51 protein-coding genes, 1 tRNA gene and 1 other RNA gene (2 of these 53 only partly in view) are annotated in these 57,671 nt (G+C 61.9%); 47 read left to right on the top strand and 6 right to left on the bottom strand.

Translation table 11 applies throughout. The features are described from left to right. A protein-coding gene (locus MWL89_RS10000) for a CDGSH iron-sulfur domain-containing protein (protein WP_102379494.1) crosses the window boundary here: on the bottom strand, window positions 1–437 show its 5' portion. It extends 274 nt beyond the left edge of the window; 437 of the gene's 711 nt are visible here — the first part of the coding sequence; the start codon lies at window positions 435–437; its stop codon lies off the left edge, out of view. Window positions 438–549: 112 nt separating this feature from the next. Next, on the bottom strand, window positions 550–1,902 hold the full coding sequence (locus MWL89_RS09995; RefSeq protein ID WP_244385915.1) for a CCA tRNA nucleotidyltransferase: 1,353 nt from the start codon (window positions 1,900–1,902) through the stop codon (window positions 550–552). 121 nt (window positions 1,903–2,023) lie between these two features. Between MWL89_RS09995 and MWL89_RS09990 the strand changes: the two genes are divergently transcribed. From MWL89_RS09990 to MWL89_RS09890, 21 genes are all read left to right on the top strand, one after another. Continuing rightward, window positions 2,024–4,672 carry an AfsR/SARP family transcriptional regulator gene (locus MWL89_RS09990; RefSeq protein ID WP_244385914.1) on the top strand — a complete coding sequence of 883 codons (2,649 nt, stop codon included), beginning with the start codon at window positions 2,024–2,026 and terminating at the stop codon, window positions 4,670–4,672. A 196-nt stretch (window positions 4,673–4,868) separates the two neighbouring features. Continuing rightward, a complete protein-coding gene (secA, locus tag MWL89_RS09985) occupies window positions 4,869–7,667 on the top strand; it encodes a preprotein translocase subunit SecA (protein WP_244385913.1) in 2,799 nt (932 codons plus the stop codon). A gap of 4 nt (window positions 7,668–7,671) precedes the next feature. Beyond that, on the top strand, window positions 7,672–8,766 hold the full coding sequence (gene prfB / locus MWL89_RS09980; RefSeq protein WP_102377834.1) for a peptide chain release factor 2: 1,095 nt from the start codon (window positions 7,672–7,674) through the stop codon (window positions 8,764–8,766). Window positions 8,767–8,793: 27 nt separating this feature from the next. After that, on the top strand, window positions 8,794–9,630 hold the full coding sequence (locus MWL89_RS09975) for a transketolase (protein ID WP_244385912.1): 837 nt from the start codon (window positions 8,794–8,796) through the stop codon (window positions 9,628–9,630). Then, entirely contained in the window at window positions 9,623–10,606 is a 984-nt protein-coding gene (locus tag MWL89_RS09970) for a transketolase family protein (protein WP_244385911.1), read from the top strand. Before MWL89_RS09975 ends, MWL89_RS09970 begins: the two co-directional genes overlap by 8 nt. A gap of 44 nt (window positions 10,607–10,650) precedes the next feature. Beyond that, window positions 10,651–11,481 carry a cell division ATP-binding protein FtsE gene (gene ftsE, locus MWL89_RS09965; protein WP_244385910.1) on the top strand — a complete coding sequence of 277 codons (831 nt, stop codon included), beginning with the start codon at window positions 10,651–10,653 and terminating at the stop codon, window positions 11,479–11,481. Further along, on the top strand, window positions 11,474–12,388 hold the full coding sequence (gene ftsX / locus MWL89_RS09960) for a permease-like cell division protein FtsX (RefSeq protein WP_102377837.1): 915 nt from the start codon (window positions 11,474–11,476) through the stop codon (window positions 12,386–12,388). Before ftsE ends, ftsX begins: the two co-directional genes overlap by 8 nt. 22 nt (window positions 12,389–12,410) lie before the next feature. Continuing rightward, window positions 12,411–13,688 carry a S41 family peptidase gene (locus MWL89_RS09955; RefSeq protein WP_102377838.1) on the top strand — a complete coding sequence of 426 codons (1,278 nt, stop codon included), beginning with the start codon at window positions 12,411–12,413 and terminating at the stop codon, window positions 13,686–13,688. 6 nt (window positions 13,689–13,694) lie between these two features. Then, window positions 13,695–15,695, top strand: coding sequence for a ribonuclease R (gene rnr, locus MWL89_RS09950; protein ID WP_244385909.1), 2,001 nt, complete (start codon window positions 13,695–13,697; stop codon window positions 15,693–15,695). Window positions 15,696–15,797: 102 nt separating this feature from the next. Then, window positions 15,798–16,235: a hypothetical protein gene (locus tag MWL89_RS09945; protein WP_244385908.1), complete on the top strand. Its 438-nt coding sequence runs from the start codon at window positions 15,798–15,800 to the stop codon at window positions 16,233–16,235. Window positions 16,236–16,971: 736 nt separating this feature from the next. Continuing rightward, complete coding sequence (locus MWL89_RS09940) at window positions 16,972–17,826, top strand: DegV family protein (RefSeq protein WP_102377841.1); 855 nt, start codon at window positions 16,972–16,974, stop codon at window positions 17,824–17,826. 29 nt (window positions 17,827–17,855) lie between these two features. Next, the gene (locus MWL89_RS09935) at window positions 17,856–18,350 is read left to right on the top strand and encodes a MarR family winged helix-turn-helix transcriptional regulator (protein ID WP_244385907.1); all 495 of its coding nucleotides are present in this window, start codon (window positions 17,856–17,858) and stop codon (window positions 18,348–18,350) included. A gap of 186 nt (window positions 18,351–18,536) precedes the next feature. Beyond that, the gene (locus MWL89_RS09930) at window positions 18,537–18,758 is read left to right on the top strand and encodes an acyl carrier protein (RefSeq protein ID WP_102377842.1); all 222 of its coding nucleotides are present in this window, start codon (window positions 18,537–18,539) and stop codon (window positions 18,756–18,758) included. A 9-nt stretch (window positions 18,759–18,767) separates the two neighbouring features. After that, window positions 18,768–19,748, top strand: a complete 981-nt coding sequence (locus MWL89_RS09925) for a nitronate monooxygenase (RefSeq protein WP_102377843.1) — start codon at window positions 18,768–18,770, stop codon at window positions 19,746–19,748. Continuing rightward, window positions 19,748–20,719 carry an ACP S-malonyltransferase gene (locus MWL89_RS09920; RefSeq protein ID WP_244385906.1) on the top strand — a complete coding sequence of 324 codons (972 nt, stop codon included), beginning with the start codon at window positions 19,748–19,750 and terminating at the stop codon, window positions 20,717–20,719. The genes MWL89_RS09925 and MWL89_RS09920 overlap by 1 nt, the downstream gene beginning before the upstream one ends. Window positions 20,720–20,744: 25 nt before the next feature. Next, window positions 20,745–21,530, top strand: a complete 786-nt coding sequence (fabG, locus tag MWL89_RS09915) for a 3-oxoacyl-[acyl-carrier-protein] reductase (RefSeq protein ID WP_102377844.1) — start codon at window positions 20,745–20,747, stop codon at window positions 21,528–21,530. Then, window positions 21,527–22,801 (top strand): beta-ketoacyl-ACP synthase II, encoded by a 1,275-nt coding sequence (gene fabF, locus MWL89_RS09910; RefSeq protein WP_244385905.1) that lies wholly within the window; start codon window positions 21,527–21,529, stop codon window positions 22,799–22,801. Before fabG ends, fabF begins: the two co-directional genes overlap by 4 nt. Window positions 22,802–22,831: 30 nt before the next feature. Then, window positions 22,832–23,293, top strand: a complete 462-nt coding sequence (gene fabZ / locus MWL89_RS09905) for a 3-hydroxyacyl-ACP dehydratase FabZ (RefSeq protein WP_244385904.1) — start codon at window positions 22,832–22,834, stop codon at window positions 23,291–23,293. An 11-nt stretch (window positions 23,294–23,304) separates the two neighbouring features. Further along, the gene (gene accD, locus MWL89_RS09900; protein ID WP_244385903.1) at window positions 23,305–25,806 is read left to right on the top strand and encodes an acetyl-CoA carboxylase, carboxyltransferase subunit beta; all 2,502 of its coding nucleotides are present in this window, start codon (window positions 23,305–23,307) and stop codon (window positions 25,804–25,806) included. A gap of 143 nt (window positions 25,807–25,949) precedes the next feature. Continuing rightward, a complete protein-coding gene (locus tag MWL89_RS09895) occupies window positions 25,950–28,076 on the top strand; it encodes a PTS sugar transporter subunit IIC/EAL domain-containing protein (RefSeq protein WP_244385902.1) in 2,127 nt (708 codons plus the stop codon). A gap of 50 nt (window positions 28,077–28,126) precedes the next feature. Next, entirely contained in the window at window positions 28,127–28,804 is a 678-nt protein-coding gene (locus MWL89_RS09890) for a DUF1847 domain-containing protein (protein ID WP_102377847.1), read from the top strand. Between the two features lie 6 nt (window positions 28,805–28,810). On the opposite strand, the gene MWL89_RS09885 is transcribed toward MWL89_RS09890, so the two are convergent. After that, on the bottom strand, window positions 28,811–30,259 hold the full coding sequence (locus MWL89_RS09885; RefSeq protein ID WP_244385901.1) for a helix-turn-helix domain-containing protein: 1,449 nt from the start codon (window positions 30,257–30,259) through the stop codon (window positions 28,811–28,813). A 440-nt stretch (window positions 30,260–30,699) separates the two neighbouring features. Between MWL89_RS09885 and MWL89_RS09880 the strand changes: the two genes are divergently transcribed. The 10 genes from MWL89_RS09880 (at window position 30,700) to MWL89_RS09835 (ending at window position 40,163) form a co-directional block, all read left to right on the top strand. Then, window positions 30,700–31,149: an FMN-binding protein gene (locus MWL89_RS09880; RefSeq protein WP_244385900.1), complete on the top strand. Its 450-nt coding sequence runs from the start codon at window positions 30,700–30,702 to the stop codon at window positions 31,147–31,149. Window positions 31,150–31,304: 155 nt separating this feature from the next. Continuing rightward, complete coding sequence (locus tag MWL89_RS09875; protein ID WP_102377849.1) at window positions 31,305–32,768, top strand: FAD-binding protein; 1,464 nt, start codon at window positions 31,305–31,307, stop codon at window positions 32,766–32,768. A 139-nt stretch (window positions 32,769–32,907) separates the two neighbouring features. Then, a complete protein-coding gene (locus tag MWL89_RS09870; protein WP_244385899.1) occupies window positions 32,908–33,231 on the top strand; it encodes a GIY-YIG nuclease family protein in 324 nt (107 codons plus the stop codon). A 196-nt stretch (window positions 33,232–33,427) separates the two neighbouring features. Then, on the top strand, window positions 33,428–35,863 hold the full coding sequence (locus MWL89_RS09865) for a molybdopterin-containing oxidoreductase family protein (protein ID WP_244385898.1): 2,436 nt from the start codon (window positions 33,428–33,430) through the stop codon (window positions 35,861–35,863). 3 nt (window positions 35,864–35,866) lie between these two features. Further along, window positions 35,867–36,415, top strand: a complete 549-nt coding sequence (locus MWL89_RS09860) for a 4Fe-4S dicluster domain-containing protein (protein ID WP_102377850.1) — start codon at window positions 35,867–35,869, stop codon at window positions 36,413–36,415. 158 nt (window positions 36,416–36,573) lie between these two features. After that, on the top strand, window positions 36,574–37,131 hold the full coding sequence (locus MWL89_RS09855; protein ID WP_244385897.1) for a 4Fe-4S dicluster domain-containing protein: 558 nt from the start codon (window positions 36,574–36,576) through the stop codon (window positions 37,129–37,131). A gap of 15 nt (window positions 37,132–37,146) precedes the next feature. Beyond that, entirely contained in the window at window positions 37,147–37,794 is a 648-nt protein-coding gene (locus MWL89_RS09850; protein ID WP_244385896.1) for a TorD/DmsD family molecular chaperone, read from the top strand. 21 nt (window positions 37,795–37,815) lie between these two features. Then, the gene (gene nrfD, locus MWL89_RS09845) at window positions 37,816–38,718 is read left to right on the top strand and encodes an NrfD/PsrC family molybdoenzyme membrane anchor subunit (RefSeq protein WP_244385895.1); all 903 of its coding nucleotides are present in this window, start codon (window positions 37,816–37,818) and stop codon (window positions 38,716–38,718) included. Between the two features lie 46 nt (window positions 38,719–38,764). Beyond that, window positions 38,765–39,199, top strand: coding sequence for a GntR family transcriptional regulator (locus tag MWL89_RS09840; protein WP_244385894.1), 435 nt, complete (start codon window positions 38,765–38,767; stop codon window positions 39,197–39,199). A 37-nt stretch (window positions 39,200–39,236) separates the two neighbouring features. Next, on the top strand, window positions 39,237–40,163 hold the full coding sequence (locus MWL89_RS09835) for a slipin family protein (RefSeq protein ID WP_102377854.1): 927 nt from the start codon (window positions 39,237–39,239) through the stop codon (window positions 40,161–40,163). On the opposite strand, the gene MWL89_RS09830 is transcribed toward MWL89_RS09835, so the two are convergent. Beyond that, window positions 40,141–40,665 carry a YaiI/YqxD family protein gene (locus MWL89_RS09830; RefSeq protein ID WP_244385893.1) on the bottom strand — a complete coding sequence of 175 codons (525 nt, stop codon included), beginning with the start codon at window positions 40,663–40,665 and terminating at the stop codon, window positions 40,141–40,143. The genes MWL89_RS09835 and MWL89_RS09830 overlap by 23 nt on opposite strands. A 121-nt stretch (window positions 40,666–40,786) precedes the next feature. Here MWL89_RS09830 and MWL89_RS09825 point away from each other — a divergent pair, with 121 nt between their 5' ends. The 13 genes from MWL89_RS09825 to MWL89_RS09765 all read left to right on the top strand — a co-directional run bounded on the left by MWL89_RS09825 (window position 40,787) and on the right by MWL89_RS09765 (window position 54,550). Then, window positions 40,787–42,022, top strand: a complete 1,236-nt coding sequence (locus MWL89_RS09825; RefSeq protein WP_244385892.1) for a M20 metallopeptidase family protein — start codon at window positions 40,787–40,789, stop codon at window positions 42,020–42,022. 180 nt (window positions 42,023–42,202) lie between these two features. Continuing rightward, window positions 42,203–44,140, top strand: coding sequence for a molecular chaperone HtpG (gene htpG / locus MWL89_RS09820; RefSeq protein ID WP_244385891.1), 1,938 nt, complete (start codon window positions 42,203–42,205; stop codon window positions 44,138–44,140). A gap of 170 nt (window positions 44,141–44,310) precedes the next feature. Further along, complete coding sequence (locus tag MWL89_RS09815; RefSeq protein ID WP_244385890.1) at window positions 44,311–44,961, top strand: pentapeptide repeat-containing protein; 651 nt, start codon at window positions 44,311–44,313, stop codon at window positions 44,959–44,961. Window positions 44,962–45,162: 201 nt separating this feature from the next. After that, on the top strand, window positions 45,163–46,311 hold the full coding sequence (locus MWL89_RS09810; protein ID WP_244385889.1) for a M42 family metallopeptidase: 1,149 nt from the start codon (window positions 45,163–45,165) through the stop codon (window positions 46,309–46,311). Beyond that, entirely contained in the window at window positions 46,308–46,772 is a 465-nt protein-coding gene (gene smpB, locus MWL89_RS09805) for an SsrA-binding protein SmpB (protein WP_102377860.1), read from the top strand. Before MWL89_RS09810 ends, smpB begins: the two co-directional genes overlap by 4 nt. A gap of 38 nt (window positions 46,773–46,810) precedes the next feature. Further along, complete coding sequence (locus tag MWL89_RS09800) at window positions 46,811–47,398, top strand: hypothetical protein (protein ID WP_244385888.1); 588 nt, start codon at window positions 46,811–46,813, stop codon at window positions 47,396–47,398. A 153-nt stretch (window positions 47,399–47,551) separates the two neighbouring features. Continuing rightward, window positions 47,552–47,920: a transfer-messenger RNA gene (gene ssrA, locus MWL89_RS09795) on the top strand. Window positions 47,921–48,071: 151 nt separating this feature from the next. Continuing rightward, window positions 48,072–48,539, top strand: coding sequence for a DUF3995 domain-containing protein (locus MWL89_RS09790; protein WP_244385887.1), 468 nt, complete (start codon window positions 48,072–48,074; stop codon window positions 48,537–48,539). 97 nt (window positions 48,540–48,636) lie between these two features. Beyond that, complete coding sequence (locus MWL89_RS09785; protein ID WP_244385886.1) at window positions 48,637–49,263, top strand: helix-turn-helix domain-containing protein; 627 nt, start codon at window positions 48,637–48,639, stop codon at window positions 49,261–49,263. Between the two features lie 38 nt (window positions 49,264–49,301). Beyond that, window positions 49,302–49,976, top strand: a complete 675-nt coding sequence (locus tag MWL89_RS09780) for a phosphatase PAP2 family protein (protein WP_244385885.1) — start codon at window positions 49,302–49,304, stop codon at window positions 49,974–49,976. Window positions 49,977–50,084: 108 nt separating this feature from the next. Continuing rightward, window positions 50,085–50,636: an HdeD family acid-resistance protein gene (locus tag MWL89_RS09775; RefSeq protein ID WP_102377873.1), complete on the top strand. Its 552-nt coding sequence runs from the start codon at window positions 50,085–50,087 to the stop codon at window positions 50,634–50,636. A gap of 20 nt (window positions 50,637–50,656) precedes the next feature. Then, the gene (locus MWL89_RS09770) at window positions 50,657–52,723 is read left to right on the top strand and encodes a copper-translocating P-type ATPase (protein WP_244385884.1); all 2,067 of its coding nucleotides are present in this window, start codon (window positions 50,657–50,659) and stop codon (window positions 52,721–52,723) included. Between the two features lie 171 nt (window positions 52,724–52,894). Then, the gene (locus MWL89_RS09765) at window positions 52,895–54,550 is read left to right on the top strand and encodes a L,D-transpeptidase family protein (protein ID WP_244385883.1); all 1,656 of its coding nucleotides are present in this window, start codon (window positions 52,895–52,897) and stop codon (window positions 54,548–54,550) included. 61 nt (window positions 54,551–54,611) lie between these two features. Here MWL89_RS09765 and ybaK read toward each other — a convergent pair whose 3' ends face one another. Together ybaK and MWL89_RS09755 are read right to left on the bottom strand one after the other, a co-directional pair. After that, window positions 54,612–55,097 (bottom strand): Cys-tRNA(Pro) deacylase, encoded by a 486-nt coding sequence (gene ybaK, locus MWL89_RS09760; protein WP_244385882.1) that lies wholly within the window; start codon window positions 55,095–55,097, stop codon window positions 54,612–54,614. Window positions 55,098–55,111: 14 nt separating this feature from the next. Beyond that, a complete protein-coding gene (locus MWL89_RS09755) occupies window positions 55,112–55,750 on the bottom strand; it encodes a flavodoxin family protein (RefSeq protein ID WP_102377876.1) in 639 nt (212 codons plus the stop codon). 166 nt (window positions 55,751–55,916) lie between these two features. Here MWL89_RS09755 and murI point away from each other — a divergent pair, with 166 nt between their 5' ends. The 3 genes from murI to MWL89_RS09740 all read left to right on the top strand — a co-directional run. Further along, on the top strand, window positions 55,917–56,879 hold the full coding sequence (gene murI / locus MWL89_RS09750; RefSeq protein WP_102377877.1) for a glutamate racemase: 963 nt from the start codon (window positions 55,917–55,919) through the stop codon (window positions 56,877–56,879). A gap of 121 nt (window positions 56,880–57,000) precedes the next feature. Next, window positions 57,001–57,600, top strand: coding sequence for an RdgB/HAM1 family non-canonical purine NTP pyrophosphatase (gene rdgB / locus MWL89_RS09745; protein ID WP_244385881.1), 600 nt, complete (start codon window positions 57,001–57,003; stop codon window positions 57,598–57,600). Between the two features lie 33 nt (window positions 57,601–57,633). Further along, window positions 57,634–57,671, top strand: a tRNA-Pro gene (locus MWL89_RS09740) (it continues 39 nt past the right edge of the window).

Genomic DNA, 57,671 nt, shown 5'->3' with positions numbered 1-57,671 from the left:
GAGGCTTTGACGGCTTCGTCCATCAGGTGCGGATCGTCCGATGCCTCGGTGAGCGACCAGACGTCGCCTTCCTCGCGGTGGCAGAATCGGGCGAACGCGCAGCGGTTGTCGTCGAAGAGGTCGACGCCGCCGCCGGGATAGAGGTCGGCGCGGTCGAGGAAGTCTTCCTTCGATGCGGTCTCGGTTCCCTTGAAGTGCGCCTCGATATGCGATCCGTCGCAGAACGGGGGAGTTTTGGTGTGGCCGCAGCGGCAGAGCGCGTAGGTTTCCTCGGTCTCGAAGATGCGGTCGAGCTCGTATTCGCGATGACCGCCGACGAGCGTGATGATCTCGCGCTTGAGCGGCACGTGGCCGCATACGATGTAGGGGCCGTCTTCTGCGACGGTGATCTTCATGCCGTTGCCGCAGGGGCTGTCGGGCTGGGTGGGGTTCTCCATGAACTGCCTCGCTTTCTCGTCTGCCTCGAAAAGGCCTGCGACCAAGTATATTGATCGCAGGTAACGAGCGCGCGCCGTTGACGTGGTTCGTTGCCGAACGGTTGAGGCTTCGTCATCGCATTTGAACAAAAGCGAGCAGGCTGCTCTTTTCGTTGGGAACCCTCTCGTCGATCACCGCTTCGAGGACCTCCTCGAGCAGCCGTCCGATTTCGGGTCCCGGCGCTATGCCGAGTGCGATGAGGTCGGTGCCGTTGACGGCCAGGTCTTTTAGGGAGAACGCCTCCTGCGCTTCGAGGATGCCGTCGAGTACCCGATCGAGCTCGTCGGCGAGGGCGACCCTGCCGTGGCATTGCGGCGCCTGTGCGAGCGCGTCGCCCCGCTTGAGGTCGCACATGGCCCGAAACAGGTCGACCCTCCCGTCGAGGCGGCGCAGCATGCGCTTGACGGCTTTCGGCGCAGGCTCGATCACGTCGTCGTGGTACCTGACCAAAAGCAGCACGTCGTCGATCAGCGAAGAGGGCAGGGCGAGCCGCTTCATGGTCGGCCGGGCGAGCTCGATGCTCAGCTTGGCGTGGCCGTAGAAATGCCCAACGCCGTCTTCGCCTGCGAAGAAGGCACGCGGTTTGCCCATATCGTGGAACAGCGCGGCCCAGCGGACGAGCGGGTAGGGCGGGGTGTTCTGCATCACGTAAGCGGTATGCTCGAGCACGTCGTAGACGTGGTAGGGCGTCCGTTGGTCGAATCCCTTCATTGCGGAGAGCTCGGGCATGAGGTGCGCCAGCACGTCGGCGCATTCTATGAGCGCATCGTGGACGTGCGGTGCGCATACGAATCCCTGCAGCTCTTTTGAAATTCGCTCCGAGGCGATCGACGAGAGCAGCGGTGCGCACGCCTCCATGCTTCGGAGTGTAGCGGCTTCGATGGCGAACCCGAGTTGCGAGGCGAACCTGCATGCGCGCAGGATGCGAAGCGCGTCTTCAGAAAACCGGCGCTTCGGCTCGCCGACCGCGCGGATGACTTTCGCCGCGATATCGGCCGATCCGCCGTGCGGATCGAAGAGCCCGCGTCGCGGGTGGTAGGCGATGGCGTTCATCGTGAAGTCGCGGCGATCGAGGTCGGAGGCGATGTCCCGCACGAATGTGACGGAGTCGGGGTGGCGGGCGTCGGTATACGGCCCATCGATGCGATAGGTGGTGACTTCGACCGTTTCGCCGTCGACGATCACGGTGATGGTGCCGTGCTTCACTCCCGTTTCGTGCGTGCGATAGCCCGCCTCCTCAAACGCCGCCTGCGCTTCTTGCCACGGGGCCGACGTGGCGACGTCGATATCGCCTGACGGGCGGCCCATGAGGGAATCGCGCACGAATCCGCCGACGCACCACGCTTCGAAGCCCGCCCGCTCGAGCACCTCGATGGATGCCGATGCGCGTGCGGGCAGTTTGATGGTTGTGTGCCGTTCGTTCATGGTGCAAACTATACCACGGCATGGCACAGCATTATGCTATGTCAGGTATTGCCCCTAAATATGATCGAACCTATCATATTCTGTCCCGATGGTCGTTCCCGCATGAGGGAGGCGCAGGGGTATGGCAGATTACATCGCGGGTTCGGCGTGCAACGGATGCAAGCCGCGGCATCTTCGGGGGCGGGTCTGCCATCAGCGCTCGGGGCTTTTGTCCCTCATGATCCAGAAACGCGACGTCGTACGCTTCCTCATTGCTCCGACGGGGTTCGGTAAGACGGCGCTCGCCGCCGAGTACGCGGAATCGATTTTCGGGTTCCAGGACGTCGTCTGGCTCAACGCCCAAAGCCCCTGTTTTCTGCGCGATGTCGACCGCGGCACGATCGCTTCGTCGCTTGTCTCGCTATTCCGCAGGCGCTCGCTTGTGGTGATCGAGGATTTGCCGAGGCTCACGGCGGTACGTGCCGAGGAGGTGTCGGGGTGCATCGACAAGCTGCTCGAGCGGGGATGGGAGGTCGTCGTCACCATGTCGCCGCTCTACCGCGCATTCGCCGATCGGCAGCCCGACAGCATACGGATCGGTTCGAAGGATTTCATCGTTACCGAAGACGAAATGCGCCTGCTCGCAAACGATGCCGGCATCGGGCCTCGCAGGCGGCTTCCGAGCTCGCAGGTCGATGGGGTGCCGGGGCTTTTATGGGGAGGCGCGACTGCTTCGCTCGACCTGTTGCGCGGCGTTGTGGGCGACGTGCTTCCCACCGACGCGCTCCTCGGGCTGTTCGTTATGCTGGCGCTTGGGCGGGGGAGCATCGAGGAAGCGGAGGCGTTCTCGGGGCCCCTCAAAAGCGATACGAGGGCCCTGCTCGGCGAAGAATACCTGTTCTTGGGCGTTGACGAGCACACCGAGCGGTTCGAGACGTATCCGTTTTCCGCCGATGAGGTGGTGCAGGCGTTCTCGGGTTCGCTCGCCCGCATGGCGGCGAGCTCGTCGTTCGCGGACGGCGAAGCGCTTGTTTCCCGCCTCGCCGACGCGCTGCTCGCTCGCGGATCGGCGGAGCGCGCGTGCCTGCTCGTCGATGGATGCAGCAACGGCGATGGGCGCATCGCCTGGCTTGGCGCCCGGTCGAGGGAGCTCGCCCGGGCGGGGTGCCTGCTGCCCGCGCATCACCTGTTCGAGAGCAAGACGCTGCGGCTCAACGCGCAGAACGCCTCCGTTTTCGTCGGCGAGGCGTGGAGGCTTGCCGGGCTCGACGACGTTTCTGCGGCAACCGCCCTCGCCGAGCGGGTGCTCGCCCGTTCGGCCGTACCCGATTCCGCGCGCGGCAATGCCGCGTTGCTGCTGGCTCGCTACGGCGATGCCGGGGACAGGAACCGGGCCGTGGCGGTGCTCGGACGTTTGGCGCGCCAACCCTACGGCGGCGATCCCCCGACGCGCGCTTCGGCCGTGGCCGATGCCCTGGGCGATGCCGATCGGCACTGGGAGGCACTTGCCCTGGCTGTCGTCTGGCTCGCCGAAGATGCCTGCGCGGCGGCCTTCCTCGCCGAAGCGTGCCTGCGGTGCGGTCGCGTCGGCGATCCCGAAACCGCGATTCTCCTGTGGTCGCTCGATGCCCTTTCCGGCGAGGGGGCCTGCGGATTCGGGCAGGCGAGCGGGGCCGATGCCGAGCGTGTGCTTTCGATCGTGGGGGACTACCTGCGTCGCAGTTGGGAAGAGGGCGCGTTCGATCGCGGAAGCGCGTCGCTTCTCGATGCGTGGGACAAGGCGAAGGCGCTCGCTTCTCCCGATGCGCTGTATCCGCCGCTTGCGGCGGCGAGGGCTACGGCTCAGACGCTCGACATGCAGCTGTTCTCGCAACGCAGCGCGTTCGAGCGGGAACGCCGCGCGAACGGAGATGCCCTCATTCCGGGTTCGCCGAAGGTCGGCGATGCGGCCTTTCCCGATACGCGTCGTTTCGGCATCGCTTCGCTCGGGCGGGCGACGGCCGTCCCGACGCTCAACATTCGTCTGTTCGGGGGCCTCGATGTTTCCATCGGCGAAAACGAAGTCGATCCTTCGCTGTTTCGCAGGCAGAAGGTCAAAACGCTGCTCGCGCTTCTGACGTTGAACCAGGGCAAGGAGATTCTGAGGGACCGCCTTGCCTCGCTGCTATGGCCCACGAGCTCGACGGCGACGGCGCGCAGGAACTTCTACAGCACGTGGTCGATGCTGCGCAAGGCGTTGGTGGTTCCGGGCGGCGAGGAGTGCCCGTACCTCGTTCGTCTCCAATACAGCTGCAAGCTCGATACCCGCGCGGTGGCAAGCGATGTGGCGGAGTTCGACGAGCTGTGCAACAAGCTCCTGCTCGAGCCGCCCGACGTCGAGGCGTGGTCGGCCGTCTACGCTCGGCTGTGCGAGCTGTACCGCGGCGACCTCCTTCCGAGCGAGGGCAAGAACGAGTTCATCCTGCAGCAGCGCGAGGAATACCGCGCCCGTCTGATCGATGCGCTCGTTTCCGCTTCGACGAGGTTGTTCGAAGGCGGTGCGCTGCAGGCGGCGCTCTGGTTCGCGCATGCGGCGGTGCGCAGGGATGCGACGCGCGAGGACGCCTACACTGCGCTCATGCAGGCTCAGGTTGCAGCGGGGCAGCGCACGGCGGCGCTCGACACCTACTTCAAATGCAAGCGCTACCTCTCAGACGAGCTTGGGATCGATCCCTCGCCGAAGGCGGTCATGCTGTACGGCTCCATCATCGAAGCGGAACCCAACCTCAAGGGCTTCACGCCGAAGGCGTAGGCGCGTGCGGGACGGGCCGTGGCGGGCGCTTCGCTTCGCGGCGCAGCTCGAACGCCGGTGGCCGGCGTGCGCCCTATGTAACGGCTGGGTTGCGCGGTGTGGATTTCCTTTGACGCTTTACGAGGTGTGATAGAGTGATTCGGTAGCTTTATCGGCACATTCGGCGCTCGTCCGATGAGAGAAAGACGGCTCGTACATGGCAGGTTTTTTATCGAAACTCCTCACGCTTGGCGAAGGGAAGCAGCTTAAGCGTTACGAAGATACGGTTCAGAGGATCAACGGCTTGGAGCCCGGGATGCAAGAGCTCTCGGATGCCGAGCTCATGGCGCTCACCGCCGCGTTCATGGAACGGCAGGAAAACGGCGAATCGCTCGAGTCGCTTCTGCCCGAAGCGTTCGCCGCGGTGCGCGAGGCGGGCGTGCGAACGCTCGGCATGCGCCACTTCGACGTGCAGCTCATCGGCGGCATGGCTTTGAACGACGGCCAGATCGCCGAGATGAAGACCGGCGAAGGCAAAACGCTCGTATCCACGCTTGCAGGCTACCTCAATGCTCTGACCGGCGAGAACGTGCACATCGTCACGGTCAACGACTACCTGGCCAAGCGCGACAGCGAATGGATGGGCCGCATCTACAAGTTCCTCGGCATGGACGTCGGCCTCATTCAAAACGGCATGAAACCCGACCAGAAGATCCCCGCCTACCGAGCGGCCGTCACCTACGGCACGAATTCGGAATTCGGCTTCGACTACCTGCGCGACAACATGGTTACGAAGGCGGCAAGCCGCGTGCAGCGCGGCCACCACTTCGCCATCGTCGACGAGGTCGACTCGATCCTCATCGACGAGGCGCGAACCCCCCTCATCATCTCGGGTGCCGGCACGCAGGCGGCCGAGACCTATAACAAGTTCGCCCGCGTCATGCCCGGGCTCACGCGCGATGTCGATTACGACATGGATGAAGCGAAGAAGACCATCAACGCAACCGAGAGCGGGCTTGAGAAGATCGAGGCGATGCTCGGCATCGACGATTTGTACGCCGACCCGTCGGGCCAGCTCGCAAACCATCTGCAGCAGGCCCTGAAGGCGCAGTTCCTCTTCCACCGCGACGTCGACTACGTCGTCGTGGACGGCGAGGTGAAGATCGTCGACGAGTTCACGGGCCGCATCATGGAGGGCCGCCGCTATTCGGAGGGCCTCCATCAGGCGCTCGAAGCCAAAGAGCACGTGCTCGTGCGCGAGGAGAACCAGACGCTCGCCACCATCACGCTGCAGAACTACTTCCGCCTCTACGAGAAGCTCTCCGGCATGACCGGTACCGCTATGACCGAGGACGCCGAGTTCCGCCAGATCTACAACCTGCCCGTCATGGCCATCCCCCCGAACAGACCGGTCGTCCGCAAAGACGAGGACGACCTGATCTACCGCAACATCGACGCGAAGTTCAACGCGGTCGCCGACGAAGTGGCGGCCCGCAATGCGGTGGGGCAGCCGTGCCTCATCGGCACCGTATCGATCGAGAGCTCCGAGCGGCTTTCCCGCCTGCTCGACAAGCGCGGCATCAAGCACGAGACGTTGAACGCGAAGAACCACGAGCGCGAAGCGCACATCATCGCCCAGGCCGGGCGCGTCGGCGCGGTCACCATCGCCACGAACATGGCGGGCCGCGGTACCGACATCCTGCTCGGCGGCAACCCCGAGGTCATGGCCGAGGACGTGCTTCGCGCGCGCGGCTTCGATCCGGAGCTGCCCGAGGGCGTCGAAGCCGAAGAAGGCAAGCCGCCCGCGCCGACGGCCGAAGACCGCGAAAGCGCGCTCGCCGAGGCGAAGGCGGTCACCGACGACGAGAACGCACGCGTCATCAAGGCGGGCGGTCTGGCCGTCATCGGCACCGAGCGCCACGAAAGCCGCCGTATCGACAACCAGCTCCGCGGCCGTTCCGGCCGTCAGGGCGATCCGGGCGTCACGCAGTTCTACCTTTCGCTCGAAGACGACCTCATGAGGCTCTTCGGCGGCAACCGCATGGATTCCATCGGCCGCATGATGGAGAAGACCGATCTCTCCGAGGATACGCCTATCCAGGCGGGCATGGTTTCCAAGGCCATCGAGAGCGCTCAGCGCCAGGTGGAGAGCATGCACTTCGCAGCCCGTAAGAACGTCCTCGAATACGACGACGTCATGAACCTCCAGCGCGTCGCGATCTACGAGGAGCGCAACGCCATCCTCGACGGCAAGGATCTGACCGACCGCATTCCCGAGATCATCCGCGACGCCGCCGAAGGCGTCGTTGCCGAGAACTGCCCCGAGAAGGTGCCTTCCGACGATTGGGACTCCAAGGCAGTCGAGCTCTGGGTCGCCAACATGTGCGGCCGAACCGATTTCGAGGTGGCCGCACTCGATCACGACGACGATCCCGACGAGGTCCTCGAGGGCATCGTCGAATTCTTGCAGGGCGTCTACGACGAGAAGACCGAGATGCTCGGCGCGGAGGCCATGAAGAACCTCGAGGCCCAGGTTATGCTGCGCATCATCGATACGAAGTGGATGGCGCACCTCCAGGAGATGGATTACCTCAAAGCGGGCATCGGCCTGCGCGCCTTCGGGCAGCGTGATCCGCTCGTCGAATACAAGAACGAGGCGTATTCCGCGTTCGAATCGCTGACCGTTTCGATGTACGAGGATTTCCTCCGTACGCTTTTGCGCCTGCAGATCGCGGTGAAAGAGGTTCCCGAGGAGAGAAACCCGCTCGACGGCAAGGTGAGCTATTCGTCGCCCGAGGCGACCCTCACCGATAACTCGACCACGGCTCAGCGCACGCAGGCTGCGGCCGCCCAGGCCAAGGGCATGCCCGCCGCGCCGCCGAAGGCAGCGCCGACCGGCAAAGCCAAGACGGTGGAGAAGGACAAGGACGATCCGTTCGCCAACGTGGGTCGCAACGATCCGTGTCCGTGCGGCTCGGGCAAGAAGTACAAGAAGTGCCACGGAGCGAATCTGTAGTAACATGGCTGATAGGGAACTGAAGGATATCGAAGAAGTGGCCCGGCGCGTCGTCGACGCGAAGGGGTATCTGCATATCGAGCAGAAGATCGAGGAACTCGGCGCCCTCGACGAGACCATCGCGTCGCCGGGATTCTGGGACGATGCGGCGCATGCCTCGGAGGTGTCGAAGCGGGCGAGCAACTTGCGCGATACCATCGACGAGTACAACGAAGCCGAGGCGCTTCTCGAGGATGCCCGCGCGGCTCTCGAGCTTGCAGCCGAGGACCAGGCGTTCGAGGAGGAGGCGGCAGACGCGCTCGACGCGCTCGACGCGCTGCTCGATCGACTCGAGGTGTCGTCGTGGTTTTCGGGCCGCTTCGATGCAGGCGACGCCATCCTCACGGTCAATCCCGGTTCGGGCGGCCTCGAGGCCCAGGATTGGACCGAGATGCTCTACCGCATGTACTCGCGCTACGCCGAGAAGAAGGGCTGGAAGGTGCGCGTGCTCGATCTTGTGCCAGGCAACGGCATCGGGCTCGATAAGGCGACGATCCAGGTCGAGGGCAAGAACGCTTACGGCATGCTCAGAAGCGAATCCGGCGTGCATCGTCTCGTGCGCATCTCGCCGACCGACGACAAGAAGCGCCGCCATACGACGTTTGCGGGCGTGGAGGTGCTGCCGGTGCTGCCCGACGACATCGAGATCGACATCAACCCCGCCGACGTGCGCGTCGACGTGTACCGATCGAGCGGGCCGGGCGGCCAGTGCGTGAACACGACCGACTCGGCGGTGCGCTTGACCCATGTGCCTACGGGCATCGTGGTTACATGCCAGAACGAGAAATCGCAGCTTCAGAACAAGGAGGCGGCGTTCAAGGTGCTCCGTGCGAAGCTCTTTGAACTCGAGGAGCGCAAGCGCGAGGAAGAACTCGAAGAGCTGCGGGGAGAGCGTATGGAGAACTCTTTCGGCAGCCAAATCCGCAACTACGTATTGTATCCTTACCAATTGGTGAAAGACGTGCGCAGCAACATCGAGACGGGCAACGTCGATGCGGTCCTCGACGGGGAAATCGACGAGTTCGTGCTCGGCTACCACAAGTGGCGCGTTACGTCGTAGCGAACAGGCGAGAGAAGAAGGGCGGGCATGGAAGCAACCGAGGTCGAACAAAGGGCGCGAAACATCCGCGAGAACATCGTGAGGATGATCGCCGAAGCAGGTAGCGGGCATCCGGGAGGATCGCTTTCCTGCGCCGATATCCTGACGGCGCTCTATTTCGGGGGCGTGCTCGATCACGACCCCTGCGATCCGAACGACCCCGACAGGGATTACTTCATCCTGGGCAAGGGCCATGCCGCCCCCGCCCTGTACGCGACGCTCGCCGAGGCGGGGTACTTCCCGGCAGACGAGCTCATGACGCTGCGCAAGCTCGGCAGCAGGCTGCAGGGCCATCCCGATTCGAACCTGCTCGAAGGCGTCGAGGTTTCCACCGGCTCGCTCGGCCAGGGGCTGTCCATCGCCGCGGGAGCCGCAGCCGGCCTGCGTCTCGACGGCAAGGAGAACCGCGTGTTCGCGCTCCTCGGCGACGGCGAATGCCAGGAGGGCCAGGTGTGGGAAGCGGCGACGTTTTCGGTTCACAAGCGCCTCGGCAACCTCGTGGCCATCGTCGATGCGAACGGCCTGCAGATAGACGGTGCCTGCACAGACGTGTGCGCTACCGACAATCTGGGCGAGAAGTTCGCAGCGTTCGGCTGGGAGGTATCCTCGGTCGACGGCCACGACATCCCTGCGCTCATCGAGCTTCTTGGCAACCTGAAGGCTGCGGGCGGAGACGTGCCCCACGCGGTCATCGCTGCAACCGTCAAGGGCAAAGGCGTATCGTTTATGGAAAACCAAGCAGGCTGGCATGGTAAGGCCCCGAACGCCGAGGAGCTCGCAGTTGCCCTTGCCGAGCTCGGCGTGGAAGGAGCCGACCGTGGTTAAGTTCGCATCGCCCGAAGAAGCCTCGCAGAAAAAGGCAACCCGTGCTGCGTTCGGCGCCACGCTCGCCGAACTGGCGGCGGAGGGCCTGCCCGTCGTGGCGGTCGACGCCGACCTGTCGGGTTCGACCACAACCAAGAAATTCGCAAGCGCCGCACCTGAAAACGAGGACAGGCTCTTCAATGTCGGCATTGCCGAGCAGAACATGATCGGCGTGGCGGCAGGCCTCGCGCTCACCGGCCATATCGCCTACACCGGCTCGTTCGCCGTGTTCGGTACGGGCCGCGCTTACGATCAGATTCGCAACACCGTCGCCTATTCCAAGCTCAACGTGAAGATCGCCCCCACGCATGCGGGCATCTCGGTAGGGCCGGACGGCGGCAGCCATCAGATGCTCGAGGACATCTCGCTCATGCGCGGCCTTCCGCACATGACGGTGCTCGTTCCCGCCGATTACGCGGCAGCGCGCGCCGCCATCAGGCTTGCGGCTGAAACGCCGGGTCCGGTGTACGTCCGCATGGGCCGTGCATCGGTGCCGTGCGTGTACGCTGCCGACGTCGAACTCGAGGTGGGGCGCGCTTACGTGCTGCGCGAGGGCGCGGATGCGACGGTCGTTGCCTGTGGCGTCGAGATCGACGAGGCGATGAAAGCCGCTGAAGCGCTTGCTGCGGAAGGCATATCCATCGAGGTCATCGATGCGTTCTCCGTCAAGCCGCTCGATCGTACCACCATCGTTTCCTCGGTCGAGAAGACCGGATGCGCGGTTGTCGCCGAGGAGCATTCCGTCATCGGAGGCCTCGGGTCGGCCGTAGCGGAGGTCCTTGCCGAAGAGCACCCCGCACCCTGCGAGTTCGTCGGCATGCGCGACACGTTCGGCAAGTCGGGCGAGTTCTCCGAGCTGATGGCGTACTTCTCGCTCGATGCGGCCGCCATTGTTGAAGCTGTGAAGAAGGCTATGGCCAGAAAAGCGATCTGCTAGAATTACGGCGTCTCAGTATATCGACTATTCGAACGGAGCACTCTGTGACAAACGACAACACCTTTGGGGTTCCTGCGCGCACGGGCGCGCACGCCGGGCGTCCGAGGCAGGCTGCGTCGCAACTATCTGCGTCGCTGCCCATGCTCGACGTTGACGACATGCCCCAGCCCATGGGTACACCTGTCATCACGTTTGATCATGTGACCAAGATATACCCCGCGCAGCCCAACAAGCCCGCCCTCGACGACATCACGCTGCAAATCTACGCTGGCGAGTTCGTCTTCCTCGTGGGTCATTCCGGCTCGGGCAAATCCACGTTCATCCGCATGCTCATCCGCGAGGTGAAGCCCACGCAGGGTCATATCTACGTGGCGGACGAGGACCTTTCGACCATGCGCAACTGGCGCGTGCCGTACCTTCGCCGCAACATAGGCTGCGTGTTCCAGGACTTCAAGCTGCTTCCGAACAAAACGGTGTTCGAGAACGTGGCGTTCGCGCTCGAGGTAATCGGCAAGAGCCGCCACGTCATCAAAACTCAGGTTCCCGAGGTGCTTCGCCTCGTCGGCCTGCAGGACAAGCTCAACAAACGCCCCGATCAGCTTTCGGGCGGCGAGCAGCAGCGCGTGTCGATCGCGCGCGCCATCGTGAACCGCCCCCCGTTGCTTATCTGCGACGAGCCGACCGGCAACCTCGATCCGCAGACGTCGCGCGGCATCATGGACCTGCTCGAACGCATCAACCGTACGGGTACGACCGTGCTCGTCGCCACGCACGACCGCGAGATGGTCGACAACATGCGCAGGCGCGTTATCGCGCTCGACAAGGGCCACTTAACCCGCGACCAGGATAGGGGGGTGTACGGTTTCGATGTCTAGTCTGCTGTATTTCCTCAAGGAGTCGCTGACCGGCTTCACGCGCAACCTTTCGACGGCCCTCGGGTCCATCGTGACGATCTTCTTGTCGCTGCTGATCATCGGCATCTTCCTTATCGGCGGCTTCATCGTCGAGAACGTCGTGTCGTCGGTCGAGGACAAGGTGTCCATCTCGGTATGGCTTTCCGACGATGCGTCCGATTCCGACATCACCACGCTGCAAAACTACATCCAGGGTCTCGAGGGGGTCGAAAGCGTCGGCTTCACGACGAAGGACCAGGCGCTCGAGAACTTCCGCAACTCGATGACCTCGAACCCTGAGATCGTCGATCAGCTCGACGGCCAGAATCCGCTGCCCGCCTCGATCGAGGTAGAGCTTGCCGATCCGCAGATGGTCGAGACGATCGCAGGCCAGATCCAGAGCAACGATACGTTCACCAAGATCTGCGACAATCCCGCCGATCCGGCCGATTCGCTCAAGTACGGCCAGAAGAGCGTCGAGCGTCTGTTCTCGCTCACGAACTACATCCGCTACATCGGCATCGCGCTCATCGCGCTCTTGATCTTCATCGCAATGGTGTTCATCAACAACACCATCAGGCTTGCCATCCTCGCGCGCCGCAAGGAGATCGCCATCATGCGCCTCGTGGGCGCCTCCAACGGGTTCATCCGCGGGCCGTTTCTGATGGAGGGCGCGCTGCATGCCATCATCGGATCGCTTCTCGCGGTGGGATCGCTCGAGCTTCTGCGCTCGCTCGTGTTCCCCAAGATCTCGTCGGCGCTCGTGTGGCTTCCGCTCGATCTCGGCGGATCGACGACGTTCATGATCTATGCGATCCTCGTCGTGGCGGGTCTTGTCATCGGCCTTCTCGGCTCGGCGCTCGCGATGCGCCGCTACCTGAAGGTGTAGTCGTCTTCGAGGCGAATACGACATGGCCAAGCACGGCGAAACAAACAAGCTCAAAGCTGCGGGCGCACGCAATGCACGGATCATCAGGATACTGACGGCCTGCATTTGCGTGTGCCTCGCCTTCGCTGCCGGATTTCTCGTTCGCGGGGATCAGGGGCTGTTGAAGAGGATCGGCTTCGAATCGCTCATCGTCGCGGGCGAGCAGAATCCCGGCATGACGGTTTCGGGCAGCACATACAGCTCCCTTTCGGCGCGCGTCGCCGAAGTCGAGGGCATCCTCGCCAACGACAGCATGGATTCCTACGACCTCGATGAGACGACTTCGCAGATCCTTGCCGCCTATGCCGCGTCGACCGAAGATCCGTATCTCCGCTATTACGACGAATCGCGCTACCAAGCCTTCATCAAGGAAAACTCGAGCAAATACGGCGGCATCGGCGTGTTGTTCTCCGAATACAACGGACGCGCCTACGCAGTCGACGTGTTCGAGGGCTCCACGGCCGACGCCAACGGGGTGGAGCAGGGCGATTTCGTCGTCGCCATCGACGGCGACCGCAACCAGGAATGGTCGATGAACGAGGTCATCAACGCGCTTGCGCGCGACGAGGGCGAATCGGTCGTCGTTACCTGGCGCAGGCCGGCGAGCATGGATGCGGAGGGCGGCGACGAATTCTCGACGACGCTCACGACGGGCGTCTACAAGGAGCAGAACCTTGCAACCGAACTGCACGATCAGGTTGGCTACATCTCGCTCAAGCAGCTGACCCAGCAATCGGCCGATCTTGTCGAGAAGGCGGTCAGCGATCTCGAGGAGCAGGGCGCCCTTTCGTTCGTGCTCGATATACGAAGCAATCCGGGCGGATACCTCACCCAAGCGGTCGATATCGCCTCGTTGTTCATGAGAAGCGGCGTCGTCGTCGAGATCGAGACCGTGCGCGAAAGCCCCAGCACGAAATCGGTCGCCAACAGCACGACGGTTACGGACAAGCCGCTCGTCGTGCTCGTGGACGGCAACACCGCCGCCGCTGCCGAGGTGCTCACCGCTGCGCTGCAGGACAGCCAGCGCGCGACGGTCGTGGGCACGACGACCATGGGTAAGGGATCGGTTCAGCGCGTGCAGAAGCTCAGCTTCGGCGGGGCTTTGCGCTATACCGCCGCTTACTATAAGACTCCGCTCGGTCGCGACATCAACGATGTGGGGATCGCCCCCGATATCACGGTCGATAGCGACGGCGACGAGGAAACCGACAACCAGAAGCAGTTTGCGATCGAAACCGCCCAGTCGCTCGTGGAGCTGTAGGCTGCAATGGGCAGGCGCCGCGCACCGTCGAAGCGGAAAACCCGTCGCAATCCGCGCAGCAACCCCCGCGGCGTCCTGCGCGTGTCGGCTGCGGGATACGGGTTCGTGCAGACGGCCGAGGGCGAGTTCTTCGTGCCGGCGTCGAAGATGGGGGGCGCGTTCGACGGCGATATGGTCGAGATAGCGCCGACGCATGTCAACCCCCAGCACAAGCAACTCCACAAGGCGCACGGCAAGCAGGGCGATAAGCCTTCGGGCAGGGTCGTTCGCGTGGTGAACCGCGCCCACGAGAGCATCGTCGGCCGCTACGAGGTGGCCGAGCCCTTCGGCGTCGTGGTGCCCGAGGACCGGCGCATACCCTACGACATCTTCACGATGCGCAAGGACTATCCGCACGTACGGGACGGCGATGCGGTGCGCGTGCGCATCACGACGTACCCCTCGCGCAACGAGGCCGCTACGGGCGTCATCGAAGAGGTGATCGGCCGAGCCGAGGACGAGGATCTCGCCATCGACATGATCGTCGCCCGCCATAAGCTCGAGACGGCATTCTCGGACGCCTCGATCGAGCAGGCCGAAAAAGCCGAGGTCGACGTGGCGGGCGCTTTGGGCGAGGGCTACCGCGATCTCAGGGACCGGTTCGTCTTTACGATCGACCCTGCCGACGCCCGCGATTTCGACGACGCCATCTCAATCGACGAGGTCGACGGCCTCGTGCGCCTCGGCGTGCACATCGCCGACGTGTCGCACTACGTGCCGTGGAACTCTTCGATCGACCTCGATGCCCGCCGCCGCGCGACGAGCGTATACCTTGTCGACCGCGTGATCCCGATGCTGCCCGAAGAACTCTCGAACGACATCTGCTCGCTCAAGCCGGGAGAGCCGCGCCGGGCGATGACCGCCGATATGTTCCTCGACGGCTCCTTCGAGGTGAAGCGGGCGACTTTCTATCCTTCGGTCATCGAATCGAAGGCCCGCCTCAGCTACGAGGAGGCCCAGGAGGCGCTCGACGGGGACGGGAGCGCCTCGATCGACGAGGCGCTGGCCGATAAGCTGCACCGGCTGCATGAGGTCGCCTGCGGTTTGGCCGACGCGCGCCGACGCGCGGGAGGCATCGACTTCGATACGACCGAGGCGAAGGTGAGGCTCGATTCGGGCGGCGAGCCCGAGGCGATCGTGTTGCGCCGCCGCACCGATGCGACCGAGATGATCGAAGAGGCGATGGTGCTCGCGAACAACCAGGTCGCCTCCTATCTCAGCGAACGGGGGTTTCCGAGCGTCTATCGCGTGCACGAACCGCCTTCGCCCGAAAGCCTCGCCGAGCTCGTACCCGTGCTGCAGGAATTCGACTACCTCAAAACCGTTTCCGCCTCGGCGTTTTCGGCCGGAAGCCCGACCGCCATTCAGGCGGTGCTCGGCCGCGCTGCCGGAAGGCCCGAGGCCGAACTCGTCTCGACGCTCGTGCTCAGATCGATGAAGCGGGCAGAGTACAAAAGCGAATGTGGGCCCCACTTCGGGCTCGCGAGTGATGCCTATACGCATTTCACAAGTCCGATCAGGCGCTATCCCGATCTTATCGTGCACCGTATGCTCAAAGCGCAGCTGTTCGGAAAACCCGGCACCTTCGAGCAGCAAGTGCACAGCCTCGCCTGGCTCGCAAAGCATTCCTCCGAGATGGAACGCATCGCCGAGGCGGCTGCGCGCGAATCGCAGGAGTACAAGATGATCGAGTACCTTTCCCGCGATGTGGGAGCCGCATTCAATGCGGTGATAGCGGGCGTGGCGAGCTACGGCTTCTTCGTGCGGCTCGAGAATACGGCGGAGGGCCTCGTTCCCTTAAAAGAGCTCGGAGCCGAGTACTTCGCCCTCGACGCGAGGCGCCACCAGCTTGTCGGCCAGGAAAGCGGAACGGTGTACCGGCTGGGACAGCGCGTCCGCGTGGTCCTTGAAGCCGCATACCCGCGCGAGCGCAAGCTTGATTTTCGCCTTGCACCGCGCGGGCGATAGCGCCTCTGCGGTCTTGCGTTCGCCACCACGCGGTCGAGCTGGTATAATTCCCGAGAAGAAAACGAACGATACGGGAGCGCGGGCGGAAGAATGCATGCAGCCATGAAGAGAATCATCGCAATCGCATCGGCGTGCGCGCTGTGCCTTGCGCTCGGCGCCTGTTCGGATGGAGGCGATTCTTCGGCTCCCGAGGACGAGCCCGCCTACGAGAAGCGCTCCACTGTCGAATACTCAGTCGCCGACGCCGTCGGCGAATACAAGCAGGGCGATCTGAGCGGCGCGAGCTATCGCGTGGCGGTTCCCGCCGATACGGGCGACGACGAGCTCAAAGCGGTATTTTCGGACGTCGTGGCGGGGGACGGCTACGACGTGCATACCCTGTGGTTCTACAGCGATGCCCGCCTGACGGACGGCAGCGAAGCCTTCGACGTTGCGAGCGCCGTACAGGAGGCTCCCGACAGCGATCCGGTCCTGATTCCCGCCGGCGAAGACGCGAAAGCCAAAGCGCAGGCGGCGCTTGCCTCGAAGGGCGACGGATAGAGCGCTTCGAGGCCGGCTCGGCGAATGATCGAGGCCGAAGGATTCGCCGGGGCTCTTTGCGGCGACGGGCCTTTGCGGGCATCCGGGCGGAGGTTGCACCGGCGGCCCCGGTGACGCTCGCAGCGACGGCTCCGCCGACAACCGCAACGGCGACCGCACCAGCGAATCCGGCGGAGACCGCATCGACGGTCCCGCCAACCCCCGCACCGGCAGCCCGGAAAAGGCGGGTGCCGATCTTGGCTTGGCGGCGGATCGGGTTTGCTTCGCGGGGTTTTCATCGTTGTGTTGCAGATTCGGGCTTCCGATGGGCCAATCGGGGGTTCGCGCGTGCGGTGCGCGACGGCATGCGGATGGGGTCGAAGCTGTGACCAGGCGCTATCCGAAGGCGGGCACGTTCGGTGTTCAGACGCGCATTCCCAAGCGCAACACAACGATGAAAAACCCGTAACAGCCGCGCACGGATCTTGGCGCGTACTTGCGTGCGCGAGCTGACGAAAACCGTGCGCCTGGATTTCGCTTGCCTGGGTTCGGCTGTGGCTGCGCCTGATCTCTCGGGCTCGGACGTCCATAATCTTCCGAGTGATATTTGAAGATTCGGACCGAAACGTGGTCTTTTCTCAAAATTAGTTTGATAATCAAACTAATTAAGCTACCATGATGCGGTCTTGAAACCGTGCGGCTGTCCGGCTGCATCTTTCCGGCCGTCGGCCGGTAGGACACGAGAGAAGGTTTGAACATGAACATAGCCATCGTCACCGACTCGACGTGCGATTGGTCGCCCGAAGAGTACGAGCAGAACAACGTCGTCATGGTTCCCCTGAAGATTCAGGTGGGAGAGCAGACGCTGCTCGATCAGGTGGAGCTCCCCTCCGAAGAATTCTACGACCGCATGTTGGCTGCATCCGAGATCCCCATGACATCACAGCCCTCGCCGGGCGATTTCGTCGCCGTATACGAGCGTTTGGCGGGCGAGGGGTTCGATGCCGTCGTCTCGCTGCATCTTGCGCCCGTGCTTTCGGGCACGCTCGCATCTGCCGAGATGGCCGCAAAGAACGTCGACATTCCCGTTGCCGCGATCGATTCGAAAAACGCCACATCGAGCCTTGGTCTGCTCGTTGAGAAGGCGTGCCGCATGCGCGACGGGGGTGCGGAGTTCTCCGCGATCGTCTCTGCGCTCGAGGCTGCAACGGAGAAAACGCACCTCTACCTCGCTCCCGAGTCGACCGACAACCTCGTTAAGGGCGGCCGCATCACCGAGGAGCAGGCGCAGGGTGCGGCTATGCTCAACATCAAGCTCGTGTTCGCCCTCGACGAGACGGGACGTCTCGTCAATCTCGACAAAGTCAAGGGATCCAAGGGCATCATCAAGCGCTTCGTCGAGGCGGCGGTTGCCCATGCCGAAGAATACGGCCCGCTCAGGCTTCGCTTCATGCACGCGCGTAACGGCGGCGAGGTCGAGAAGCTCATCGATGCACTCGAAGCCGAGGGCATCGAGTTCGAAGTTGCGGGAATCGATTCGTGCGGCGCAACGGTTGCAACCCATGCGGGTATCGGCGTAATCGGCATGGCCGTATCGCCGGCAAACGGGTAAAATGGTACCGAAGCGAACGGATGGGAGCGATGACCGAAGAGAACAGACAACCCGAACAGGTGCAGGAGCCTCTGAGCGAGGGGGCCCTCAAGCGCCGTGCGGAGCTCGACGAGCTCCTTTCGAGCACGTTCAATTCGGTGCTTCGCACCGAAGAGAAATCCCTCCAGAACAAGCTGACCGAGGGATTGACCATCACCGAGATCCACACGATCGTCGCTGTCGGGCTGCATGAGACCAATCCCATGAACGTGGTTGCGGCGCGTCTCGGCGTCACGCTCGCCACGCTGACGACGGCGGTCAACAAGCTCGTCGACAAGGGCTTCATTACAAGGACCCGCTGCGTCGACGATCGCCGCAAAGTGCTCATCTCGCTGACCAAGCGCGGCAAGCAGGTATACCGCGCTCACGGCCTGTTCCATCGCAGGATGATCAACGAGGCCTTGGCCGAGCTCGACGAAGAGGAAGAGCGTGTGTTCGCGCATGCGCTCGTCAAGGTCAAGGCTTTCTTCGACGAACAGGATTGAGCGGAGCGTCTGCAGAAATCGTGGAACCCCTTGCTTGATTGCAGCAGAGTCGTAGTATTGTTTTCGGCAAAAGCTTAGACTATCAAACTATTTGCTTAACAAAAGAAATTGAAACGGCTTGGCGAAAATGCTGAGCAGGGAAAACCGTCTGGCGAAAACGTCTGACGGAAGCGAGAAAGGACGAATATGGCTACGTTGGACACCGTCAAGGAAGTGCTCGCCGAGAATCTCGACATCGAGGGCGATCAGGTTACCGAGGAGGCGACGCTCGACTCGCTCGGCATCGACTCCCTCGATATGGTCGAGCTCATCTGCGACATCGAGGAGAAGTGCGATATCGAGTTCGGCGAGCCCGAGGGCATCTCCACGATCGGCCAGCTCGTTGCGCACATCGACTCCCTCAAGTAGGGGATTCGCATGAAGACGCGGGTAACCGAGCTTTTAGGCATCGAGCACCCCATCATCCAGGGGGCTATGGCGTGGGTCGCCAATGCGAGTCTTGCAGGTGCGGTCAGCGAGGCGGGCGGCTTGGGCATTATCGCCGCCGGCGGCGCCCCGCTTTCCTGGATCGAAGAGCAGGTGCGCATAGCGCGGACGATGACCGATAAGCCCATCGGCGTGAACATCATGCTCATGAACCCCGAGGCTTCCAAGATCGCCCAGCTGCTCGCCGACTTGCGCGTCGACGTTATCACAACCGGCGCGGGAAGCCCGTCGACCTACATCGGTATGTGGAAGGAGGCAGGCTGCAAGGTCGTGCCCGTCATCGCGTCGAGCGCGCTTGCCGCACGCATGGAGCGCTGCGGAGCCGATGCCGTTATCGCTGAGGGGTGCGAGGCGGGCGGCCATATCGGGGAGCTTACCACGATGGCCCTTGTGCCTGCGGTACGCGATGCGGTTTCCATACCCGTTATCGCCGCAGGTGGCATAGCCGACGGACGAACCATGGCCGCCGCCTTCGCCCTCGGAGCGGAGGGCGTGCAGGTGGGTACGAGGTTTCTTACGGTCGACGAATGCACGATCAGCGATGCGTACAAAGAGCGCGTCGTGGCTGCCAAGGATTCCGATACGATCGTGACGGGCCGCGCCGGCGGGCATCCCGTCCGCGGCCTCAAGAACGCCTTCTCGCGCAAGGTCAGGATGCTCGAAGGTGATCCCACTGCCGATAAGGCAGAGCTCGAGGCGCTGTACTCCGGATCGCTCAGGCGCGCTGTCGAAGGCGATACCGACAACGGCTCGATGATGGCGGGGCAATCCGCCGGGATCGTGCGCGAGCGGAAAACCGCGCGCGAGGCCATCGGCGATATCGTACGCGAAGCCGAAGCGGTCGGCGGCCTCTCGCTTGTCGAAACGGCCGAACACAACGCCGCTCGGGCGCTGTCTCGAAAGGATGCATGATGGGGTTTTCGGTCGACTCGGCCAAGCCCGTGTTCATGCTGTCGGGCCAGGGTTCGCAAGCCGTCGGCATGGGGGTCGATCTTATGGGGCTGCCCGAGGTGCGAGAGGCGTTTGCCTGCGCTTCCGATGCGTTCGGATTCGATGTGGCTCGCCTCGTTGCGCATGGTTCGCCTGAGGAGATTTCCCAAACTCGCCATGCGCAGGCTGCGATCGCGGCGCTGTCGGTGGGCATCGCCCGCGCGCTCGCGGCGCGCGGCGTAGAGCCGTCGGCCGTGCTCGGGTTCTCGCTTGGGCAAATCGGCGCACTCGCCGTTTCGGGCATGCTCGATATGGAAGATACGTTCGAACTCGCGGCCCGGCGGGCTGCCCTCATGGGCGAAGCCGCCGCCGCGCATCCGGGTGCCATGTGCGCGCTGCTCGGCGCAGAGGAAGCATCGGCGCGCGAACTGTGCGAAGAGTGCGCGATGGGCGAGGTGCTGGTGGTAGCCAACTGCAACTGTCCGGGTCAGATCGTCGTTTCCGGAACGAGGGAGGCGATCGGGCGCGCACAGGAAGCGTGGGGGGCTCGCAAAAAACGCGCTGCGCTGCTCGCCACAGAGGGCGGTTTTCACAGCCCTCTCATGGCCGAGGCATCCGTTGCGTTTGCGGCGTATCTCGCTACGGTCGAGTTCGCCGAAGCGCGCATTCCGCTTGTCTGCAACGTCGACGCAAAGCCGCTATCGGCCGCCGATGCGCCCGAACACCTTGCGCGCCATCTAGTGGAGCCGGTGCGCTTCGACCGAAGCGTGGCGCTTCTGGCGCAAGCGGGAGCCACCGATTTCATCGAAACCGGATTCGGGGGCGTGCTTATCGGGCTGGTGAAGCGCATCGACAAGAGCCTCGTTCGGTCGATCGTGCAGGACAGGGCGGGGTTCGAGGATGCATGCGAGCACTACGGCGCCCGGGCGGCGGGCGAGCCGTCGGCGAATTAACGCACCGATTTCGAAAAGGATAGTGATGGAAACGAAGATAAACGATGCCGCGGGAGCCGAAACGGTCGTGCGGCGGGCAGCGGTGGTGACGGGCTCGAGCCGGGGAATCGGTCGGGCGATCGCAGCCGAGCTCGCCCGCTCGGGAATGGACGTCTGCGTGAACTGCTCCTCCGAATCGGGCTTGCCCGCTGCTGAAAGCGCGGCGGCGCATCTGCGCGACGCATACGGTGCGAACGCCATTGCCGTGCGCGCCGACGTGTCGAGTGCGGACGAGGCGAAACGCCTCGTCGATGCGGCGTACGAAGCGTTCGGTCGGCTCGACGTGCTCGTAAACAACGCGGGCATCACGCGCGACGGGCTTGCCGCCCGTATGAAGGAAGACGATTTCGACGCCGTGATCGCCACGAATCTCAAAGGGGCGTTCAACTGCTGCAAGGCTGCAACGAGCTACATGATGAAGCAGCGCTTCGGCCGCATGATATTCATGGGAAGCGTTGTCGGGCTTGCGGGGAACGCGGGCCAGGCGAACTACGCTGCGTCGAAGGCGGGGCTCGTGGGTCTCGCGAAGTCGCTTGCGAAGGAACTTGCGGGGCGCAACATCACGGCCAACGTGGTTGCGCCCGGGTTTATCGGAACCGATATGACCGACGCCCTGTCCGAGAAGCAGCAGGCGGCCATTCTCGATCGTATCGCGGCGAAGCGGTTCGGCGCACCCGAGGACGTGGCGGCGCTCGTCGGATTCCTCGCAGGCGAGCGTGCAGGCTACATCACCGGCCAGGTCATCGGAGTGGATGGGGGAATGTCGCTATGATCGCAGACGGCAAAAGAACGCGCAAGCCCGACGGCACCCACCGCGTGGTCATCACCGGCACGGGCGCCATCTCGCCGGCCGGCGTGGGCGTCGACGCCCTGTGGGAAGCAGTCATGGAAAAGCGTTGCTGCATCGGGTCGCTTACCCGGTTCGAGAGCGAGCCGTTCGACGTGAAAATCGCGGGCGAGATCCCCGATTACGATCCGATCGCTTTGGGCCTTACCAAGAAGGAAGTCCATCGTCTGGCCCGCTTCGTCCAGTACGCCTACATCGCTTCCGACGAGGCGATGGCCCAGGCGGGCTTCGATATGGAAGCCGAGGACCGGGCGCGCATCGGATGCGCGTTCGGATCGGGCATCGGGGGTCTCGAGGCGTTCGAGCAGGGAAGCGTCACCCTCAACACCAAAGGGCCCAAGCGCGTGATTCCGCTGTTCATACCCACGGTTATCTCGAACATGGCTGCGGGTAACCTCTCAATCCGCTACGGACTTTTGGGCGAATGCACCAATGTGGTGACCGCTTGCGCTACGGGAACCCACTGCATCGGCACCGCGTATCGATGCATCAAGCACGGTTATCTCGATGCGGCGCTCGCCGGCGGTACCGAAGAAAGCGTGACGCCCGTAACCTTGGCGGGCTTCGGGAACCTCGGGGCGCTCTCCAAAGCCTCCGATCCGATGCGGGCGTCGACGCCGTTCGATGCCCGCCGCAGCGGGTTCGTTGCCGGGGAGGGTGCGGGTGCGGTTGTGCTCGAGTCGCTCGAGCATGCGCTTGCGCGCGGCGCCAAGATCCTTGCGGAAATCACGGGGTTCGGCGCGACGGGCGACGCGTACCATATGACAGCCCCCGATCCCAATGGCGACGGACTCGTTCGAGCCATGCGCATGGCCCTTGCCGAAGGCGGCTTCGATCCATCCGATATCGGCCACGTGAACGCGCACGGCACGTCGACCCCCGCAAACGATAAGGCCGAATCAATTGCACTCGTCTCGCTTGCGGGCGAGAACTGCGATGTGCCGGTCGTGTCCGTCAAAGGGGTAACCGGCCATATGCTCGGGGGCGCCGGAGCCGTCGAAGCCATCGTGTGCGCACGTTCGGTCGCCGAAGGCGTCGTGCCTGCGACTACGGGTTTTGCCGAGGCGGATCCGGAATGCCCGGTGCGCGTGCTTACCGAGCCGCTGAGGAACTACCCGCAGAAGGTTGCGCTTTCGAACTCGCTCGGATTCGGCGGGCATAACGGGGTGCTGGCGCTTTCGCCGTATGCCGGCTGATGCGCTGGTTCGAGAAAGGAAATCGTATCAATGGACACCATCGAATTCCCATGCGGTAGATCGGTCATCGAAGCGGTGCTGCCTCATCGCGATCCGTTCGTTTGGGTGACGCGCGTTATGGAATGCGCACCGGGCGATTCGATCGTGGCCGAGCTCGATGTCGAGGTCGGTTTGCCCCTGTTCGCAGGCCATTTCCCCGGCCATCCGGTATTGCCGGGGGTCATCATCATGGAAGCGCTCGCCCAGGCGGCGTCGTTCTGCATCCTCGTCGGCCGCGGGGCCGAGGGGAGCGTCGGGTTCTTGACGGGCATCGACCGCGCGAAGTTTCGCCGTCAGGTGCAGCCGGGCGATACCGTGCGTCTCGAGGCCCGCATCGTGAAATCGTCATCGCGCATGTGCGTGGCGGAAGTCGAGGCGAGCGTTGAAGGCGTTCTGTGCGCGAGCGCAACCCAGAAATACGTGCTCGATACGCCGTCGAGCGCTCGCTGCTAAAGGAGTTGACCGTGGGAAGACGGAAACGTCAGGACTACATTACCATTCCTCATCAGGGTACGAAACCCGAATGGGTGCAGGGCGTTTCGACCGAGGAGCTGCTCGCCGCCAACGGAACGAACATCGGGGCGCTCGGATCGGTTGAAATCGCGTACAGCCTCGAGAACATCGCGCGTGAGCTGGACGGTACGGCACCCTCGGGCGGCGGGGCCGAAACGATCGCGGGGGCACCCGTACGGCCCCGTGTGCTCGTGGCCGGCTACGGGGAGAACGCGAAGCGCGTGATTCGAGCCTGCTTCGATGCGGGGCTCGATCCGATCGCCGTCTATACCGGAAACGATTCGCAGGCTGCCTACGTTCGCGCGGCCGCCAAAGCGGAGAAGATCGGCGAAACGTTTTCCGAAGCGGTGTTTTCGAACAGCTACGCGCTTCTGAAGGCGTGCGAATCGAGCGGCGCGGGCGCGGTGCTCGCACTCGACGCCGAACTCGGGGCGGATCGCCACTTCTGCGGTCTGGCCGAGGCGGGGGGCGTGAAGGTGTTTCGCGCCATCGCCCCCGCTGTTCCCCAGCGAGGATGGCTCGTCTGCCAAGGGTCGCCGGCGGTGCACGAAGCCGCATGGCGCAAGTGCCCGCATTGCGGACTCATGTTCGACGTGGCTACGCTTGCGGCGGGGCATTTCGAGTGCCCTTCATGCGGCGGCCTGCATCGCATGTCGTCATCCGAGAGGATATGCGATCTGCTCGATGCGGGAAGCTTCGAGGAGTGGGAGCGCGGTTTGCCCCGCACCGATCCGCTCGAGTTTCCCGGCTATCTCGAGAAGGTCGAAGCGCTCAGCAGGGAAACCGGTCTTGACGAGGCGGTGCGCTGCGGGGTGGGAACCGTTGCCGGCATGCGGTTCGCGATTGCGATCATGGACTCGCGGTTCCTCATGGGTTCGATGGGGTCGGTTGTCGGCGAGAAGATCGCCCGCACCGTCGAGCGTGCAACGCGGGACAGCCTTCCCCTGGTGATATTCACCGCGTCGGGTGGCGCGCGCATGCAGGAGGGGCTTTTGTCCCTCATGCAGATGGCGAAGGTGTCGTGCGCCCTTTCCTCTCACGCGGCGGCGGGGCTGCTGTACGTTTCGGTGCTCACCGATCCGACGACCGGCGGCGTGACCGCGTCGTTCGCCATGCAGGGCGATATCATTTTAGCGGAGCCGCGCTCGCTTGTCGGGTTTGCGGGCCAACGGGTCATCCGCGATACGATCAAGCAGGAGCTGCCCGAGGGTTTTCAGAGCGCCGAGTTTGCCCTCGAGCACGGGCTCATCGACGCCATCGTGCCGCGCGCCCAGCTGCGCGACACGCTTGCGCATATCATCGCCATCCACGAGGCGACGTCTCGGCATTGCGTGCTCGAGGACGGGGTACCGCTCAGCTACGCGGCGGTTTGCGAGAACCTCGTCGGAAGCGGGAAGGGTACCTACAATACGGTCACGTATGGAATGTTCCCTCAGTTGAAGCGTGCCTTTTCGGTGGCCTCGCAGCGGTTCGTGGCCGCCAAGCCGAAACCGTCGCGACATTTTTCGCTCGGCAGGACCAAAAAACAGCGTGCATCCGAAAAGCGACTCGCTGCGCTGCTCGATGGCGGATTCTACGCCGAAGACGGCATGCTTCTCGACGACGAGCACTGCTCCGTCGAGCCGTCGGAAAGCTGTGGCACGAGCCCTGCGTCGCGAGCTGCCGACGCGGCGAATCGCGCCTGGGAAAGCGTGCAGCTCGCTCGCAACACCAAACGTCCGACGGCGATGGCTTACGTAAAGAGCTTCGTCGACGGCTTCATCGAGCTGCACGGAGATCGTTCTTTCGCCGACGACGGCGCGATCGTGGCCGGCATCGGGTGGATCGGCACGCATCCGGTTACCGTGATCGTGCAGGAAAAGGGCTCCGACCTCAAAGAGCGCCTCGCGCGCAATTTCGGCTGCCCTCAGCCCGAGGGCTATCGCAAGAGCCTGCGCCTCATGAGGCAGGCCGAGAAGTTCGGCCGCCCAGTCGTATGCCTCGTCGATACGCAGGGGGCGTTCTGCGGTACCGAGGCCGAAGAGCGCGGAGCGGGTAACGCGATCGCCGATAACCTGATAGCTATGGCGGGTCTGCGCGTTCCCATCGTGAGCGTGCTCGTCGGGGAGGGCGGAAGCGGGGGAGCGCTCGCGCTCGCGCTCGCCGACCGTGTGGCCATGCAGGAGCATGCCGTGTATTCGGTGCTCTCGCCGGAGGGTTTCGCGTCGATCCTCTGGAAGGATCGGACCCGCGCGCCCGAAGCGGCGGCTGCCATGAAAATGAGCGCGCACGAGGCCCAAGAAATGGGCGTCGTCGATGCGGTGCTTTCGGAAGGCGAGGCGCCGGCTCACGAGAATTGCGAGGTGGCGGCTGCGATCGTGCGCGGCTACATCGTCCGCGCGCTCGAAGAGCTCGACGGCACCCCGGTCTCCCAGATGCTCGAAGAGCGCTATGCGAGGTTCCGCTCCTTTTGATGCGCGGCTTCGTGTGATTCGACCGTTCGATCCTTCGGCTCGCCGCTCGCATATCTGACGAAGATGCGTCGTGAAACCCGTCGGTTCAGGGTACAATGATCCGACGGGTTTCACGGAGTTTCCGAAGACGGGAGTGGCGGGGAATGTTCGACAGGGTCGACGCGTGGTTCGCGCGTTTAGAGGACGTCATGGCGTTTCAGGCCATCCGCCAGGGTCTTATCCTGACGATCCCGGTTCTGCTCGTCGGATCGTTCAGCCTCATCTTCTTGAACCTGCCGATCGAACCGTATCGGGAATTTCTTGCGGGCGCGCCGTGGTTGCAGGGCGTGCTCGATACGGCTTACGCCGCCACGATGGGCATATTCTCGCTCTACGTTTCGGTGGCGATCGCGCTGCGCTACGCAAGCTCCTACGCCGAGCGGTTCGGCGGGTTCTTCACGCAAGGCGCCCCGTTTGCCGCCCTCGCCGCCTATCTCATGTTCGTGGGCTTCGGCAGCGAAGCGTTCGATCAGGTTGTTCTGAGCACGCGGTCGCTGTTCATCGCCATCGTGTGCGGGCTCGTTTCCTCGATGCTCTACTGCCGCATCATCCGCGCAAGGAAGAAGCGGCGTTTGTACGGCGACAGCATCGACGGCGTGTTCAACCAGGCAGTAGAGGGGCTTATTCCTATCGCGGCGGTCATTGCGGTCTTTGCCGTCTTCGAGACGGTTGCGACCTCGCTTTCGGGCGCCGGCAGCATCGAGGAGCTGTTCTTCCTCGGCGTGAGCGCCCTGTTCCCCTTGGCGACGCCCACGTGTGCGAGCGGGCTTCTGTACCTGCTCATGAACAACGTCATGTGGTTCTTCGGCATACACGGCGGCAACATGCTCGACGGCGTTGCGCAGAGCATTTTCGTGCCCGGCACCGCCGCGAACGCCGCTGCTTTGGCGGCTGGGGGAGAGCCGGTGCAGATCGTTACGAAGACGTTCTTCGACGTATTCGCGTCGATCGGCGGCGCCGGAGCGTTGCTGTCGCTGCTCATCGCCATCCTGCTGTTCGGCAGGCGGCGCAACGTGCGGCGCCTCTCGGCGTTTGCGACCGTGCCCATGGTGTTCAACATCAGCGAGATCATGATGTTCGGTCTGCCGGTGGTATGGAACCCCGCCTTGTTCGTGCCGTTCATCATCGTCCCGCTCGTGAACATGGTCGTAGCGTATGCGGCGATGGCTGCGGGCCTCGTGCCGCCTACGATCGTCGACGTATCGTGGACGACGCCGCCGATCGTAGGCGGCTACGTTGCTACGGGATCGGTGGCGGGCGCGGTGCTCCAAGTTGCGAACCTTGCCATCGGCGCGGCTATCTACCTTCCGTTCTTGCGCCGCTACGAGCGGCTTGCTAACGAGCGCGATTGCGTTGAGTACCGAGGCCTTCTCCGCACCTTCCAGGAGGCCGAGAAATCGCAACGCGACGTCGATCTCATGCAGGCTCCCGGCGCCCTTGGCGCCGTTGCGCGATCGCTTGCCGAAGATATCCGCCGGGCGGTGGACGACCGGGCGCTGACGCTGCACTACCAGCCGCAGTTCGATGCGACGGGCAATGCGGTGGGCGCCGAAGCGCTGCTGCGCTTCGAGCATCCGGTGTACGGGCCCATCTATCCCCCGCTCGTCGTAGAACTCGCGCAGGAAAGCGATCTTCTCGACGACCTCGAACGGGCGGTGTTCGATGCGGCGCTCGACGATGCGGCGATCGTGGAATCCCTTGCGGCGCAAGGGGTCCTGCGCTCCGATTTCTCGGTGAGCGTGAACGCGACGGCGCGCATGCTGCAGGACGAGACGCGCGTCGATTTCATCATAGCGGCTGTGCGTGCACGGTCGCTCGGCGAGGGACGCGTCATCGTGGAGGCAACCGAGCGCGAGGCGCTCAGGTGGGATAGCGGAGCGTCCGATCTGCTTCGGCGCATTGCCGATGCCGGCATTCCGCTGGCCATCGACGACTTCTCTATGGGACGTACGTCGTTTCAGTATCTGGAGACGAGCGTGTTCACGGTGGTGAAGCTCGACGGCACGATAGCGAAGGGCGTCATGGAGAACGAACGCTATGCCGAGATCGTCTCTTCGATCACGCGTTTGTCGGAGCAGCTGGGCTTTACGGTTTTGGCCGAATACGTGGAGACCGAGGAGCAGCGCGCCCGCCTCGAGGCGTTGGGATGCTCGTACTTCCAGGGATATCTGTACGCGCCTGCTCTGCCGTTCGACGAGATGGTCGAGCGCGTGAGCGGAAGACGGGTTTGAGATGCGAAGCACGGGTGTCGAAATGGCGAGAGGAAAGGGCGGTCGAGGATATGGTAAATAGGCAGGACGATACGCGCAGCTGCGCGAACTGCGCGACGATGGCGTGCGACGACGGAGAAGCGCAGGCGCCGTTTCCCGATTTCTGCATGACGACGCGTGCGTCTGACGAGGTGTTCGAAGATGCGCTTTCCGCCTATCGCGACGATCCCGAAACCGCGCGCATATTCCAGGCGGCGGCTGAGGTAGAAGGGCTTTACTACGGAAGGCTCACGCGCGTCGAGGAGGTCATGGTGTTCGCCCGACGCATCGGAGCCGAAACGATCGGCATCGCAAGCTGCTCGGGCTTGCTTGCGGAAACGCAGGCGTTCGCGAAGATCCTGAAAGCAAAGGGATTCGAGGGCGTTTGCGCCGTTGCGTGCAAGGTGGGCAAGATCGACAAAAAGCGCGCGGGCATCGCCGACGACATGAAAGTGCACCCCGGCGGCTTCGAGCCGACGTGCAATCCGATCGCTCAGGCCCGCATCCTCAACGAAGCCGGCACCGACCTCAACGTGATCGTCGGGTTGTGCGTCGGACACGATACGCTGTTCATCAAGCATTCCGAAGCGCCGGTCACCTATCTGGTGGTGAAGGACCGGGTGCTCGCACACAATCCCGCCGCCGCCCTGTATACGAAGGGTTCGTACTACGGGCGCCTCATGACCCCCGATTTGCCCGAGCCGCGGTAAGCCCCGCTACGCGTCGTCTTCGATATACGAATGCAGCAGATCGACGAGTTCCCGGCGGCTGTGCACCGACGTTTTACCGTATATGTTGCGAAGATGCGTGCGCAACGTGCTCTCGGTAATGCAGAGGCGTTCTTGTATGACGGCGTTGTTCTTGTCCTTCATCACCAGCTCCGCGATCTCCTCCTCTCGCTTCGACAGCCCGTATTCTTGCGCGGCGAGCTGAACGCACAGCGTAAACGATTCATCCGTATCGGGCTTCCGCTTCGCCGTTTTACGCTTCTCGAAGAACCGCTTGATATCGCTTTCGCTCATGACGAAAGCGGACGTGCCGACGGTCAGCACGATAACGCCCGAAATCATGACGGGAAAGGGTATGTCGATGGCGGGCAGTACGGCGTCGCAGGTGATTTGGGCTATCGTGCTGCAAGCGGTAAGGGCGAACTGGCCTGCGGCGAACACGCAAGCGGCGGGAACGCGCGAGCGCAGCGCGATACTGCACCAGAGCGTCCAGGTGAAAATCCGAAAGAACGTCCAGCCGACTCCGATGACGAACGCCTCGTATTGCTGGTGGCCGCTTTCGAGCGTGAGGACCGGTATGATGCTTGCGATGATGAGGGGTGTGAGCGTTCGGTACAGGAAGGTAAAATCGATCTTTTCGCTGCGCCGCGTTGCAAAAACGGCGATGAAGAGCGATACCGCAAGTCCGGCGAGAAGCGTATACAGCTCGGCGGCTGCGGAGGATTTCGTTTCGGAGAGCGTGTTGGTGAACAGAATGACGGCACCGAATATCCCCACGCCGACAAAGAGGCGCAACGGGAGGCGCGACAGGGGCTTCGCTTCGTGGGGCAAGGGGCTTTGCAGGGCGTAGAAGGCTCGATCGCTTCGGAGCACTAAGAGTGCTCCGCCGGAAAGCAGGGGGAGCACCGAATGCGTAATCAGGGCCGGAACCGGTTGGAGGCCCGCCACTAGGAGGCATAGGGCGAACACTACGGCGTAGGCGAGCGAAACGCACAAAAGCGCATCGCGGAACCGGACGCGGCACAGGCATTCGGCCCAAAGCAGCAGCAGCGCGGCCTTCGAGGCGTTGAGCACCGTGCCTGCCACGACGCCTGCGGGTATATCGAGCACCCATCCGCAGAGGTACGTGCATGCGGAGGACGAGCAGACGAGAACTGCCGCAGCGGCAACGAGCGGTTTGCTCGACAGCAGATCGCCTCGTTTGTTCGCAAACCACGCCACGACGGCGAGCAGTGTAAGGAACAAAGCGGTTTGCAGGTAGCTCGTCGTTTCGATGAGCTCGGGGATTCCGGCGTGCGGTTGGGGGAACAGCGTCGGCGATATGCCGACCGTCTGCCATCCCATGTACAGACCGAGCCCGCATACGAGCACGGCAAACGTGGGGGCGGGCAAAGCTCCTGACGAAGCGCCGTCCCTCGTTATGGCTGGAGCGTTCATGATCCTCCCATTCCCAAGGATATCTGAAAGTGCAGAAGAGCTTCGGTACGCCGGTGACCCCACGTTTCGCGCGTACCGCAATCTCGAATGCACCGAATGTAACAATACTACAGATTATCGTAAGGTAAAGGATCTTCGGCGGACTTAGTTTTACGGCTATCAGGGGTTTTCCTGAAAATACCTCAGCTCTACCTCACGAATACCCCACTGTTTAGGGGAATACCTCACGAAGCGGATTGACGTTACTCGCGCCGCTTCGCTTAAATACGGGCGGTCGAACCGATGGGCGAGCCGAGCGCTCGGGCGTGGGCGCTTCGGGTTTCGGGATTGCGGTTTCGGGTGTCGAAGCTGCGCGAGAAGTTGCAGCGATGCCGGCCGCAACGACGGCTCCTCGGTGCGCAAAGGGATGCAAACCGTTGAATCAGGAAAGGATGATGGATATGAAGAGGCAGATTGCCGTTGCCGCGTGCTGCTTGGCGATGTCGGTGAGCCCCATGCTCGCCGGGTGCAGTGCCGGTACGGATGCGAAAGCCGAGCAACCGGAAGCGGGCGTCGAATCGAGCCAAAGCGCCAACGCGGCGGCTGGCGATTCCAAGCAGGAGGCCGCAAAAAAAGATTACAAGGACGGCACGTACCAAGGCGAAGGCAAAGGCATGCACGGTCCCATCAACGTGACGCTTACCGTTGCCGATGGCGTCATCACCGTTGACGAACTGACCGGGCCGTCCGAAACCGAAGGCGTCGGCGGCAAGGAGGCCATTGAAGACGGCACGTTCAAAGCGCAGATCGAAGAGGCGCAGTCCGCCGATATCGATGGCGTTTCCGGTGCAACCATGACTTCCGGCGGCGTCATGAAAGCCGTTGAGGCGGCACTTGCCCAGGCGAAGTAGACGTGATTTTTGTACGTGCGCTACCCCCCGCGGTTCGCATGCAAAGTTCGGATTCGGTTTCGCTGTGGACTGCCGAGGATGAACGGCCGACGCAGCTTTCATCATACAAAAGGGAAAGCTGAGGGGATAAGACACATGAAGATAAGGAGAACAGGATGAATATCAATCGTCGTCAATTCTGCGCACTCGGTACCGCCGGTGCCCTGGCAGCCATCGCGGGAGGCGTTGCCGTCGGATGCTCTTCCGAGAGCGCTTCCGCGAAGGACGGGGGATCCGCACCTGCGGCATCCGCCATGGCTATCGGCGATGCGAACGTGAACTTCAGCAAAGAGGTCGACGTTCTTATCGTGGGTGCCGGCATTTCGGGCATGCTCGCCTCCATCGATCCCGCAAAAGCGGGCAAGAGCGTTCTCATCGTCGAGCAGAACGGAACCTACGGCGGAGACGCAATCTATTCCGCAGCGTGTCAGATGTGCACTACGGCCGAGCTTACGAAGGAGGAGCGCCCCGACAAGTACTCGAGCGAAGACGAGATCCGCGAGAAGTTCGCCCCCTACTACGAAGGCAACGAGGCTGGTCTCGAGCGTACCGTCCTGCTTCAGAAATGGGGTGGCAAGTTCATCGATACCATGCACTACGATTGGGGCTACGAGTTCCAGGAGTTGCGCGAGAGCCCGTATCATCAGGCGTTCTTCCCCAAAAACGGTCTGTGCACCATGAAAGACGAGTTCGAGCTCATGAACGAAAAGGTTACCGAGGCGGGTGCCGAGTACCTGTTCGAGACCACCTTCAAAACCCTCATCACCGACGAGAACGGCACCATTGCAGGCGGGCGCTTCATCTCGAAGGACGGTTCGGTCGTCGACATCAAGGCAAAGGCCGTGGTGCTGGCGGGCGGCGGCTACATCTCCAACCAAGAATGGATGGTGAAGTACGCACCCGAGTGGGCGTTCGTCGGCAATATCGTTTCCGGCCGCAAGGGCGACACCATCGCAGCAGGCGTTGCTGCGGGCGGTACGCTCTCGGGCATGATGGCATCGAGCAACCTCAATCCCCTCTACGAGGCGGGTCACATGCTTGCCACGTTCTATCCGTTGATCGCTCTTCTGCCCAACGGAAAGCGCTTCTACTGCGAAACCGCCGTGCACAATGCCGCTACCGGATGCTTGGCTGCGGGCTACAACGAGTGGTACAGCATTTGGGACGGCACAGCTCAAAACGGCATCGACCAGGAGGTCATCGCCCATGCGGGCGACGCCATCCAGAGCGCGGACTCCATCGAAGAGCTCGCCGAGAAGATGGGCCTTGCGCTCGAAACCGTGCAGGCAGCCTTCGACAACTGGGATACCATCTGCGACAACCAGGAAGACCCCGAGTTCGGAAAGACCCTCTTCCTGCAGAAGCTCGTTCCCCCGTACTACTTCCTGCGCAACGTTCCCGTACGCTACAAGAGCTGCGGCGGCCTGACGGTGAGCGATCGCATGGAGGTTCTCGACGGAGACGGAAACCCCATCCCCAACCTGTACGCCGCTGGATGCACTGCCGGCACCGAGGACATCGTTCCCGCAGCGGGTTCGGGTCTGCTGCTCGGCACGGTGCTTGCCGAGGACGTTGCCTAGGGTAGGCCGCCTGGGCGCTTGCCTTTCGAAAGAAGGCCGGACGGGAGCCGCGTCGGAGACGATGCGGCTCCTTTTTGCTTCTCTGAAAAGGTGCTGATGCTCGCCGTATGCTAGTATCGGTTCGATGAGAGGAGTCTGTTTGAACGATGCTGCACCCGCGCGGGAGCCGAGCCATTACATGTATGTGCTCGAATGCGCCGATGGGACTTTGTATACGGGATATGCTGCCGACGTCGAGCAGCGCGTTGCCACCCATAACGAGGGGAGGGGGGCAAAGTACACGCGCTCGCGCCTTCCGGTGAAGCTCGTCGCCTGCGCCGCGTTCGCCACGAAGAACGAGGCGATGAGTGCGGAATACCGGTTCAAGCAGTTGACGCGGTCGCAGAAGCTGCGGCTTTTGGATGCAGCGCGTGAGTCTCCGTTTGAAATCGTACTGGATGAGTGGCTCTCTGATCAGCGATAATGCAGCCTTGCTTTTATGATGCTTGATTTAGGATAATTTAAATGATTGAGTGACATAGTAGACTATGATACTATGAATCCAATGATTCGGCCGAATCTGATCAAATGGGGGAGTTTGATCTAGATCGCCATTACGTTGGTCGATCGAGACCGGAACATCTCCTCGGAGGAGCTTTGCATGAGGTAAAGGAGGAGGCATGGGGCTTAATCTTACGAGACGAAGGTTCTTTGAAGGTGCAGCTGCCCTTGGGGCGCTTGCTTTGGTGAGCGGTTGCGCTCCGAAGGCGCTTGAAGAAGAAAAAGAGCAGCAATCTCAGGCTCAGCAGGATGAGGTCATCGACATCGACGCGCTTGAAGTCAAGTATTCGTGGTGCTACATGTGCGGTTCGTGCAAGACGATCTGTGCGACGAAAAACTACGTTAAGGACGGCAAATTCGCGTTTGTCGAAGGCAACCCTGAAGCAGGGAATAACTGGGGATATGGGTGCAAGACCCTCTGCGCCAAGGGAAATACGGCGATGCAAACCGTGTACGATCCGACCCGTATCGAATACCCCATGAAACGCGTCGGTGAAAAAGGGGAAGGCAAGTTCGAGCGGTGCACGTGGGATGAGGCTCTTGAGGGTTTGGCTGCCCGATTGCTCGAAAACAGGGAGAAGTACGGACCGTGGACCTATGCGGCGCTTTCTCCGCAGGGCGGCAGCACCGTCAACTCGGTGGGACGTCGCTTCCTGAACGTATACGGCAGCCCGAACTACCTGCACAGCGCCATCTGCCAGGAGCAGATCACCTCGAGTCGCTACATCACGCTCGGCACGTCGGCCAACCCCTATCCTGTGCAGCTTAAAAAGACGAAGCTGCTTGTCAACTGGGGTGTCAACGGCGAAAATGCCGATGTAAACAACACGAACGACCGCGCGAATCCCGTACGGCGATTCGATGCGATGGAAGAAGGACTCGAGTTTATCGACATTCGTCCGATGCTCGATCCGCTTGCGGCTCATGCTGCGGAATGGGTGCCGGTGCGGCCTGGAACCGATCTCGCCCTCGCCCTCGCCATTCTCAATGTTTTGGTGGAGGAAGATCTTTACGATCACGAGTTTTGCGAAACCTGGTGTAATGGCTTTGATAAATTCGCCGACCATGTGAAACAGTTCCCGCCGTCGTGGGCCGCTCCCATAACCGGCATATCGGAAGAGCAGATCACGCGAATATCCCAGAAGATCGGCACCGTTAAGCCGATGGGGCTCATGTACGGCAACAGCGCGGGCGATCAGTCTAACGACGGAAACTGGTTGTGCTGCTGCATCAACATGATAGCCGCGATCACCGGTAATCTTGATGTTCCCGGTGGCGGCGGTGCGGGTATGAAGATGCCCGAGGCGTTGTTCGAGGTTGGTAAGATCAAGACGCTCAAAGATCGTCTGCCCGTCTATGACGAAGATACTGAAAACGGTTGGGCTGCGAGCCGTTCGAAGCTTGTCGCTCCCGAATTTCCTCGTTGGTATCAAAACCCCGATGATGAGGCGCTCGATCTATGGCCGAAGGAACCCTCGTCGGCCTACAACGGGGGGCTGCAGTCGATTCTGACGGAGAAGCCTTACCCGTTGAAGAGCGTTTTTGCGCACAATACGAATCCCCTATCGCAAACGCGGCAACCGCAGATCATTGCCGAAGCGCTCAAAAAGCTCGATCTTTTCTACGTCATGGATACCCATTGGAACCCCTCGTGCAACTATGCGGACTATGTGTTCCCCGCTTGCACCCGCTATGAGGCGAGCGCCCAAATCGGAACGCGCAATATGGAAGAAGGCACGTTCATCTGCATAGAGCAGCAGGTTGTCGAGCCGCTTGGCGAATCCCGATCCGATTGGCAGTTCTACTGCGATCTTGCTGTGAAAATGGGTTGGGAGGCCGATTTCTGGGACGGCGATTTCGATGGGTGCCTGCGCGAACAGCTTGAAGGGTCGGGTTTTGAACTCGAAGAGCTTCGCGAGAAGGGCTACGTTTTCGTCGAGCGTACCGATGGGGCGAGGGCGTCGGAGCCGGAATATCAGAATTACGAGAAGTTGTTCAAGGGGCTGCCGAACGGCAAGGTTCAGCTGTACAACGAGCTGATCGGCGGCAAGCCGAACAACCGCGAAGACGGCGAGCTGACCTTCTTGCCCGAATACGTCGGTCCCCCCGAAGGCCTTTCCGAAACGCCTGAGCTTGCCGACGAGTATCCGCTTATTTTCACGGACGTCCATGCGCATCGCCTCAGCGTACACAGCTATTTTTCGAGTTTGCCGTATCTGCGCGAGCGCAACCGCAAGCCGTGGGTGAAAATCAATCCCGCGACCGCTAAGAAGTACGGCATCGAGGACGGCGATTGGATGAGGATCGAGTCGCCCCATGGATGGATAAAAATGGTGGCCGAGTACTTCGAGGGGATCTCTCCCGAAGTAATCATGGGCAAGCGAGGTTGGTGGCAGGAATGCGAGGAGCTCGGCGAGCCCGGCTACGATTGCTTCGACGGCGGTAGCGAAGTGAATGCCCTCTACGACGCGACGGTCGAGAACTTCGATCCCTTCCATGCCGGCATGGCCAAGCAAACGCTCGTTAAGATCAGCAAACTGGAAGGGGGGGAGTAAGCGATGGCAGAGCAATACGGATTCTTCGTCGATTCGACGCGTTGCATCAAATGCTATGCTTGCGAGGTCGCCTGCCAGCAATGGCACGGCATCAAGGCCGATACGGTCCACCGCAGGACGGTCCAAGAGGAATGCACGGGCACGTTTCCCGATGTGAAGCGCAGGTTCACGTCGCTCTCGTGCATGCATTGCGAGAGCCCCCTGTGCGTGGCATCCTGTCCGCAGGGCGCCATCAGCAAGCGGGAGGAAGACGGGCTTGTGGTCGTGGACAAGGCGAAGTGCACGGGCGATAAAACGTGCGCGACCGCCTGCCCGTTCGACGTTCCCGAGTTCATCGAGCTCGAGGGCGGCGGCGTTGTCATGGACAAGTGCGACGGCTGCCTGTCGCTGAGCAGGGAGGCCGACGAGATGCCCCGCTGCGTCAACACGTGCCCGACCAAGGCGCTCCACTTCGGCAAGCTTGCGGATATGGCGGCGCTTGCGAAGGAGAAGGGCGGAAGCCAGCTGGAAGGCGGAACCGTACCGTCGGTGTACGTGGCTTACGACGCATAGGCGGCGATTGGCGCGCGGGTAAGCGCGACGATGCGAGTGCTTTAAACCTTGGGCTGCGATATCATGGAGGCAATCGATGATCGTTGGCCCGAAGCCGTTCGGCGGCGGCTTGCGGGAGTTTGGCAAGGCGCCGCTTGAACGGCTCGGGGGATGGCGGGATGGTTGTGAGACAGTACGGGTTCTTCGTCGATACGACGAGATGCATAAAGTGTTACTCCTGCGAGGTCGCTTGCCAGCAGTGGCACCAGATGAAAGCGGGAACCTTCATGCGCCGAACGGTGCACGAGGAGTGCACGGGCACGTTTCCCGATGTGAAGCGCAGGTTCACATCGCTCTCGTGCATGCATTGCGAGCATCCCGCATGCGTCGGCGTCTGCCCGGTGGGAGCGCTGTCGAAGCGCGATGAAGACGGCCTGGTCGTTGTCGATAAAGCGAAGTGCATCGGATGCCGAAGCTGCGCGCTCGCCTGCCCTTTCGACGTACCGCGCTACGGAGATAAGAAGATCATGGACAAGTGCGACGGGTGTTTGAGCTTGGGGCGCAGAACCGATGAGGCGCCCCGGTGCGTCAACACGTGCCCGACGAGGGCGCTTCATTTCGGGGATCTCGGCGAGATGGAAGCGCTTGCCGCCAGGAAGGGCGGCAAGCGGATGGGCGGCGATACGGCTCCGTCGGTATACATCGCATCCGCAGAAACCCAGCCAGCGAACGAGTGAACGAGGGGAACGATTATGGATGACGTAACGCGTGAAAACACCGAGCTGCTCGAAGACACCGCCACGCGCAAAGCGGTTTTCGAGTTTCTGTCCGCAGCGTACCTCAACGAGATGAGCTTCGAGTTCCTCGAGGGCCTGCGGGACAGCCGAATCGAGCTCGAAGGCGAGCTCGGGAGCTTCGTCGATTCGCTGGCTCGCGCCGATCTGGAAGAGGTGCGGGTAGACCTCGCGTCAGAATACGCGCGGATATTCTTGGGGATGAGCCCGTCTCCGGTGGCCCCCTACGAGTCGGTATACGTAAGCGATTTGCATATCCTCATGCAGGAGCCGCGCGATCAGGTGCTCGGGGAATACCGGGCCGAGGACATCGCCGTGGTGAAAGACCTGAGGCTGCCCGAAGACCATGTTGCCTTCGAATTCGCTTTCATGGCTCACATGTGCCAGAAAACCATCGACGCCTTGCGGTCGGGCGACGAGCCCGAGGCGCAACGATGCCTGTCGAAGCAGAGGGAATTCCTCGCCGACCATCTGCTTGCCTGGGTACCCGATTTGTGCGCCGATGTGTTGAAGCGCGCACGTACGCCGTTCTATCGGGGCGTTGCCGTCTTGACGGAGGATTGCCTTGAGTCCGACCGCGCCTATCTTGCGGCGCTCGCCGCATAAAGCGGCGTTTCGGGTGGCGCTGTGGTCAATTCCTTCATCGCATGGTATCTGTTTCTCGCCGGTATGGGCGGCGGCGCCTTCTTGATCGGCGCGGTCGTCGATATTCTGCTGAGGTTCAGCGACGATCCCCGGCTGGAGCGCGTCGGCGCGGTAACGGACGGGGGCCTTATCCTGGGACCTGCGACGGTGGTGCTCGGAGCGGTGTTCCTCCTTGCAGACCTCGGTTCTCCCGAACGGGCCTTTCAGGTGTTTTTCACTCCCTCGACGAGTTTGCTGACGCTCGGCTCATGGGCTATCGCCCTGTTCTGCGTATGCTCGATCGCCGCGCTGCTCGTCGGCGGCTTGGTGGAAACCACGGTTTCGCGGGTCGTGGAAGCGGTGCTGCACGGGCTTGCGACGCTTGCCGCTTGCTGCGTGATCCTGTACTCGGGCGTGTACCTGTCCACGTTCCCCTCGGTGCCGTTTTTGCACAATCCGATCGTACCCGTGCTCTTCGTCGCGTCGGCGCTGTCGACGGGCATGGCGCTGCTTTTGATCTTCGGGTTCGTCTTGCGCGACCACGAAGACGTCTCTGAGGGCCTTTCGAGCTGTGCGCGGATCGATCTGGTGCTGCTCGGGATCGAGGTGGCCGCGCTCGGTGCGCTGCTTGCGGTTTCGCTGGGTTCGGGCGAGGCAGCCGTCGATTCGGCATGGGCTTTGATAAGCGGTGATCAGGCGGGGCTGTTCTGGCTCGGCGTGGTCGCGGTGGGCGTTGCGGCCCCTATCGCACTCGAGGTTTCCCATCTGAGGGGAGCGGATCTGTTCACGCTCGTCGTCGGAGCCGGCTGCGTGTCGGTCGGCGGCTTGTGCCTGCGCTACGCCCTGCTGCTTGCGGCGGTGAGATTCAGCGCGATCGACATGAGTGCGGTTGCTTTTTGGGGATGATGGGTGATGGCGTGATGCCAGTTCGATTAATGATACTATGGTGATCATGAGTGAAGACGCGATCGATAGGGATGTCGCAAGCGACGCGATGGGTACGTTCCAGGTGGACGAACGCAGCGTTGTGCCCATATGGATACAGATTCGCAAAAGGATCATCTACCTCATCACCTCGGGCAAGTACAAGGCCGACGAGCGGCTGCCCTCGGTGCGCGATCTCTCCGTGCGCCTGGGGGTCAACTACAACACCATCAACAAGGTGTATCAGGATCTCGAGCGCGACGGTTTCATATTCACGAAGCGTGGCAAGGGGACGTTCGTCTCCGATGTCACCTCGATCGAATATTCTCCTGACGACGGGGAGATGGAGGCGCTTGCCGCCGATTTCGTTCAGAACGCCCTCGGCAAGGGGATGGAGCCCGAGGACATCATCGATCTGGTGAGAACCGAGATCGAAAAGCTCGAGGGTCCGAAAGGGCTTTGAGCTCGCGGAGTTTCGGTGCATCAGGAAAGGGGTAGCGGTGCGCAATAGAAACGGAAGACGGGAAGACAGGGCTGGTGCCCAACAGAATCCCGCAACGAAAAACAACGGGCCGAAGGGGAAGAAGACGTCGCGCAACGGCGTGTACCTGTTCTCTCTGACCATCTTCCTTATCGGGCTGGCGGCGGTGCTCGCGGCGTTTTGGGGGAACCTTTCGGTTCCCGCCATCATCGTCGGCATCGTCGTCGGCTTCGTGCTTGCTTCGAGCGTTCGCATCGCGCCCCAGTGGGAGCGCGTCGTGGTGCTGCGGCTCGGCAAGTTCAACCGCATAGCCGGGCCGGGCCTGTACTTTCTCATACCGATCGTCGAGCACGCCGCGGCCCACGTCGACCAGCGCATCATCACGACGCCGTTCACGGCCGAAGAAGCGCTGACGGCCGATCTCGTGCCGCTCGACATCGACGCGGTGCTGTTCTGGCTCGTGTGGAACCCGAAAGACGCATGCGTGGAGGTCGAAGACTACTCTTCGGCCATCTGGTGGGCCGCCCAGACCGCCCTGCGCGACGCGATCGGGCGCATCAACCTCGCGGAGGTCGCGACCAGGCGCGAGCAGCTCGACAACGAGATCAAGGAGATCCTCGACGCGAAAACGCGCACCTGGGGCATCACGGTGGTGTCGGTGGAGATCAGGGATATCGCCATACCGAAAGAGCTGCAGGACGCCATGTCGAAGGAGGCCCAGGCGGAGCGCGAGCGCAATGCGCGGCTTTTGCTGGCTGAAATCGAGAAGGACATCTCCGAGATGTTCGTCGACGCGGCTGCCGTGTACGACCAGAACGATAAGGCCATGCAGCTGCGTACGATGAACCTCATCTACGAGAGCGTCAAGGAGAAGGGCGGCCTCGTGATCGCCCCGAGCGCGTTCGGCGAGGCGTTCAACAACATCAAGGGGTTCGGCGGGGAATAGCTTCGCGCACCAGCCGATCGAGGTTCGCGGCGAAATGCTCGCGGTCTTCGTCGGTGAATGCGGCGGGTCCCCTCGTCCGTCCGCCTTGGCGGCGTATCTTCTTCTCCTGATGGCGTATTTCCATGTCCATATCGATGGTTGCAAGCGAGTAAACGCGTCCGCGCACGCCGATGGCGCTCGCTTTGCGCCCGAGCACCATGGCGGCAAGGCCGATGTCCTGGGTGACGACGATGTCTCCGGGAGAAAGGCGCTCGACAATGGCGAAATCGGCCGAATCGGCTCCGACGCCGACCGCGAGCGTGTCAACCCAGAAGCCGCCCGAGTCTTCCCGCGGATCGCTACGGCGGATGTGCCGGGCCAGGTTCTGCGTCGAATTGCCCGCGATAACCGCCGGCAGGGCATGCTTTCGGGCAACTGCGATCGCTTCGGCCGTTACCGGGCAGGCGTCGGCATCGACGAATATCGTCGGTCGATCGGGACGGTCTGTCGTGCGCTGCGCCATGCGGTTCCTTTCTGCCTCAAGCCGTATTGTACCCGACCTGTAACTTGCCTGCAGGGGCTTTCGTGTCGGACAATGGTTTGAAAAATGCAGTTATGCGCGATGCAAGACAGGAGCGGCTACCATGGGCGAATTGGGGTACATCGAAGAAGCCGAAGCTTTGCGGGACGACATCGTCGCCGATCGCCGCTGGCTGCACCGGCATCCGGAAACCGGCTTCGACCTTCCTGAAACGACGGCGTACGTTGCGAGCCGTTTGCGCGAGATCGGCTGCGAGCCGTGCGAGATAATCCCCGGCGGAATCGTTGCCCATGTGGGAAACGTCGAAGGGCCGTGCTTCATGCTGCGGGCCGACATGGACGCGCTTCCTTTGCGCGAAGAAGCCGACGTGCCGTTCGCTTCGGCCAACGGGAACATGCATGCTTGCGGGCACGACGCCCATACGGCGATGCTCCTCGGCGTTGCCCGCATCCTTAAGAACCACGAGGCGGAGCTTAAAGGTTGCGTGAAGCTGATGTTTCAACCCGATGAGGAGGGAACGGCTCCCGACGAGGTCACGGGGAGCGGGGCGATGCTTGCGGCGGGCGTGCTCGAGAATCCGCCCGTCGAGGCAGCGGCGGCCATCCACCTTATGACCGTCGACTACGCGCGCGGACGCGTGTACACGCGGTTCGGTGCTGCGTTCTCGTCGGTTGACGACGTCGACATCGAAATAGTCGGGAAGGGATGCCACGGCTCCCAGCCCCAGCACGGCATCGACCCCATCAACATCGCGGCTCATGTTTTTCTCGCGCTCGAAAACCTGATCGCGCGCGAGGTCGACCCTACCGAGCAGTGCGTGCTCACCTTCGGGTCGATTCACGGCGGATCGGCGGCCAACATCATTCCCGACAGCGTGCACATGCTCGGAACTTTGCGCACCGTCTCGGAGAAAACGCGCGATCGCATGAAGAAGCGCACCGCTGCGATTGCCGAGCGGATCGCCGAGGGGTTCGGCGGCACGGCGAAGGTGCTGTTCCTCCGCGGGGTGCCGAGCGTGTACAACGATCCGGCGCTTACCGAAGAGCTCGTCGGCTACATCGAAGGCGAGGCCATCGCGGAAGTCGAGCTGCTCGAAAAGCCCCTTCCCGGATCGGATGACATGAGCGTCATCTCGCAGGCGGTGCCGACGAGCTACTTCGTGCTCGGGGCGGGGTCTGCCGAAGAGGGATGCGCCTATCCCGTGCATAGCCCCCATGTTGTCTTCGATGAAAGCGTGTTTCCGCAGGGTTCGGCGCTCGCTGCCGCCATCGCCATGCGCTGGTTAGAGAACCGAGGAGGCGGCGAGCGGCCGCGCGGGCGCGCTCGACTTGCCGATTGATTCCGCATTCGGCCGCCCGAGCGGCGAGTGAGCTTTATTCGACCATTTGTGCACAAGGAGGCGCTCTGGTCTTGACATTCTTTTCTGCGATATTACAATCACATGTTGGCACTCGAACACTGAGACTGCTAAAACTGCCGCTCATAGTTATGAATAGTATCCGTAAGGAAGGTAATCGGTATGCGCAAGTTCAAGACTGAGAGCAAGAAACTGCTCGACCTCATGATCAACTCGATCTACACGAACAGGGAGATTTTCCTGCGGGAGCTTATCTCGAACGCTTCGGACGCGGTCGACAAGCTCTACTTTAAAAGCCTGACCGACTCCAAAGTCGAGATTTCGAAAGACGACCTGGCAATCCTCGTCTCCTTCGACAAGGACGCCCGGACGATCACCGTTTCCGACAACGGCATCGGCATGGACAAAGACGATCTCGATCGCAACCTCGGTACGATCGCCCACTCCGACAGCCTCGAGTTCAAATCGGAGAACGCCGAGACCCAGGGTGAGGATATCGATATCATCGGGCAGTTCGGCGTCGGGTTCTACTCGGCGTTCATGGTGGCGAGCAAGGTGAAGGTGGTTTCGCGCGCTTACGGAGCGGATGCGGCCTATTCGTGGGAAAGCGACGGCGTCGAGGGCTACACGGTCAAGGAAGCCGAACGCGCAAGCCACGGCACCGACGTTATCCTCACGCTCAAAGAGGATACCGACGAGGAGAACTACGACAGCTATCTGAGCGAGTACAAGCTGAAAAGCCTCATCAAGCGCTATAGCAACTACGTGCGCTATCCCGTGCAGATGGAGGTGGAGAAAACCCGCGAGCTTCCCAAGCCCGAGGATGCCGACGACGACTACAAGCCCGAGTTCGAGCACTACCGCGAACTCGATACCATCAACTCGATGATTCCCATCTGGAAGCGCCCGAAGTCCGAGGTCACGCAAGAGGAGTACAACGAGTTCTACAAATCCGACTTCCATGATTTCTCCGATCCGGTTCGCACGATCACCGTGCATGCGGAGGGCTCGTTCTCCTACGATGCCCTGTTATTCGTGCCGGGGCGCGTGCCGTTCGATCTGTACAGCAAGGATTACAAGAAGGGCCTCGCTCTTTACAGCTCGAACGTGCTCATCATGGAGAAATGCGAAGAACTCGTTCCCGATTACTTCAACTTCGTCCGCGGCGTCGTGGACAGCCAGGATCTCACGCTCAACATTTCACGCGAGACGCTGCAGCACAACAGCCAGCTGCGCGCCATCGCCAAGCGTATCGAGAAGAAGATCAAATCCGATTTGGCCGACATGCGCGATACCGATCGCGAGGGTTACGAGAAGTTCTTCGAGAACTTCGGGCGCGGCATTAAGTACGGCATCTATTCGAGCTACGGCATGAAGAAGGACGAGCTCGCCGACCTGCTGCTGTTCTATTCCGCCAAGCAGGATAAGATGATCACGCTCGACGAGTACGCGAGCGCCATGCCCGAAGGCCAGGAATCGATCTTCTACGCGGCGGGCGATTCGGTCGAACGCTTGGCGAAGATGCCCATCGTGTCGACGGTGCTCGACAAGGGCTACGACGTGCTGCTGTGTACCGAGGACGTCGACGAGTTCTGCATGACGGCTATGGCCGATTTCGCGGTGGCCGATGCCGACGATCCCGATTCGCTGACCGCTTATCCGCTCAAGAACGTCGCGGGCGGCAATCTCGGCCTCGAGACCGAGGAGGAGAAGGAGGCTGCCGAGGCGGTTGCCAAGGAGAACGAGGATCTGTTCTCGGCTATGAAGGAGGCGCTCGGCGACAAGGTGGCGAAAGTGGCCGTGTCCACCCGTCTTTCCGGATCGCCCGTAGCGCTTACCGCCGAGGGCCCGATCTCGCTTGAGATGGAGCGCGTGCTTTCCGGCGCGCCGGGCAACGATGACGTGAAATCGGAGCGCGTGCTCGAAGTGAACGCCGAGCACCCGATCTTCGAGACGCTCAAGGCGGCTCAGGATGCAGGCGATGCAGACAAGGTGAGGCTCTACACCGATATCCTCTACAACCAGGCTCTGCTCGTCGAGGGTATGCCCATCGACGATCCGGTGGAATACGCCCAAGCAGTCGCGAAGCTCATGGTGTAGCAGCGGTTTCTCCCGTTCGAAACGCCCGTGCAGCCGTTGGGTTGCGCGGGCGTTTTTTCGCTGTGCATCTGTGGTCGGCGTGCATGTTTTTCCGACCGCCGCCATAGCCGCGCGCCATGCGCTACTATGGAAATCCGCCTCATTGACTGAGTCCGAAAGAAGGATACCCCGTGCCCGATGCGCCCCGTATAGCCGAAGACCTGACCAGCCTGGCCGATCTCGTCGAGGCTACGGCCGAGGATCGCGAGGCGGAGCGTCCGGTATTTGCGCTTATCGTCGAAGGCCAGTTCGTGGAGGATGCCGATCTCGCACGCCTCGAGCTTTCGGCGTCGCGCCTTCTGAGGTGCTCGTTTCTAGCCTCGGACTTTTCCAATGCCACGTTCGAGGACGTCGCATTCGAGCAATGCGATTTCTCGAATGCCGATTTCTCCTCGTCGTACTTTCTCCGCTGTACGTTTTCGTCGTGTCGGTTCGTTGGCGCCGACTTCTCCGAAGCTGTATTCAAGCACGTATCGGCGGGCGAATCGACGTTCCAGTATGCGAGCTTCTCGCGCGGCGGATTCGATTGCTGTTCGTTTGCCGGCTGCGATTTTTCGCAGGCGTCCATTTCGGAAGCCGAGATGAAACGATTCGAGATAGCCGGATCCAAGCTGGCGAACGTCGATTTCTTCAGGACGAGTTTGCGCGACGTTGATCTGTCAGACAACGATATCGCGGGATTCCTCGTTTCGGACACCATGCGCGAGCTCGACGGGTGCATCATGGATCCGTATCAAGCCGCTTCGGTTGCCCGCAAGCTCGGCATTGTGGTGAAGGAGTAGGATGCCCGCCGCCCATGCGTTACGGGCGTCCGTTGTGTGCGTAAAGCAACGCTTGTCTTGCTGGCCGTTAAACGATGCGGCACCCCCTTGCTCGAAACGGTATAATGTGCCCGAACAAGATGATTTCCCGTTGTGCGCGGAACCGTGTCTCATGCACGGGATGCCCGTCGAGCGGGTTCGTACGCATAAGGAGTATCTGCAATGAAGAAGAAAGACCTCAAGTTTCTCAAGCGCATGCTCGAAACGCCTTCGCCGACCGGATCGGAAGAGGACGTCGCCTCGGTTGTGCGCGAGCGCCTTGCCGATTCGGCCGACGAAATCGAGACGAACGTGCTCGGTTCGGTGCACGCCACGCTCAAGGGTACGGGCGAAGGCCCCTCGGTGATGCTCGCCGCCCATATGGACGAAGTGGGACTCATGGTCACCTACATCAGCGATGAAGGCTACCTGAGCGTTGCGGCCATCGGCGGCGTGGACGCCGCCATCCTGCCCGGCATGCGTGTAGACGTGCATACCGAAGGCGGGGTGTTGCGAGGCGTGGTCGGCCGCAAGCCCATTCATCTCATCGTTCCCGACGAACGCAAAAACGTTACGCCCATAGACAAGCTGGTGATCGATCTCGGCATGCCTGCGAAGGCTGTCAAGAAGCGTGTGCGAATCGGCGATTCCATCACCTACGGCGTCGGCTTCGAGCGCTTCGGCAAAGGCATGGCCGTCTCTCGCGCATTCGACGATAAAGCGGGTGTGTGGGTGGCGGTTCGCGTGCTCGAGGAGCTTGCCGCCGCCGGGCGCGCTCAAGGGGATTTCATCGCCGCCGCGACCGTGCAGGAGGAGATCGGCGTGCGCGGGGGAGAGACGTCCGCCTACGGCGTGCATCCCGATGTGGGCCTGGCGTTCGATGTGACCCATGCAACCGATTACCCCGGTATCGACAAGACCAAGCACGGCAACATCGTGTGCGGCCAAGGCCCTGTGATCGCGCGCGGCCCGAACATCAACCCCGTTGTGTTCGGCCGCTTGATCGCCGCTGCAAAAGCCGAGGGGATACCGTACCAGATCGAAGCGGAGCCCGGTGTGACGGGAACCGATGCCCGTGCCATTCAGATTTCGCGCGGTGGCAAAGCGACGGGGCTCGTCTCGGCGCCTCTGCGCTACATGCATACGCCCACCGAGGTCGTTGCGCTTGCCGATCTCGAGGCAACCGTGAGGCTCATCGTTCGCTTCGTACTCGATCTCGACGAGGACGTCTCGTTCGTCCCGGGCATGTCGAGCACGAGCGAAGTCGACGATGGGGCAACAGGCGCGGGCGAAAAAGCCGCCGCGCAAGCCGAAGCGGGAACGGACGAATGAAGAACGAAGAAACCATAATCGCTAAGAACAAGCGGGCGTTCCATGAATACGAGGTGCTCGACCGCTTTGAGGCGGGCATCGAGCTCAAAGGAACCGAAGTCCGCTCGCTGCGCGATAACAACTGCCAGCTCACCGATGCCTTCATCATGATCAGGAACGGCGAGGCGTGGCTGCACAACCTGCATATCTCGCCGTTTGCGAACGGGAACATCAACAACGTCGACCCCGATCGCAAGCGCAAGCTCCTGCTTCACAAGAAGGAAATCAGGCAGCTGCACGAAGCGGTGAAGGAAAAAGGCATGGCTGTAGTGCCGCTTAAGATGTACTTTGCAAAAAACGCGCTGGTAAAAGTCGAGATAGCCGTTGCCCGCGGCAAGAAGCTCTACGATAAACGGGCGAGCATGGCGGCGCGGGATTCGCGTCGGGAAATCGAACGTGCGCTCAAGGAACGCAGTCGGTAAAGCGAGCGTCGCGGTATGCGACACGGATAGGAGCAGCAATGGATTTGGATGAAGAGCTCGAAGTGTTGGAAGACGGCGTGGAAACGGAAGGCATTGCTGCCGAAGACGAGTCCGATCTTGAAATAGAAGACGAGTTCGAAGACACCGCTTTGGGTGCGGATGCCGAAGAGGAGAACCTCGAGGACGTGTACAAGGATTTCGAGAACGATGAGGCCGATATCGATGGTGCGCCTGCGCCCAACATCGGATTCGGGGTTGTCGATCTGGAAGACCTTGAAGAGGAAGAAGAGGAGGACGAGGAGGAGTACATCGAGGTCGAACTTGAGATAGACGAGGACGATATCGAAAGCTACCTGCTCGACGAAGACGGCAACGAGATCGGCTTTACGATGCTCGACGAAGACGGCAACGAGGTCGAGTACTTCTACGTCGAGGACGACGAGGAAGAAGGCGAGGACGAGGACGACAACGAGTTCGATCTTGGAATCACCAAAGAGGGCGTCGCCCAAGCTACGAGCGATATCAACTCCATCTACAAGGACGGCGTCGCCGTTGCAACGGAGCTCAAGGGTGCATTCGACGACATTAAATCGGCGTTCGATTTCAAGAGCGTTTTGAAGAAATAGACTTTGCTTGCTGAATACGCGCTTGCGCGTTAGAATGTAGAGTCCTGCTTCGGGCTGCTGGGTGCAGCGGTTCGTATGCGGGTTGCACATTGAAAAGGTGGGGCCATCGACCCATGCGGCATCGTCGCAGCGCGACGTGCGTGCACTGTTTACGGGGGCGACTGGTTTCGACATGGTAAGTTTGAAATGAGGAGCAGGTCGTGGTCTCCTCGCCACGTTAAACAGGGGTACCGTCAATTTAATTGGCAAAACCAAAACTCAGAGCGCTCCGGCGCTCGCCATGGCTGCTTAATCGCGCTTGGCTGTCGGCCTAGGGATTTCCCCGACCCTGGGTTTGGCATCATCTGAGGGGAACGCTCTTGGACACGTGGTCGGTATGGTCCAAGCTAAGATCGAACCGGCTAGGAATCGTTTAGTTCGTCAACGAGCAGAGCGGTTCCGAATCTTAAACGTTGACTAAGCTTGTAGGGCCTCATGGACGATTTAGTATGGACCGGAGTTCGATTCTCCGCGCCTCCACCAATTTCCTCAGCCGTTCGATCTGTGTAAAGCTGCAGATCGAACGGCTTTTTCTTTTACCGATATCCTTTGATTGGAGTCTTTCGGTTGACTCGATGCGCCGCTCGTCGGATAAACCGGACGACGCGCTTTAGACAGGCGACGATGCTCTATAGTGGTCATAAAAGGGAATGCATTCTATTTCGACGAGGGAGCTGTCATCTACTATCTCGGCATCGTAGGATCGGTGATCTTATTCGTCATAACCGGATTCCACGTGTACTGGCTTTTCGGCGGAAAAGCCGGAACGGATCGCTACATCCAAGCCGACAGAAACGGCGATAGGATCAAAATCTCAAAACCCGTCATCCTTGCGACGGCGTTGGTGTTCTTTGCCGCCGCCGTGCTTCCCCTTGCGGCATTGGGAATCGTCGAGATTCCTCTTTCTCGTCCGTTGGTCGACATCGGTCTGGTTTTCGGGATCACCGCGTTCTCCCTCCGCGGCCTGGCGGGCGCGGTTTGGTCGGTTACGCGGCGCAAGCCGAGGGATATATTCCATCGCTGGAACCTTATCCTGTACACGCCCATCTGCATCGTGCTCGCCGTTTCATATTGTGCAAGCTACGCAGTGCTTAATTTCTGAAAGCGCGCATCTCGCATTCAAACGATAAAAATCGCAGGTCATCGCGACGACACGAATCGTGTCTTGCGCTATTGGCGCGCTCGGGCATAATGGGCGCATGGAAAAGCGAAAGAAATTCAGCGAAACGTTGCAAAGCTTGAGAAGGAGAAGCGGGCTCACGCAGGAGCGGCTTGCCGAAAAGCTCTATGTGTCGAGAACCGCCGTTTCGAAATGGGAGACGGGCGGGGGATACCCTGGGCTCGATACGCTTGTGGATATTGCTGCGCTGTTCGACGTTTCGGTTGACGAACTGCTTTCGGGGGCGGAGATAGTCGACATCGCCGAAAGCGAGTCGCGCGAGCGTGCTGCCGGCATGTTCGGCATCGCCGCCGGCGCACTCGATCTCGCCGCCGGTCTGCTGTTCGTGCTTCCTCTCTTCGGCGTTGAGCGGGCTGGCATGGTCCAAACCGTTTCGCTCGTCGAGTACTGCGGCATAACGCAATTCGGTTATTCGTTCGTCTGCGTTGTCTTGCCGCTCGTTATTGCGGGTGCGGCGGAGATCGCCGCTCGGTTGCTTGCCGGAAACCGCTTGGCAAACGGAATGCTCGTCGTATCGGCAGCCATCCATGTGCTCGCCGTCCTGCTGCTTGCGGCAGCGCGGCAGCCGTATGCGACGGCTCTGCTGTTCGTGCTGTTCGTGGCGAAGGCTGCGATTGCCCTGTACACGGTAAGGCGCCTGCGCTGATCGCGGTCGCCTTGCCCGCAAACGGAAGGAATCGATGTATGGAATTTACGATGGCGGCCGAATGGCTCAATACGGCGTTTGCGGGCTACGATCTTGCGATCTTGTCGGCCCTGCACGAACTGGCGGTGCTCGCGGGCTGGTTTTTCACCCCGGCGTTCGTTTTCATCAGCCTGTTTGCTGAAAACGGCATCGGTCTTATTCTGCTTTCCCTCGTACTTATGCTGTTCAGGAAAACGCGTCGAGCGGGGATCTGCATGTTCGTGGCCATTCTCGTCGGCGCGCTCATTACGAACGTGCTGGTGAAGAACTTCGTCGCCCGTCCGCGTCCCTTCGCCGACGAGGCCGGTCTATTCCATGCATGGTGGGTCTTCACCGGGGCGACCGAGGAATCGAGCTTTTCGTTCCCCTCGGGGCATACGACTGCGACGATGGCGGCGATGTTCGCCCTGTTCCTCAGTTTGAAAACCCGGGCGCGGTGGCTGTGCTTCGTTCCCGTCGTGCTCATGGGCCTGTCGCGCAATTACCTTATGGTCCATTACCCCTCCGATATCCTCGGGGGAATCCTTGCGGGGGCGCTTGGGGCGCTCGCCTCGTACTTTCTCGTGCGGGCGTTGTATCGCCGCCTCGGCTACCATGCTGATTCTCGCTTGGCTCGGCTGGTGGCGGGCTTTGACGTCCGCGACGTATTTGTCCGCAAGGAGTCTCTTCGCTAACGGGTTCAAAACGGTTTTCTCCTGCTGATCCGCCGATGCTATCCTTGCATTCGGAAAGCGGTGCCGCGCACGGTCTGCCGCAATGCGAAACTCGGACAAGGAGTCGGTATGAAACGGTTCGTCGAAGCGGTCTCATCGAGCATCGTCGTGCAGGCGGTGCTTGCAATACTGTTCGGATTGCTCTTGGCCGTATGGCCGCAGGCGACCACGGTAACGGTCGTGTACCTGTTTGCGGCATACCTTGCCATTACCGGGGCGGCGTCGCTCGTATCGTACGCCCGGCATCGCAGCGATCGCCCCGGGTATCAGGGAGCTCTTGCGACGGGTATCTTCCTGCTGATCCTCGCTTTGATCGTGTTCGTGTTCCCTGAGGCCGTTGCCGGCTTCTTCTCGCTTCTGCTCGGTATCTTGCTTGCGATGAGCGGCATCGTGAACGCCGTCCGCTCGTTCGAGCTTCGGCGGTTCGGCGGCGGATCGTGGCTGGGGATGCTCATCGTGAGCATCGCTGTGGCGATCGGCGGCGTGGTCGTGATCGTCAACCCCTTCGACACGACGGTTACCTTCGTGCTCGTGCTCGGGTTGCTCCTCATCGCGAAGGGGGTCATCGACCTTGTGATCGTGGGGCTTACCTCGAGCAAGGAGAAAGCGCAATACCGCTGACGGGCGGGGTGCGCGGGCGTATGGACAAAAACGGGAATACCGAAGCGGGCGACGAACGAACGCGTGAGCACGGCTCGCGGGCCGGTCACGCCGGCATGGGTGCCATGACGGGAGGGCATGCGATGCACGGGGGCGATCTGAAGCGCCGCTTCTTCGTGTGCCTGGTGCTCGCCGCGCCCGTACTCGCGCTTTCCCCGATGATGGGGATCGATCTTCCGTTCCGGATTTCGTTTCCCGGCTCCGACTGGCTCGTTGCCGGTTTGGCTACGATACTGTTCTTCTACGGCGGGAAGCCGTTTCTCGCGGGCGCCGCAAGCGAGCTAAGTGAGAAAAAGCCCGCGATGATGACGCTCATCGCGCTCGGCATTACCTCGGCCTATGTTTACAGCCTCTATGCGTTTGCGGCTAACCTGCTCAACGGTTCTGCCGGGCATGTGATGGATTTCTTCTGGGAGCTCGCTACGTTGATCGTCATCATGCTGCTCGGGCATTGGATCGAGATGCACGCGGTGTCGGGAGCGGGCGATGCTCTTGAGAGAATGGCTGCGCTGCTGCCATCTAAGGCAAACGTCCGCCAGCCCGATGGGAGCTACGTTGAAACGGAGCTGCCGCAGGTTCGGGTTGGCCAAACCGTTATGGTGAAGGCGGGGGAGAAGGTTCCCACCGATGGAACGATCGAGCGGGGCTCGACGACGGTCGACGAATCGCTCGTCACCGGGGAGTCGAGGGCGGTTGCGAAGACTGCGGGCGATGCGGTTGTCGGCGGATCGCAGAACGGCGAAGGAACCGTGCTCGTCAAGGTTTCCGCAACGGGCGAGAGCGGATACCTCGCTCAGGTTATGGAACTCGTATCGTCGGCCCAGAGCGAGAAGACGAAAACGGAGGCGAGGGCCGACAAGGTTGCCCGGGCTCTGTTCTACGCTGCAGTGCTCGTCGGGCTTGCGGCCCTTGTCGTGTGGTACTTCATTACGCTTGATTTCGGGGTGGCGCTTACGCGCATGGTCACGGTGCTCGTCATCGCCTGTCCGCATGCGCTCGGACTCGCCATCCCCCTTGTCGCGGCGCGCACAACGTCCGTAGCCGCAGAAAACGGCTTGCTCATCCGAAGGCGCCAAGCGCTGGAAACCGCAGTTAAGGCTACGGTTGTCATGATGGATAAAACCGGTACGTTGACGGAAGGCGATTTCAAGGTGATCGAGGTGGCTTCGTCCGATTCGAGCCGAACCGATGACGAGGTTCTTTCCCTTATGGCCGGACTCGAGGCATCGTCGTCCCACCCTTTGGCCGCTAGTGTTCTCGCCGAGGCCGCATCGCGCGGCGTCGAGGCGGCGGAGGTGCCCGACGTCCAAACCATCCCGGGTTCCGGCATCGGCGCCACGCTGCCCGGCGGCTCATCGATCGCGCTTGTGAACGCGCGCTATCTCGAAGATCGCTCGATCCCCTACGAGCCGGATGGGGCTCGCGGCGTGCGGGATGGTGCCTATACGGTGAGCTACCTTGTGGTGGACGGTGCCGTCGCCGGCATCGTCGCTCAGGGAGACGAGATCAAACCCGATGCGGGAAGCGCAGTGCGAAAGATCAAGGAGCGGGGCCTTGTACCCGTGATGCTGACCGGCGATAACGATAAGGTCGCGTCTGCGGTCGCGGCCGAGCTCGGCATCGCCGAGTACCGCTTCGGGCTGCTCCCGCAAGACAAGGAGAGGCTCGTACGCGAGCGACAGCAGGCCGGCGATGTGGTGGTTATGGTGGGAGACGGCATCAACGACGCCCCGAGTTTGGCGCGCGCCGACGTCGGCCTGGCTATCGGTGCGGGAACCGATGTTGCCATCGGATCGGCCGATGCCGTTCTCGTCAGAAGCGACCCCGGGGACATTGTGCGCTTCCTTTCCCTGGCTGTCGCTTCGTCGCGAAAGACCGTGCAGAATCTCTGGTGGGGCGCTGGATACAACATCGTTGCCATCCCGCTTGCAGCCGGCGTGCTCGCTCCCGTCGGCATCGTTTTGAGCCCGGCGGTCGGCGCCGTGCTCATGAGCCTCTCGACGGTGGTCGTGGCGGTGAACGCGCTCACACTCAAGATCGGGCGGTAGCTTCCCGCTTCCTGCAGCCCCGTTTTCCGTGAGCGGGGCGCGCAAACCGCCCGCTGGTCCCACAGGGACGCTCGTCAACGAAATCTTGCAACATCCCATTACGTCGCTTTATACGGCATCCGTCCTGTTACAATGAATGCCAGTGTTGACGTATTGAAAAAGTAAGGTCTTATGGATAAGAATAAAAAGGCGAAGCTCAAGGCGTCAAAGGGGAGGCATGCTGCGAAGGCGAAAGCCGAAAGCGAGGCGCAGAGCGCTCGTCCACCGGTGGAGATCGGTGCCGATGGGAGGGCGTCGGCTGCCGCCCGAAGCCCGGAGCCCGGTGAGACGATATCGCCCGATCCGGGTGCTGTTCCCGTGCAAATCCAGGAGCAGCCGTTTGTCCTCGCCGATACGGGCAAGCGCCCGGGCAAACGCGGGCGCAAGGTGCTCAAAGCGTTCGGCATTCTGCTCGGCTCGATCGCGGGCCTCGCCGTTATCGCTTACGCGGCCGGTTGCTTCTACTTTGCCGATCGGTTCTTTCCCAACACCGTCATAGGCGATTTCGACGTATCTTTGCAGACGACGGCAGAAGCGCAGGAAACACTGCAGGCGGGATTGGCCGACTACCGTATCAAGGTCGAGGGGCAAGGCCTCTCGTTCGAGCTTGGGGCGCAGGATGCGGGGCTCACCCTTGATGGCGACGAGATATTGGCAAAAGCGCTCGGAGACGGTCATATGTGGACATGGCCGTTCGAATTGCAAAAGCATCACGACGAAAGCGATAAGCTATCTGCGGAATTCAGCGAAACTTCTCTCGACGGAGCCGTGAGGCAGCGCGTCGAGGCGTTCAACGAAGATGCGACGCCACCCGAAGACGCGACGGTCGGCTATGCCGATGACGCGAAGAAGTTTCAGGTTGTGCCCGAGAAGCTCGGCACCGCGCTCGATCCCGACGCGGTGGTCGAAGCGGTCGGGAGCGCGATGGCTTCGATGGCCCCCAAGGCAACCGTCGGAGCCGATTCTCTGCTGAAGCCGCCGATCCTCTCCGACGATCCCGCGCTCGCTGCGGCATGCGATGACGCCAATGCGCTCATGGCGGCCGATTTTACGCTCACGACGGGTGGAACGCAGGCGGCTGCCGTCGGTCCCGATCAGATATCCTCCTGGATCGTGTTCGATGAGAACCTCGAGGCGTCGCTTGACGAGGGGCTCATGATCGCGTGGATCGAGGAGTTGGCAGCGGGTTTCAATACGGTCGGATCCGAGCGCACGTTCACGCGGCCTGACGGCAAGGTGGTTACGGTTGCGGGGGGAACGTACGGCTGGTCGGTCGACCACGATACGCTTCTGACGGTTGTGCGCGACGGCGTTGCGGGCGGCCAGACGGGGGAGGTGGAGATCCCCGTTTTCCAGAGTGCGGCATTCTATGCCGGAGCCGGTCAGCGTGATTGGGCGGGGTATGTCGATGTCGACCTCTCCGAGCAGTACGCGCGGTTCTACGACAACAACGACAACGTCATTTGGGAGACCGCCATCATCACCGGCGTTCCCAATGCCGAGAAGGCAACGCCTGCGGGCGTGTACTATGTGACCACGAAGGCGAGCCCGACGACGCTCAACACCTACGAGGGCAAGAAGGAGCCGAAGAAGACGGTGGTCCAGTACTGGATGCCGTTCGTCGGCAACGTCATTGGCTTGCATGACGCGTGGTGGCAGCCCGGGTTCGGCGGCACGATGTACCGCGATGGCTACGGGAGCCACGGATGCGTGAATCTGCCGAGCGCGAAGGCCCAAGAGCTCTACGGCATGCTCGGCATCGGCGACGTCGTGGTCGTCCACTGGTAGGTGTCCGATTTTTACCGCCGCGTAGATCGGTGCGGTTCGCTGCGATGTGCCGGCTTGCGTGCTAGCGCACGGTAAGATCGGCCGTCGTGAGATCGACTACGCTCTCGAGGTCGCCGAGCGGCACTTCGATCTGGGTTCCGATGCGTCCTCCCGAAAACACGATGCGGTCGAACAGGATGGCGGTTTCGTCGACGACGGTTGCGAAGGTCTTCTTCATTCCGATGGGGGAGCATCCCCCGTGGATGTAGCCGGTGAGCGGCAGCAGCTCTTTCGACTTGATCATGGCGATCGATTTCTCGCCGACGGCTGCGGCCGCTTTCTTCAAGTCGAGCTCTTCGGCGACGGGGATCATGAACACGTAATGCTCTCGGGACCGCCCTTCGGTGACGAGCGTTTTGAATACCCGTTCGGGGTCGAGGTCGAGCAGGCGTGCGACCTCGACCCCGCTGAGCGCTTCGGGGCATTCGAAGATACGCGAGATGTACTCGACGCCGGCAGCATCGAGTACGCGCATCGCGTTGGTTTTCTGGTCGTGGGGTTTGGGCATGGCGGCGTTTGGCTCTAGGCGGTCGGCCTGATGAAGTTGGTTGCGATCTTTGCTTCCATCTGGGGGTGATCGCCGCCCGCTTCGCGATCGGCCTCGATGCAGCGAAGCATCCAAGCCATGTTCTTGCCGAGCATCCGCATGGTTTGCAGTCCCTCTTCGTCTTGAAGCACCTGCTCGGCGCTCTGCCCGTGCACCATCGGCCAGTACGTGCTGGAAACGACGGGCATCTTGTTGATCTGGAAGTACTTGTTGATCTGATCGATCGCGGGCGTTGTGCCCGCGCGGCGGGCCGAGGCGATGCCCGCGGCGGGCTTGAACTGCATGAGCGCTCCTCCTGCGTAGAGCATGCGGTCGAGCACGGCGAGCAGAGCTCCGTTGGCTCCCGCGTAGAAAACTGGCGTTCCAACCAGGTAGCCGTCGGCGCGCTCGGCCTTTTCGAGCAAGCGGTTGACCACGTCGTCGTCGAAGATGCAGCGGTTGTTGCCGAGCTTGCTGCAGCCCCCGCATCCGATGCAGCCGCGCAGCGGATCTCTGCCGATCCAGGCGATCTCGGTTTCGACTCCCTCGGCTTCAAGGGAGCGCGCCGCTTCCGCAAGCGCCGTGTACGTGCAGCGATCTTCGTTGGGACTTCCGTTGATGAGCAGAACCTTCATGTGCTTTCCTCGTCTTTCCAAGTGCGGGCGCCGCAATTTGCCCGAGGCCCTGCGGCCGCGTGGCGGCGCCCAAGCGCGTATACGTTTCACGTTTAGATTAGCAGATACTATGGCTGATGCGGCGGTTTTGTAACAAGCCGCATACCCTGCGCTATACTGGGCAACCATGAGCGATCGGATTTCACAACCATCCCCTGCGGACAGCCGCCCTTCCTACGTGCCCGCCTTTACCGCCTTCGGCGACGGGTACTGTCGTCCGGGCGGCGAGTTCGACAACGCCCCCATCGGGATCTTCGATTCCGGGTACGGCGGCCTTACCGTGGCGCGCGAGATCGTGAAGGCTCTGCCCGACGAGAGCATCGTGTACTTCGGCGATACGGCGCGCTGCCCCTACGGCCCCCGCTCGCTTGATGAGGTGGACGGGTTCGTGCAGCAGATCGGCGCGTGGCTTATCGAGCGGGGCGTCAAGATCGTCGTCATTGCGTGTAATACCGCGACCGCGGCGGGTCTAACGCACGCGCAGCAGGCGTTTCAGGTGCCGGTGGTCGGCGTCGTGGAGCCGGGCGCTCGCGCCGCGGTTCATGCGACGACGAACCGGCATGTGGGCGTGATCGCCACCAAGGGCACGATCGAGTCGGGCGCCTATGCGGGCGCGATACGCAACCTCGATGCGGGCATCACGGTGTTCTCGGTGCCGACGCCCCGCTTCGTCGAAATCGCCGAGCAGGGCATCCGCATGACCGAAGGGCCCATCGAGGATTTCACGTCGCTCGCATCGAACGTGTACATCAGGCCTGCGTTCCAGGAGATAGCCAAGGAGTACCTCGAGCCGCTCAGGCGCTGCGAGATCGATACGCTGGTGCTCGGCTGCACGCACTTCCCGCTGCTCAAGGCGCTTATCGGGGGAGTGGTCGGGCGCGATGTGCTGCTCATCTCGTCAGCGAAGGAGGCGGCGAAAGACGTTGCCGAAATCCTGACACGACGAGGGAAGAGGGCCGAATTCGGCCACGAGGCAGCATACGAGTTCTTCACGACGGGCGATGATGTGGGGGAGTTCGAGCGGTTCGGTGCGCGCGTTCTGCGGATGCCGCTCGGCTCGGTTTCGCATGTCGATGTTGGGAGCCTGTAGGGCTTCCGTCCGTCAGGCGAACGTCGTGGGCGTTACACGGTGCAGTTGCTGGTTCTTCACGATGCACGGCGTGGCGGGGCCTGCTTCGCGCAGAGGAACGAGGAAGATGCAAGGAGCAACCATGAAGAAAGTCGTCATAGCAAGCAACAATGCCCATAAAGTCGAGGAGATCAAGACGGCACTCGATTTCGAGGGATGGGAATTCTTTACGCTCTCCGAACTCGGCATCGAGTCGGACCCCGAAGAGGATGCCGATACCTTCGAGGGCAACGCCCGCATCAAGGCTCGGGCTGCTCATGCGGCAGCAGGTTGCGCGGCGCTTGCGGACGATTCGGGCATTGCCGTCGATGCGCTCGACGGTGCGCCCGGCGTCTATTCGGCGCGCTACGCCGGCGAGCATGCGGGCGATGCGGACAACAACGAGAAGCTCTTGCGCGAGCTTTCCCAGGTTCCCGATGAGCTGCGAACGGGGCGCTTCGTGTGCACCCTCGTGTTCGTCGACGAAGACGGTGCAGAAACGGTTGCCCACGGCACGATCGAAGGCCATGTGGGGCGCGAGCCGAAGGGCGACGAGGGCTTCGGCTACGATCCGCTGTTCTATCCCGATCTGTTCGACGGGAAGCGGACGCTTGCGCAGGTGAGTCAGGACGAGAAGAACTCGGTCTCGCATCGGGGCAATGCTTTGCGTGAACTTAAGGCAAAACTTGCGGCATGCATCTGATCTTCTGATATAATTCAAAAGCTGTTCTGGCGTCGGGACGTGGCGCAGTTTGGTAGCGCGCCTGCTTTGGG

Origin of the sequence: Raoultibacter timonensis (assembly GCF_022845715.1) — a bacterium.
Classification (GTDB): Bacteria; Actinomycetota; Coriobacteriia; order Coriobacteriales; family Eggerthellaceae; genus Raoultibacter; species Raoultibacter timonensis.
Note: the sequence above shows the minus strand (reverse complement) of the source record. Positions and strands in the feature narration are given on the sequence as shown.

Bases quoted from the DNA above. Each gene is read 5' to 3' on its own strand.
- MWL89_RS09995 (WP_244385915.1), bottom strand. From the start codon at position 1,902: ATGAACGAACGGCACACAACCATCAAACTGCCCGCACGCGCATCGGCA.
- MWL89_RS09990 (WP_244385914.1), top strand. From the start codon at position 2,024: ATGGCAGATTACATCGCGGGTTCGGCGTGCAACGGATGCAAGCCGCGG.
- secA (WP_244385913.1), top strand. From the start codon at position 4,869: ATGGCAGGTTTTTTATCGAAACTCCTCACGCTTGGCGAAGGGAAGCAG.
- prfB (WP_102377834.1), top strand. From the start codon at position 7,672: ATGGCTGATAGGGAACTGAAGGATATCGAAGAAGTGGCCCGGCGCGTC.
- MWL89_RS09975 (WP_244385912.1), top strand. From the start codon at position 8,794: ATGGAAGCAACCGAGGTCGAACAAAGGGCGCGAAACATCCGCGAGAAC.
- ftsX (WP_102377837.1), top strand. From the start codon at position 11,474: ATGTCTAGTCTGCTGTATTTCCTCAAGGAGTCGCTGACCGGCTTCACG.
- MWL89_RS09955 (WP_102377838.1), top strand. From the start codon at position 12,411: ATGGCCAAGCACGGCGAAACAAACAAGCTCAAAGCTGCGGGCGCACGC.
- rnr (WP_244385909.1), top strand. From the start codon at position 13,695: ATGGGCAGGCGCCGCGCACCGTCGAAGCGGAAAACCCGTCGCAATCCG.
- MWL89_RS09945 (WP_244385908.1), top strand. From the start codon at position 15,798: ATGAAGAGAATCATCGCAATCGCATCGGCGTGCGCGCTGTGCCTTGCG.
- MWL89_RS09940 (WP_102377841.1), top strand. From the start codon at position 16,972: ATGAACATAGCCATCGTCACCGACTCGACGTGCGATTGGTCGCCCGAA.
- MWL89_RS09935 (WP_244385907.1), top strand. From the start codon at position 17,856: ATGACCGAAGAGAACAGACAACCCGAACAGGTGCAGGAGCCTCTGAGC.
- MWL89_RS09930 (WP_102377842.1), top strand. From the start codon at position 18,537: ATGGCTACGTTGGACACCGTCAAGGAAGTGCTCGCCGAGAATCTCGAC.
- MWL89_RS09925 (WP_102377843.1), top strand. From the start codon at position 18,768: ATGAAGACGCGGGTAACCGAGCTTTTAGGCATCGAGCACCCCATCATC.
- MWL89_RS09920 (WP_244385906.1), top strand. From the start codon at position 19,748: ATGGGGTTTTCGGTCGACTCGGCCAAGCCCGTGTTCATGCTGTCGGGC.
- fabG (WP_102377844.1), top strand. From the start codon at position 20,745: ATGGAAACGAAGATAAACGATGCCGCGGGAGCCGAAACGGTCGTGCGG.
- fabF (WP_244385905.1), top strand. From the start codon at position 21,527: ATGATCGCAGACGGCAAAAGAACGCGCAAGCCCGACGGCACCCACCGC.
- fabZ (WP_244385904.1), top strand. From the start codon at position 22,832: ATGGACACCATCGAATTCCCATGCGGTAGATCGGTCATCGAAGCGGTG.
- MWL89_RS09895 (WP_244385902.1), top strand. From the start codon at position 25,950: ATGTTCGACAGGGTCGACGCGTGGTTCGCGCGTTTAGAGGACGTCATG.
- MWL89_RS09890 (WP_102377847.1), top strand. From the start codon at position 28,127: ATGGTAAATAGGCAGGACGATACGCGCAGCTGCGCGAACTGCGCGACG.
- MWL89_RS09885 (WP_244385901.1), bottom strand. From the start codon at position 30,259: ATGAACGCTCCAGCCATAACGAGGGACGGCGCTTCGTCAGGAGCTTTG.
- MWL89_RS09880 (WP_244385900.1), top strand. From the start codon at position 30,700: ATGAAGAGGCAGATTGCCGTTGCCGCGTGCTGCTTGGCGATGTCGGTG.
- MWL89_RS09875 (WP_102377849.1), top strand. From the start codon at position 31,305: ATGAATATCAATCGTCGTCAATTCTGCGCACTCGGTACCGCCGGTGCC.
- MWL89_RS09865 (WP_244385898.1), top strand. From the start codon at position 33,428: ATGGGGCTTAATCTTACGAGACGAAGGTTCTTTGAAGGTGCAGCTGCC.
- MWL89_RS09860 (WP_102377850.1), top strand. From the start codon at position 35,867: ATGGCAGAGCAATACGGATTCTTCGTCGATTCGACGCGTTGCATCAAA.
- MWL89_RS09855 (WP_244385897.1), top strand. From the start codon at position 36,574: ATGGTTGTGAGACAGTACGGGTTCTTCGTCGATACGACGAGATGCATA.
- MWL89_RS09850 (WP_244385896.1), top strand. From the start codon at position 37,147: ATGGATGACGTAACGCGTGAAAACACCGAGCTGCTCGAAGACACCGCC.
- MWL89_RS09840 (WP_244385894.1), top strand. From the start codon at position 38,765: ATGAGTGAAGACGCGATCGATAGGGATGTCGCAAGCGACGCGATGGGT.
- MWL89_RS09830 (WP_244385893.1), bottom strand. From the start codon at position 40,665: ATGGCGCAGCGCACGACAGACCGTCCCGATCGACCGACGATATTCGTC.
- MWL89_RS09825 (WP_244385892.1), top strand. From the start codon at position 40,787: ATGGGCGAATTGGGGTACATCGAAGAAGCCGAAGCTTTGCGGGACGAC.
- htpG (WP_244385891.1), top strand. From the start codon at position 42,203: ATGCGCAAGTTCAAGACTGAGAGCAAGAAACTGCTCGACCTCATGATC.
- MWL89_RS09810 (WP_244385889.1), top strand. From the start codon at position 45,163: ATGAAGAAGAAAGACCTCAAGTTTCTCAAGCGCATGCTCGAAACGCCT.
- smpB (WP_102377860.1), top strand. From the start codon at position 46,308: ATGAAGAACGAAGAAACCATAATCGCTAAGAACAAGCGGGCGTTCCAT.
- MWL89_RS09800 (WP_244385888.1), top strand. From the start codon at position 46,811: ATGGATTTGGATGAAGAGCTCGAAGTGTTGGAAGACGGCGTGGAAACG.
- MWL89_RS09785 (WP_244385886.1), top strand. From the start codon at position 48,637: ATGGAAAAGCGAAAGAAATTCAGCGAAACGTTGCAAAGCTTGAGAAGG.
- MWL89_RS09780 (WP_244385885.1), top strand. From the start codon at position 49,302: ATGGAATTTACGATGGCGGCCGAATGGCTCAATACGGCGTTTGCGGGC.
- MWL89_RS09775 (WP_102377873.1), top strand. From the start codon at position 50,085: ATGAAACGGTTCGTCGAAGCGGTCTCATCGAGCATCGTCGTGCAGGCG.
- MWL89_RS09770 (WP_244385884.1), top strand. From the start codon at position 50,657: ATGGACAAAAACGGGAATACCGAAGCGGGCGACGAACGAACGCGTGAG.
- MWL89_RS09765 (WP_244385883.1), top strand. From the start codon at position 52,895: ATGGATAAGAATAAAAAGGCGAAGCTCAAGGCGTCAAAGGGGAGGCAT.
- ybaK (WP_244385882.1), bottom strand. From the start codon at position 55,097: ATGCCCAAACCCCACGACCAGAAAACCAACGCGATGCGCGTACTCGAT.
- MWL89_RS09755 (WP_102377876.1), bottom strand. From the start codon at position 55,750: ATGAAGGTTCTGCTCATCAACGGAAGTCCCAACGAAGATCGCTGCACG.
- murI (WP_102377877.1), top strand. From the start codon at position 55,917: ATGAGCGATCGGATTTCACAACCATCCCCTGCGGACAGCCGCCCTTCC.
- rdgB (WP_244385881.1), top strand. From the start codon at position 57,001: ATGAAGAAAGTCGTCATAGCAAGCAACAATGCCCATAAAGTCGAGGAG.